This window comes from Sporosalibacterium faouarense (assembly GCF_016765695.1).
GTDB lineage: Bacteria > Bacillota > Clostridia > Tissierellales > VENL01 > Sporosalibacterium > Sporosalibacterium faouarense.
This window is the reverse complement of sequence record NZ_JAETGO010000080.1, coordinates 1-42,054: the sequence shown is the minus strand read 5'-3', so window position 1 is coordinate 42,054 and position 42,054 is coordinate 1. Positions and strand designations below refer to the sequence as shown.

The 42,054-nt window shown below is 30.1% G+C and carries 41 protein-coding genes and 2 other annotated features; of the genes, 30 read left to right on the top strand and 11 right to left on the bottom strand.

Going from position 1 to position 42,054, the window contains the following annotated elements:
* Positions 1–444 precede the first annotated feature (444 nt).
* The 7 genes from JMO20_RS14975 to JMO20_RS14945 all read left to right on the top strand — a co-directional run bounded on the left by JMO20_RS14975 (position 445) and on the right by JMO20_RS14945 (position 9,039).
* The gene (locus JMO20_RS14975) at positions 445–894 is read left to right on the top strand and encodes a MaoC family dehydratase (protein WP_202710508.1); all 450 of its coding nucleotides are present in this window, start codon (positions 445–447) and stop codon (positions 892–894) included.
* Positions 895–955: 61 nt separating this feature from the next.
* The gene (locus tag JMO20_RS14970) at positions 956–2,095 is read left to right on the top strand and encodes an acyl-CoA dehydrogenase (RefSeq protein ID WP_202710507.1); all 1,140 of its coding nucleotides are present in this window, start codon (positions 956–958) and stop codon (positions 2,093–2,095) included.
* A gap of 12 nt (positions 2,096–2,107) precedes the next feature.
* Positions 2,108–2,890 carry an electron transfer flavoprotein subunit beta/FixA family protein gene (locus JMO20_RS14965; protein WP_202710506.1) on the top strand — a complete coding sequence of 261 codons (783 nt, stop codon included), beginning with the start codon at positions 2,108–2,110 and terminating at the stop codon, positions 2,888–2,890.
* A 20-nt stretch (positions 2,891–2,910) separates the two neighbouring features.
* Positions 2,911–3,924, top strand: coding sequence for an electron transfer flavoprotein subunit alpha/FixB family protein (locus JMO20_RS14960; protein WP_202710505.1), 1,014 nt, complete (start codon positions 2,911–2,913; stop codon positions 3,922–3,924).
* A 192-nt stretch (positions 3,925–4,116) separates the two neighbouring features.
* Positions 4,117–5,823 (top strand): sigma 54-interacting transcriptional regulator, encoded by a 1,707-nt coding sequence (locus JMO20_RS14955; protein ID WP_202710504.1) that lies wholly within the window; start codon positions 4,117–4,119, stop codon positions 5,821–5,823.
* 107 nt (positions 5,824–5,930) lie between these two features.
* Positions 5,931–6,929: a DUF3231 family protein gene (locus tag JMO20_RS14950; RefSeq protein WP_202710503.1), complete on the top strand. Its 999-nt coding sequence runs from the start codon at positions 5,931–5,933 to the stop codon at positions 6,927–6,929.
* Positions 6,930–7,122: 193 nt separating this feature from the next.
* A complete protein-coding gene (locus tag JMO20_RS14945; protein WP_202710502.1) occupies positions 7,123–9,039 on the top strand; it encodes an ABC-F family ATP-binding cassette domain-containing protein in 1,917 nt (638 codons plus the stop codon).
* 92 nt (positions 9,040–9,131) lie between these two features.
* Here JMO20_RS14945 and JMO20_RS14940 read toward each other — a convergent pair whose 3' ends face one another.
* On the bottom strand, positions 9,132–9,317 hold the full coding sequence (locus JMO20_RS14940; protein ID WP_202710501.1) for a hypothetical protein: 186 nt from the start codon (positions 9,315–9,317) through the stop codon (positions 9,132–9,134).
* Between the two features lie 233 nt (positions 9,318–9,550).
* Between JMO20_RS14940 and JMO20_RS14935 the strand changes: the two genes are divergently transcribed.
* The gene (locus tag JMO20_RS14935; RefSeq protein WP_202710500.1) at positions 9,551–10,996 is read left to right on the top strand and encodes a DEAD/DEAH box helicase; all 1,446 of its coding nucleotides are present in this window, start codon (positions 9,551–9,553) and stop codon (positions 10,994–10,996) included.
* Between the two features lie 68 nt (positions 10,997–11,064).
* On the top strand, positions 11,065–11,616 hold the full coding sequence (locus tag JMO20_RS14930; protein ID WP_202710499.1) for a hypothetical protein: 552 nt from the start codon (positions 11,065–11,067) through the stop codon (positions 11,614–11,616).
* 67 nt (positions 11,617–11,683) lie between these two features.
* Here the strand turns inward: JMO20_RS14930 and JMO20_RS14925 are convergent, their stop codons facing one another.
* Positions 11,684–12,346, bottom strand: coding sequence for a LysE family translocator (locus JMO20_RS14925; RefSeq protein WP_202710498.1), 663 nt, complete (start codon positions 12,344–12,346; stop codon positions 11,684–11,686).
* Between the two features lie 503 nt (positions 12,347–12,849).
* Between JMO20_RS14925 and JMO20_RS14920 the strand changes: the two genes are divergently transcribed.
* A complete protein-coding gene (locus JMO20_RS14920) occupies positions 12,850–14,028 on the top strand; it encodes a hypothetical protein (RefSeq protein WP_202710497.1) in 1,179 nt (392 codons plus the stop codon).
* Positions 14,029–14,195: 167 nt separating this feature from the next.
* Here the strand turns inward: JMO20_RS14920 and JMO20_RS14915 are convergent, their stop codons facing one another.
* Positions 14,196–14,738, bottom strand: coding sequence for a GNAT family N-acetyltransferase (locus JMO20_RS14915; RefSeq protein ID WP_202710496.1), 543 nt, complete (start codon positions 14,736–14,738; stop codon positions 14,196–14,198).
* A 141-nt stretch (positions 14,739–14,879) separates the two neighbouring features.
* On the opposite strand from JMO20_RS14915, the gene JMO20_RS14910 reads away from it, so the two are divergent.
* Positions 14,880–15,221 carry a winged helix-turn-helix transcriptional regulator gene (locus JMO20_RS14910; RefSeq protein WP_202710495.1) on the top strand — a complete coding sequence of 114 codons (342 nt, stop codon included), beginning with the start codon at positions 14,880–14,882 and terminating at the stop codon, positions 15,219–15,221.
* A 61-nt stretch (positions 15,222–15,282) separates the two neighbouring features.
* Here JMO20_RS14910 and JMO20_RS14905 read toward each other — a convergent pair whose 3' ends face one another.
* Both JMO20_RS14905 and argS read right to left on the bottom strand, forming a co-directional pair.
* Positions 15,283–16,365, bottom strand: coding sequence for an XdhC family protein (locus JMO20_RS14905; protein WP_243414761.1), 1,083 nt, complete (start codon positions 16,363–16,365; stop codon positions 15,283–15,285).
* Between the two features lie 217 nt (positions 16,366–16,582).
* The gene (gene argS, locus JMO20_RS14900; protein WP_202710494.1) at positions 16,583–18,346 is read right to left on the bottom strand and encodes an arginine--tRNA ligase; all 1,764 of its coding nucleotides are present in this window, start codon (positions 18,344–18,346) and stop codon (positions 16,583–16,585) included.
* Positions 18,347–18,402: 56 nt separating this feature from the next.
* Positions 18,403–18,611: a binding site (T-box leader), on the bottom strand.
* Between the two features lie 302 nt (positions 18,612–18,913).
* On the opposite strand from argS, the gene JMO20_RS14895 reads away from it, so the two are divergent.
* The 13 genes from JMO20_RS14895 to JMO20_RS14835 all read left to right on the top strand — a co-directional run bounded on the left by JMO20_RS14895 (position 18,914) and on the right by JMO20_RS14835 (position 30,321).
* Entirely contained in the window at positions 18,914–19,984 is a 1,071-nt protein-coding gene (locus tag JMO20_RS14895) for an NlpC/P60 family protein (RefSeq protein ID WP_202710493.1), read from the top strand.
* A 184-nt stretch (positions 19,985–20,168) separates the two neighbouring features.
* Positions 20,169–20,744, top strand: a complete 576-nt coding sequence (locus JMO20_RS14890) for an NUDIX domain-containing protein (RefSeq protein ID WP_202710492.1) — start codon at positions 20,169–20,171, stop codon at positions 20,742–20,744.
* 70 nt (positions 20,745–20,814) lie between these two features.
* Positions 20,815–21,624: a MerR family transcriptional regulator gene (locus JMO20_RS14885; RefSeq protein ID WP_202710491.1), complete on the top strand. Its 810-nt coding sequence runs from the start codon at positions 20,815–20,817 to the stop codon at positions 21,622–21,624.
* 242 nt (positions 21,625–21,866) lie between these two features.
* Positions 21,867–23,795: an FAD-binding protein gene (locus JMO20_RS14880; RefSeq protein WP_341534039.1), complete on the top strand. Its 1,929-nt coding sequence runs from the start codon at positions 21,867–21,869 to the stop codon at positions 23,793–23,795.
* 59 nt (positions 23,796–23,854) lie between these two features.
* Positions 23,855–24,114: a binding site (T-box leader), on the top strand.
* A gap of 69 nt (positions 24,115–24,183) precedes the next feature.
* The gene (locus JMO20_RS14875) at positions 24,184–24,999 is read left to right on the top strand and encodes an amino acid ABC transporter substrate-binding protein (RefSeq protein WP_202710489.1); all 816 of its coding nucleotides are present in this window, start codon (positions 24,184–24,186) and stop codon (positions 24,997–24,999) included.
* Positions 25,000–25,017: 18 nt separating this feature from the next.
* Entirely contained in the window at positions 25,018–25,662 is a 645-nt protein-coding gene (locus JMO20_RS14870; protein WP_341534038.1) for an amino acid ABC transporter permease, read from the top strand.
* A 57-nt stretch (positions 25,663–25,719) separates the two neighbouring features.
* Positions 25,720–26,424, top strand: coding sequence for an ATP-binding cassette domain-containing protein (locus JMO20_RS14865; RefSeq protein ID WP_202710488.1), 705 nt, complete (start codon positions 25,720–25,722; stop codon positions 26,422–26,424).
* Positions 26,425–26,670: 246 nt separating this feature from the next.
* A complete protein-coding gene (locus tag JMO20_RS14860) occupies positions 26,671–26,961 on the top strand; it encodes a CD3324 family protein (RefSeq protein ID WP_202710487.1) in 291 nt (96 codons plus the stop codon).
* Between the two features lie 126 nt (positions 26,962–27,087).
* Entirely contained in the window at positions 27,088–27,570 is a 483-nt protein-coding gene (locus tag JMO20_RS14855) for a GNAT family N-acetyltransferase (RefSeq protein WP_202710486.1), read from the top strand.
* Entirely contained in the window at positions 27,560–28,612 is a 1,053-nt protein-coding gene (locus tag JMO20_RS14850; protein ID WP_202710485.1) for an aminoglycoside phosphotransferase family protein, read from the top strand. Before JMO20_RS14855 ends, JMO20_RS14850 begins: the two co-directional genes overlap by 11 nt.
* Before the next feature lie 261 nt (positions 28,613–28,873).
* Complete coding sequence (locus JMO20_RS14845) at positions 28,874–29,323, top strand: glycine zipper domain-containing protein (RefSeq protein ID WP_202710484.1); 450 nt, start codon at positions 28,874–28,876, stop codon at positions 29,321–29,323.
* 61 nt (positions 29,324–29,384) lie between these two features.
* Entirely contained in the window at positions 29,385–29,600 is a 216-nt protein-coding gene (locus tag JMO20_RS14840; RefSeq protein WP_202710483.1) for a helix-turn-helix transcriptional regulator, read from the top strand.
* Entirely contained in the window at positions 29,593–30,321 is a 729-nt protein-coding gene (locus tag JMO20_RS14835; RefSeq protein WP_202710482.1) for a DUF3169 family protein, read from the top strand. Before JMO20_RS14840 ends, JMO20_RS14835 begins: the two co-directional genes overlap by 8 nt.
* A 112-nt stretch (positions 30,322–30,433) precedes the next feature.
* On the opposite strand, the gene JMO20_RS14830 is transcribed toward JMO20_RS14835, so the two are convergent.
* From JMO20_RS14830 to JMO20_RS14815, 4 genes are all read right to left on the bottom strand, one after another.
* Positions 30,434–32,038, bottom strand: coding sequence for an ABC transporter permease (locus JMO20_RS14830; protein ID WP_202710481.1), 1,605 nt, complete (start codon positions 32,036–32,038; stop codon positions 30,434–30,436).
* Positions 32,031–32,930 carry an ABC transporter ATP-binding protein gene (locus tag JMO20_RS14825; RefSeq protein ID WP_202710480.1) on the bottom strand — a complete coding sequence of 300 codons (900 nt, stop codon included), beginning with the start codon at positions 32,928–32,930 and terminating at the stop codon, positions 32,031–32,033. Before JMO20_RS14825 ends, JMO20_RS14830 begins: the two co-directional genes overlap by 8 nt.
* Before the next feature lie 2 nt (positions 32,931–32,932).
* On the bottom strand, positions 32,933–33,568 hold the full coding sequence (locus JMO20_RS14820) for a TetR/AcrR family transcriptional regulator (RefSeq protein ID WP_202710479.1): 636 nt from the start codon (positions 33,566–33,568) through the stop codon (positions 32,933–32,935).
* Positions 33,569–34,018: 450 nt separating this feature from the next.
* Positions 34,019–35,026: a YhdH/YhfP family quinone oxidoreductase gene (locus JMO20_RS14815; RefSeq protein ID WP_202710478.1), complete on the bottom strand. Its 1,008-nt coding sequence runs from the start codon at positions 35,024–35,026 to the stop codon at positions 34,019–34,021.
* A gap of 152 nt (positions 35,027–35,178) precedes the next feature.
* Between JMO20_RS14815 and JMO20_RS14810 the strand changes: the two genes are divergently transcribed.
* A complete protein-coding gene (locus JMO20_RS14810) occupies positions 35,179–35,613 on the top strand; it encodes a MarR family winged helix-turn-helix transcriptional regulator (protein ID WP_202710477.1) in 435 nt (144 codons plus the stop codon).
* 204 nt (positions 35,614–35,817) lie between these two features.
* Here JMO20_RS14810 and JMO20_RS14805 read toward each other — a convergent pair whose 3' ends face one another.
* Positions 35,818–36,114 carry a YciI family protein gene (locus JMO20_RS14805; protein WP_202710476.1) on the bottom strand — a complete coding sequence of 99 codons (297 nt, stop codon included), beginning with the start codon at positions 36,112–36,114 and terminating at the stop codon, positions 35,818–35,820.
* 299 nt (positions 36,115–36,413) lie between these two features.
* Here JMO20_RS14805 and JMO20_RS14800 point away from each other — a divergent pair, with 299 nt between their 5' ends.
* The gene (locus tag JMO20_RS14800) at positions 36,414–37,202 is read left to right on the top strand and encodes a class I SAM-dependent methyltransferase (RefSeq protein WP_202710475.1); all 789 of its coding nucleotides are present in this window, start codon (positions 36,414–36,416) and stop codon (positions 37,200–37,202) included.
* 126 nt (positions 37,203–37,328) lie between these two features.
* Here JMO20_RS14800 and JMO20_RS19855 read toward each other — a convergent pair whose 3' ends face one another.
* Positions 37,329–37,490, bottom strand: a complete 162-nt coding sequence (locus JMO20_RS19855) for a hypothetical protein (RefSeq protein WP_207753522.1) — start codon at positions 37,488–37,490, stop codon at positions 37,329–37,331.
* Positions 37,491–37,764: 274 nt separating this feature from the next.
* Here JMO20_RS19855 and JMO20_RS14795 point away from each other — a divergent pair, with 274 nt between their 5' ends.
* From JMO20_RS14795 to JMO20_RS14780, 4 genes are all read left to right on the top strand, one after another.
* Positions 37,765–38,388 carry a TetR family transcriptional regulator gene (locus JMO20_RS14795; protein ID WP_202710474.1) on the top strand — a complete coding sequence of 208 codons (624 nt, stop codon included), beginning with the start codon at positions 37,765–37,767 and terminating at the stop codon, positions 38,386–38,388.
* Position 38,389: 1 nt separating this feature from the next.
* Entirely contained in the window at positions 38,390–40,351 is a 1,962-nt protein-coding gene (locus tag JMO20_RS14790) for an ABC transporter ATP-binding protein/permease (protein WP_202710473.1), read from the top strand.
* 250 nt (positions 40,352–40,601) lie between these two features.
* Entirely contained in the window at positions 40,602–40,994 is a 393-nt protein-coding gene (locus JMO20_RS14785; protein ID WP_202710472.1) for an RrF2 family transcriptional regulator, read from the top strand.
* A 164-nt stretch (positions 40,995–41,158) separates the two neighbouring features.
* Positions 41,159–41,785: a class I SAM-dependent methyltransferase gene (locus tag JMO20_RS14780; RefSeq protein WP_202710471.1), complete on the top strand. Its 627-nt coding sequence runs from the start codon at positions 41,159–41,161 to the stop codon at positions 41,783–41,785.
* Positions 41,786–42,054: the final 269 nt, after the last annotated feature.

Below are 42,054 nucleotides of genomic sequence, written 5' to 3'. Positions count from 1 at the left end.
AACGGTACGTACGGTGGTGTGAGAGGTCGGTAGATAAAATAATTATCTACCTCCTACTCGATTGTCAGAATTTTTTTTAGAAAATACTAGATTGAAAAAAATTAGAAAAAAATATACATGTAGTAATTTTCACACAGTCACTTTACTATATAAACATTTTTTTTGATGGAAAACTCAAATTATGATAAAAAAATATCAAACAAAAATTTCATTAGGGTAAAAAAATAAACATGTCAATTGGCTATTTTATGAAGTTTTATATAAAAGATTGAAAAAAAATATTTTTTTTATATTCAAATGGCATAGTAATTGCAAATTATATTTATCAAAGAGGCTTTATTTTAACCATTGACCTAACTTTTAGGCATAGGATCTAAATAGAGTCTCTTATACAATACAGTTTTAGCGATAATTGCTTATTAAATTTAAGGGGGTAATATCAAAATGGGAAAAACAATGAATGAAATTAGAATTGGTGACAAAGCATCATTTCAAAAGACTATTTCTGAAACAGATGTTTATTTGTATGCGGGAGTGACTGGAGATATAAATCCTGCCCATATAAATCATGAAGCGTCAAAAAACACAATGTTCAAGGGAAGAATTGCCCATGGTATGTTAACTGCTGGACTAATATCTGCAGTATTAGGGGTTCATCTACCTGGGCCAGGAACAATATATCTCGGTCAAGATTTAAAATTTACAGCGCCAGTAAAATTTGGAGATACAATTAAAGCTGAGGTAGAGGTTATTGAGAAAATCCAAGAGAAAAATAGAGTTAAGTTAAATACTATATGTACAAATCAAGATGGAGAGGTGGTATTAAAGGGTATCGCTACTGTAATGCCTCCTAAAGTTGAAGAAGAAGTTGCAATTAGTAATGTAGTTCGTTAGTTAATTAACTAACGAAATTAAAATAAGTATAAAATATTTTTATTACAAGGAGGAGCTTACTATGGATTTTAGATTGCCAAATGAACACAAGATGTTAAGGCAAATGTTTACTGAATTTACAGAAAAAGAAGTTAAGCCTTTAGCAGAAGAAGTTGATGAAAAGGAAATGTTCCCAGTAGAGACTGTCAAAAAGCTTGCCAAATATGGATTTATGGGGATTCCTTTCCCAAAAGAGTATGGTGGACAAGGAGGAGACAATTTAGCCTATGCTATGGCTGTTGAAGAATTATCAAAATCTTGTGCAACAACAGGAGTAATTGTATCTGCCCATACATCTTTATGCGCTACGCCAATATATGAGTTTGGTACAGAGGAACAAAAACAAAAATATTTGATTCCATTAGCTAAAGGAGATAATTTAGGAGCATTTGGTTTAACAGAGCCAAATGCAGGAACAGATGCGGCGGGTCAGCAGACTAAGGCAGAATTAGTTGGAGATTACTATATACTAAATGGTTCTAAGATATTTATTACTAACGCAGGATATGCAGATGTTTATATAATTATGGCTATGACTGATAAGTCTAAAGGTGTTAAAGGAATATCAGCATTTATAGTTGAAAAGGATTTTGAAGGTTTTAGTGTTGGGAAAAAGGAAGCAAAAATGGGGATTAAAGGTTCTGCAACTTGTGAGTTAATATTTGAGAATTGTAAGGTACCTAAGGAAAATCTATTAGGTAAAATAGGTCAAGGTTTTAAGATTGCAATGAAAACCTTAGATGGTGGACGTATAGGAATAGCAGCTCAAGCATTAGGAATATCTCAAGGTGCTATAGATGAGACAGTAAGTTATGTAAAGGAAAGAAAACAGTTTGGTAGGGCAATATCTAAGTTCCAGAATACTCAATTTGAGCTTGCAGATATGCAAACCAAAACCGAGGCTGCAAGACTTTTAGTTTATAGTGCGGCAAGAGCTAAGGATAACAAAGAAAGATATAGTGATAAAGCTGCTATGGCGAAATTATTCACAGCAGAAACTGCTATGGAGGTTACGACAAAGGCGGTACAATTACACGGTGGATATGGGTACACAAGAGAGTATCCAGTTGAACGTATGATGAGAGATGCTAAAATAACTGAGATATATGAAGGAACATCAGAAGTACAGAAAATGGTAATAGCAGGAAGTTTATTAAGATAAGGAGGCATTAATATGAATATAGTAGTATGTATAAAGCAAGTTCCAGATACAACAGAAGTTAGACTTGATCCTAAAACTGGTACTCTAATTAGGGAAGGGGTTCCAAGTATAATAAATCCTGATGACAAAAGTGGTTTAGAGGCTGCATTAATGTTAAAGGATGAGACAGACGCACATGTTACAGTTTTAACTATGGGACCACCTCAAGCTGAAAAAGCATTGTTGGAAGCTCTTTCTATGGGAGCTGATGAAGGGATTCTTCTTACTGATAGGGCATTTGCTGGGGCAGATACTTGGGCAACTTCTAGTACTTTAGCAGCAGCTATTAAGAATCTTGATTATGACTTAATTATAGCAGGAAGACAAGCAATTGATGGTGATACAGCTCAGGTTGGACCTCAAATTGCTGAACATCTAAAAATCCCACAGGTTAGTTATGTAGCAAATTTAGAAAAAGACGGAAATAGTTTAATTCTTAAAAGAGTTTTTGAAGATGGTTATCATAAGGTAAAGGTTAAAATGCCATGTTTAATAACTACGCTAAGTGAAATGAATAGTCCAAGATATATGTCAGTCAAAGGGATATTTGATGCTAATAGAGAAAAGGAAATAAAGAAATGGACCCTTGAAGATATAGATGTAAATAGAGAACATATAGGACTAAAGGGTTCTCCAACAAAAGTTAAAAAGTCCTTTACAAAGGGCGCTAAAGCTGCTGGAGAAAAATTTGAAGTTGAACCAAGTGAAGCAGCTCAAATAATTGTTAATAAGCTTAAAGAAAAACATGTAATATAGTATAGATAGGAGGGAATAAGTTGAATATTTCAGAATATAAAGGTGTGTATGTATTTGTTGAACAAAGAGAAGGTGAGATTCAAAAGGTATCATTAGAACTATTGGGAAAAGCAAGGGAGCTTGCCGATGATATTAATGAAAAGGTAATAGCAGTAGTATTAGGGCATGATATTAAAAATAAATTAAATGAATTAATATATTTTGGAGCAGATGAAATATTATATACTGATAGTGATGTTCTAAATGTATATACAACAGAGCCATATACAAAAGTGATTTCAAATATAATAAATGAATATAAGCCAGAAATATTTCTATTTGGAGCAACATCAATCGGTAGGGATTTAGCACCGAGAATATCGGCAAGGATATATACTGGACTAACAGCTGACTGTACTTCATTAGAAATTGATAAAGAAAATAATAATAACTTGCTGATGACTAGACCTGCCTTTGGTGGAAATATTATGGCTACGATTGTTTGTCCAGATCATAGACCACAAATGTCTACAGTGAGACCAGGTGTTATGAAAATATGTGAAAGAGATGAAAATAGATTAGGAAAAATTAATGAATATAAAATAGACATATCTCAGGATAGCTTGAATATTGAGGTATTAGAAATAGTTAAAGAAAAGAAAGAAAAAATCAATATAGAAGAAGCTAATGTACTAGTTTCAGGCGGGAGAGGTATTGGAAAACCAGAGAATTTTAAGACTCTAAAGGGATTAGCAAATTTACTAGAAGGACAAATATCAGCTTCTCGTGCAGTGGTTGATGCAGGCTGGCTTGAAAGAGACCATCAAGTAGGACAAACAGGAAAGACTGTTAGACCAAATATTTATATAGCTTGTGGGATTTCAGGAGCTATACAGCATATAGCAGGTATGGAAGAATCAGATTATATAATTGCTATTAACAAAGATAGTACAGCTCCTATATTTGAAACAGCTGATTTAGGAATAGTTGGAGATATAAATAAGATTATACCAATGGTAATAGATGAAGTAGCTGCTACTAAAGAAGACAAGTAATAAAATATTGAGGGTTAAGTGAAAGAAAAGAGCTATCTTAAGTTTTGTAACTTAGATAGCTCTTTTTTTTTAACACCTAATTAAATCTTGCAAAAGTACATTTAATTTGTAAATATGCAATTTCCTTAATCGATTATGAAATACATGATATAATTTAGGTAGAATACAATTTGTTTAAATAGAGGTGATTCAATGAAACCCTTGGATATATACACATATCATATTCTTGATTTAGTAAAAGAAGCTTTATTAGGAATAGATAAGAATAATAAAATAATATTAGTCAATAAACATGCTGAGGAATTGCTAAATATAAAAAAAGAAATTAGTGTAGGAAAAAAAGTATCAGAGATTATTGACGACATTGAACTAATAGAATTCATAAAGAATAAAGACTTTAATTTAGATAAAGAGCTTGAAATAAATAATAATCATCTATCTGTAAATAAGGTTCCAATTAAAAAAGAAAATTCTATTTATGGTATGTTGATTCTTTTTAATGATATAACCGACTATAATAAGATAAGTAAAAGACTCAATGAAGATGAGAATTATATTGAAATTTTAAACACAATATTAGATACAGCTAACGAATGGGTAGTTGTGGTTGATGAGACTGGAATTATCAAGATGATGAGTAAAGCATATAAAGAGTTTTTAGGGGAGCATAATGCTGAAGGTAAGCATGTAACAGACGTAATAGAAAATACAAGAATGCATATAGTAGTAAGAACAGGTGTAAAGGAAATCGGAGATATACAAGAAAATGCAGGAAATAAAATGATTTCTATGAGGGTGCCCATAGTTAAAAAGGGAAAAATAGTTGGTGCAGTTGGGAAGGTGATGTTCAAGGACATTGGAGACTTCGTATCATTAAGAAAAAAAATTGATAGACTAGAAGAAGAGCTTGAGTACTATAAATCAGAGCTTAAAAAAGAAAGAACTGCTAAATATTCTTTTGAGGATTGTATTGGAAATAGTCCTAAAATGAAATTTGTAATAGATATAGCTAAAAGAGTGGCAAAGACAAATTCGAATGTATTAATATTAGGAGAAAGTGGCACCGGAAAGGAACTTCTTGCCCATGCAATACACAATGCAAGTGACAGAAAATATGCACCATTTATAAAATTAAATTGTGCTGCAATCCCTGCCGATCTTTTGGAATCAGAGCTTTTTGGCTATGAAGAAGGTGCATTTTCAGGGGCAAAAAAAGGTGGGAAAGAAGGTAAATTTGAACTTGCAAATGGAGGAACTATTTTATTGGACGAGATAGGAGATATGCCATTGGAAATGCAGGCAAAGCTCTTAAGAGTTCTTCAAGAAAAAGAATTTGAACATGTAGGCGGAAATATTATAAAAAAATCAGATGTCAGGATAATTGCATCTACCAATAAGAATCTAGAAAGACTTGTTAGTGAGGGTGAATTTAGAGAAGATTTATATTATAGACTTAATGTAGTTAATATTACTATACCACCTTTAAGAGAGAGAAGAGAAGATATAAAGGATATAGCTATAGCATTAAAAAATAAAATAGCTAAGAATATAGGTATATATGCAGAGGGAATTTCAAAGGAAGTTTTTCAGTATTTTGAGAGTTATTATTGGCCAGGGAATATAAGAGAATTGGAGAATGTAATTGAAAGAGCAATAAATTTATTAGATTCAAATCTTGTCATTAGGCCCGAACATTTACCAAATAAAATAACTAAAAGAAAGTCTAAAAATTATATGATTGATGAAAGGAAGCTAAAAACTATTTTAGAAGAAACTGAAAGAAAGGTTATAACGGAGGTTCTTAACAAGAATGAAGGGAATAAAAGAAAAACCGCCGATTTGCTAGGCATAACTAGAGCTAGTCTATATAAAAAGCTTGATAAATATGGAATATCATAATGGATTTGTTTATAAATTTTAAAATTTTCACTTAGAGTACTATTATTAATATATTTTATGGCCTATAAGGAATAATAATATAAAATAGTGCAAAGGAGAGCGATATAGTGAGTGAAAAGAAAGATAGGATAGCTTTAACATCCGCTGAAATATCTGGTATGTGGGCATCATATATCAAAAATAACATGGAGCTCAGGTTTTTTGAGTACTTTGTAGATATCGTTGAGAGTGATAGGATAAAAGAAATACTAATTAGTAAAATTAACAGAGCAAAGCAAAGTATGTTTATGATAGAGAATATTTTTAAGGAAGAGTTTATCCCGTTACCTAATGGATTTATAAGTGAAGATGTCAAGGCTGATGCTCCAAGAGTTATCTCAGATGAGTTTATTGCAGCCTTTTGTTATGACTTTATTTTATTAACTATACATACCTATACTAGTGCCTTATTAGATTCTACGAGAAAAGATATTAGAGAGTACTTTCAAGATAACATAAGTTATAATATTTCAATGCAGGATGATGTAATTGAATATATGATAGAAAAAGGAATATATCCAAAGCATCCAAATATTGCTATTGAAAAAGATATAATTTTAGTAGATAACAAAAAATACCTTGGGAGGTTAATAGGTGATAATAGACCATTAAATATATCAGAAATATCTGCTTTAGCAAGAATTATATTTAGAGCGCAATTTTCTAAAATGGTCTTTGTTGTATTTTCCAAGACAGCGAAGTCTAAAGAATTAAAAGAGCATTTCAATGATGGAGTGAAAGAAATACAAAAAGTAGTTGATTCACTACAACCAGTTTTGTCAAAGGAAAATATTAATATATCATCAACTGGAGAGTATAAAATATTTGATACCGATGAGTCACCTTTTTCAGAAAAAATAATGCTATATTTTATAAATACATGTATAGGCATGTACTGCTTTAACATGATAGGTCAATCTCTAACAGCTAGCTTAAGAAATGATATTAACGGTAAAAGTCTGATAATAATGAAAGACATGCTTGAATATTATAATAAAGGCATTAAGATTATGGTAAAGAATGGGTGGTTAGAGGCTCCACCTCAGCCAATTGATATGAGTATCTAAGCTATAGACCCTCATCTAATTTAAAGATGGGGTCTTTCATTTTACTAACACAATTTTTAAGTTGAAGTAATAAGATAAATATATGTTTTCTTTTTCAAGGTATGATAAGATATAAAAAGTAACTTATCAATTTTTAAATTACATAGAACATTTTTAATTAAGATTAATAAATTCAACAAAAAGGATGATAGTAATGAACATTATTTCAGCTGATAATATATCAAAAAGTTATGGTGAAAAAACATTATTTGATAACATTTCTATTAATATAGAATCTAGTGACAAGATTGGTCTTATTGGGATAAATGGTACAGGTAAGTCAACTTTATTAAAAATAATTGCTGGGATTGAGACAATGGATTCTGGAGTTATAAATTCTCCAAAGGACACCAAAATAGAGTACTTATCTCAAGATCCAGAGTTTAACGAAGATTTGACTGTTCTAGAAAATATCTTTAAAGGAGATTCACCAGCAGTTAGTGTTGTTAGGGAATATGAGAAAATTCTTTTAGCTATTTCAAAGGATTCAGAAAATGTAGAACTTCAGAATAAACTAACTTCATTATCGGCTAAGATGGATTCTTTAAATGCTTGGGAGTTGGAAAGTCAAGCTAAAACAATTCTCACTAAGCTTGGAATTAGTAATTTTGATGATAAAGTGAATACTCTATCGGGAGGACAGAAGAAAAGAGTTGCACTGGCTGCTTCTCTTATAACTCCATGTAATTTGCTAATCCTTGATGAACCAACAAATCATATGGATAACAGAACTATTGATTGGCTTGAGAATTATCTGGAAAATCGAAAAGGAGCCTTAATTATGATAACTCATGATAGATACTTCTTAGATAGGGTTGTGAATAGGACTATAGAATTAGATCATGGTAGACTATATACTTATTCAGGAAATTATAGTGAGTTTATAGAAAAGAAAATTGAGAGAAAAGCATTAGAAGCAACTTTAGAAAAAAAGCGTCAAAACTTGTATAAAAAAGAGCTTGAATGGATTAGAAAAGGAGCAAAGGCAAGAACTACAAAGCAAAAAGCTAGAATAAAAAGGTTTGAAGATCTTGAAGAATCAAAAATAGATACAGATGAACCAAATATGGAGATATCTGTTGGCTCAACAAGGCTTGGAAAAAAGATAATTGAAATAAGTAACTTATCAAAAAGCTTTGGTGAGAAAAAAATAATTGGAGATCTTAATTATATACTACTTAGAGAAGATATTATTGGGATAATTGGAGACAATGGAGTAGGGAAGTCTACTCTTCTAAATTTATTATATGGAAGACTGTCACCAGATAAAGGCAACATAGATATTGGAGCAACAGTAAAAATTGGTTATTTCTCACAAGAAAGTGAAGACATGAATGAAGATTTAAGGGCTATAGAATACATCAGAGAGGGTGGAGAATTCATCTCTGATGAGAATGGAAACAAGATAAGTGCTTCTCAAATGATGGAAAGGTTCTTATTTACTCCAGATATGCAATGGACTTATATCAAAAAACTTTCAGGGGGAGAAAGGAGAAGGTTATACCTATTGAGGATTCTTATGGAAGCTCCAAATGTATTATTGTTAGATGAACCTACAAATGACCTTGATATAGAAACCTTAAATATTTTAGAATCATATATTGATGAATTCAATGGTGTAGTTGTTACTGTATCCCATGATAGATATTTTTTAGATAGAGTATGTTCTAAAATTTTTTCATTTGAAGGGGATGGAGAAATAGTTATACATACTGGGAATTATTCTGATTTTATTAAATATAAAAATGAATTTCTTCAATCAACATCTGAAGTTGATAATGAGAACATAAAAAATGAAGAAAAGAAAAAGAAAAGAGAAAATAAAAATCATGATTTAAAGTTCTCATATAAAGAAAAACTTGAGTTCGAGAAAATCGATTCTGATATAGAAACATTAGAAAATAGAATAACTGATATTGAAACGGAAATGAACAAGTATTCCAGTGATTTTGTCAAATTACAGGAGCTTGTTACTGAAAAGGAAAATGTAGAAGAGGAATTGTTATATAAACTTGAAAGATGGGAGTATCTAAATGATATTAATGACCAGATACAAAACCAAGAAAGCTAGTTAACTCAAGAATTCTTAGTAGAACTATACTTACGACAAAATAATATCCCCACTGCTTAAATGTAGTGGGGGAGTAAGTATTTTGAGAAGAATTATTTTGTAGGCTCATATGGATCTTCTTCATAATCAAATTCGCTAGTATTATGGGTGGCTTTCTTAGTAAAACCCTTAATTTTATTCTTGCTTTTTCTTGTCTTCTTTAATCGATCATAATTATCTTCCTCATAATTATAATTTGATTTAAAAAAGTCAAAGTTATTCTTGCTAATGATAATCAACTCCTTTAAACTACTAGTAATAAAATAGAATATAGCTTTGTAAGCATTACTCTTTTTCTGTATTCTATCATATTTTGAGCTTAAATGTCTAAAAAATTATATTGAGTACAAACTAAATATAAATAACTATACCCTAAAATATTTTAATAATAAACAATTATGAAAATATAGGTTTTAGAATAAAAATTATAGTACAATAGAAGATTATTTACTACAAAAGAAGAGGTGATAAAATGACAAAATTAAATTTTGATAAATATGAATTAAGTGATGAAATATTAAAAGCAATTAGTTTGCTAAACTTCCACAAGCCAACAAAAGTACAAAAACAGGTGATACCTGCAGTTTTAAAACATAAGGATATAGTAGTAAAATCTCAGACAGGAAGTGGAAAAACTGCTGCCTTTGCAATTCCAATATGCGAAAAAGTTCTCTGGGACGAAAATATGCCTCAAGCATTGGTTGTTACGCCAACAAGGGAACTAGCAACTCAAGTTAAAGAAGATATTTTTAATATAGGTAGATTTAAAAGGATTAAAGTGTTAGCTGTTTATGGTAAATCATCTTTCCAAAGACAAGAAAAAGCACTTAAGCAAAAGACTCATGTTGTAGTTGGTACACCGGGGCGTATAATTGACCACTTACAAAAGGGAACACTTGATGTTTCAAAGATAGGATATTTAGTAATAGATGAAGCCGATAAAATGCTTAATATGGGTTTTGTTGAGCAATTGGAGGAAATAATAACTAGATTACCAGAGGAAAGGGTAAATTTATTATTATCTGCCACATTACCTAAAGATATAGAAGCATTATGTTACAAATATATGAATGACCCTATTCAAATTAATATTGAAGATGAAAATTCTTCGATGGATAGAATATCTCAAGAAAGATTTAATGTAAAGCAAGAAGATAAGATGAAATTATTAGGTGATATAACTATACTAGAGAATCCAGATAGCTGTATAATATTCTGCAATACAAAGCAAAAAGTAGATGAGGTTAGTACCAAGCTAAAAGATCTAAATTATAGTTGTGATAAAATTCATGGAGATATGGAACAGAAGCATAGATTAAGAGTAATGAATGATTTTAAAAGAGGATACTTTAGATACCTTATAGCAACAGATGTAGCTGCTAGAGGAATAGATGTAAATAATATTAATCTTGTTATTAATTATGATATACCATTTGATAGTGAAAGTTACGTCCACAGGATAGGAAGGACTGGTAGAAAAAATAACGAAGGTAGGGCAATTACTTTTGTTACTCCAGATGAAAATAAATATTTAGATGATATACAAGAATATATTAATAGAGATATCGCATTAAAAGAAAAACCAGATAAAGAAACTATTGGTGAAGCAAAACCTGATTTCCTAAAAAAAATTAATACAAAGCCTAAAATTAAAGAGGATAAAGGAGCACAATTGAATAAAGAAATCATGAAATTACATATCAACGCTGGTAAAAAAACAAAAATGAGACCAGTAGATATTGTTGGAACCCTTTGTAATATAGAAGGAGTGACAGCTGAAGATATAGGAATTATCAATATAATAGATGTATCTACATTTGTAGAAGTGCTGAATAATAAAGGGGAAATAGTTCTTGAGGCATTGCAAACGAAGCCTATTAAAGGCAGAATTCGTAAGGTAAGTAAAGCTAATAGATAAAAGTCTAAATTACAAATTAATATGTAAATGTTAATCATTATTATCCTTTAAAGGGGAGGATATTATCTATGAATAAAGTAAAATTCATATTCAATGTGTTAAAAACAATGAATGATAAAAAAGATTTTAGAGGAACTATTCAAGCAAAGATGAATAAATCACAAGGGCAAGTGTTTAGCTTTACAAATGAGTTTAATAACAAAGGGAATCCTCTAAGCTTTTTTCCCTTATTTGGAGGAAATAAGATTAATGGACATAGTAGTCTCTCCACGGCATTAGAAATATTAAATAAACTAGAGATTGAAAATCAAGAAGATGAGACATATCTGGTAAATTTAAATAGTAGTGAATTTTCAAAAGATATGGTTAATAGGCTAATAGATAATATAAATAGAGAACGAATGAAATATGAACATATGATAACTGAAGCTGAAAATCTTGGCTCAGGATTTATTGATGATATTATTTCCATAAAAGAACCAAATATAAGTTTGAAGGTGTGGGTAAGTAAATCAAATGAAATCCAAAGAGCTAAATTGGTAATAAGGGGTAAAGAAGATACGAACTCAACAGAAGGAAGTAATATTGAATTAAAGACTAGTATAGTGTTATTTAAATAACACTATACTAGTCTTTAAAATGAAGAAATTTTATATGTAAGACTGCATGTGTGTAGAATGATTTACTCTATTGGAATATATGTGTAATACCAGAAATGGTAATAGCACTATAGATTAATAATAACCCCATAACGATATTAAATTGTTTTTGGTAGCTTGATAGGAACCGATTAAAGAGAGACCCAAATAATGCCCAAACTGAAGTTGATAAAATAGCTACTAATGCAAGGGATAATGAAGTAAGTAATAAAGCAATATTTGACTTATAATAAGGTATAATAAAATTTGATATTACAGTAATAGAGTAAAGTATTCCTTTGGGATTGACAAACTGCATTGTTAAGCCAGTGAAGAAAGAATACAGGTTATTCCCATTTTCTTTAGGATTTTGGGATTGGTCAGTAGTTATATCTACCTCAATATCAGAATCATCAAGTGTTTCTTGTGATTCTTCTTCAGATTTCATTAACTTAATAGCTAAGTAAACCATATATACTGATCCTATTAATCCCATAATAAATTTAATTTTAGGAATGAGATTAAAAAGCAATAGGTTAAAGTAACTACTAAGAAGCATAACAATAAAAAAGCCAGTAAAAACTCCAAAAATAAACTTTAATGTCTTTTTGTATCCATACTTGCTTGCATTTGCCATGGACATAATATTATTTGGTCCTGGAGTAAAGCTTACAACGAAAACATAGGAAAAGAAAGCCCATATATTAAACATAAAGTATCCCCCTTTAAGTACTGCTATTTTATTTAAAATTATTTTTTAAAAATATCTAAATGATAATTGATTAACTCGTCACTTCAACCTTTAAAACCCTTAAATCAACCCGTCCATCCCTTTATATTATTTATTGAAATACTACATATATAATACCATATATTTTTATTTAGTGAGAACAAAAATATAAGAGAGTATTTATTCAAAGAAAATATCATCTTATTTTAACTCCGATATTTAATCACTTTATTACTTAATTTAGAGAAAAAACAATTGAATAAGCCGTAGTTTAGATGAAATTATGAAAAAACATATTCAAGTGTAAATAAGAAATTTTATCATTTAGAAAATTGATTAAATGTGAAGGGATTAACACATTAATATAGAATTATTTAATAGCTAATGTAAATATAAAGTTTTGCCAAGTATAGTTAAAATTCTATAGCATCTATCTTAAGGTGCTTTGATTATACAAGAACACAGGATGAGAAGGGGGAAGAACATTGAATAAGAAAATCTATATTCTAATAATTAGTGTTTTACTTGTAGTAACAAGTGGCTGTAATATAAGCAAAAATCAGGATAATACTGATGAAAGTATGGATTTACAAGCTCAAGGGGAAAAGCTAAGTACTAGTATAGAAAAATTAATTTCCCAAGAAATATTTGATTTAAAAATCAAACAAACAAGTGATAATTATTATCCTGCCACTGAAGAGTTTACAATGCGATTAATAGAGGAAATAGAGGATTATGAAATTGCCAAGCCACCAACAGATAAGAAAAAACCCCTTGAAGTAGTCTTAAAATTTAAAGGCTTTGAAAAAATCTATTTAGATACACAAAACGGATACTTTTGGTTTGATAATTCAGAAAAGATATATATAGTGAAAAATTGGAATAGTACTTTATGGGATAGATACGTTTTAAAAGAGAATAATGACCAAGTAATGTATGATACATTTGAGAAAGATATCTTGCTACGTAACAATACAAGCACAACTAAGAGAGCTAAAGAAGATGAAGTTTTATTATATTATGATGGAGACATCAGGTTGAAGTATAAAGGGCAAGAGGTTGAGGTTATTCCAAATGTTTCTGAAGATTGTATTGAAAGTACAATAGCAAGTAATCAGATGGTAAACCAATTACTTATAAAAGAAAATTCAGAAGAAAATGGATATTTCTTTCTGGTAGGTTCTACTTACTCTTTCACTAGTAAATATGGATCAACAGCTTGGTTATCTTGCTATGAATATAAAGATGATATGTTAAAGAAAACATGGGATATGAATGATTTCTTTAGTAGTACGATTAAAGTCAAAGATTATGATGAAGAATTTTTGACTTTATCAATTGTAGGACAAAATATAGAAATGAAAATGAAGCTTACAAAAGATGAAACCAATATAATAAATGATTATAGAAAATTTTTAGATGAAATGGGAGAGCAGTATATTGGTAGGGAGAATTATATGTTCTTTTCAAATTTCACCAAATATGAATTTGCTGACTATAATAATGATGGTAAAGAAGATTTGATTGCAGAAACATATATGAGAGGTGGAGCTTCTGGTATAACAGAAATAATATATTTTGTATATGACTTTAATGAAGATGGAATACAATTAATGGATGGATTTACTAAAAGAGAAAACTCAGAAGTGAATTTGCTAAATTAAATATTTGAGAGGTTAGTGAACTAAATCCCTTCTACTTGTAAGCAAGAGGGATTTAGTATGTAAACTCAATTTATATAAACAATTACTATGATAGTTATTTAAATTAGAATTGAATGTTTTATAGTCATATATTCACAACTCAAGAACCTATTATAAAGTGATTATGATTAAAAGTTTCTCAAAACTGTGATAAATCCACCTAATATTTGATGACTAACCTTGAAGCCTTTACCTTGATAAAATCTCAACGCGTCCTCGTTTCCATTAGATACAAAAATGAATATATCATCTATTGATTCTGCTGAATTTAGCCAATCTAAAGACCTGTTGAATAAAATTGTTCCTATACCTGTTTTTCGATAATCCTCCTTTATAAAGAACTGAGAAAGGCAGCCAACATCATCACCTTTAACAGAATTAAAATCAAAAAAATCAACAGGTTCAAGAGTAGCGAATCCATCAGAATAAGTTGTTTTTGAACAAATATTGCTATATGCGTAGCCAATAATTTCATCTTTATCTTTTGCTGTTATTATAAAGTTAGACTTGGAACCATCGATAGCTGGAATCATCCTACTCTCGAAGCACATATTATCAAACCATTCTGGGTGAATATGTGCCTTAGTTTTTTGATATACCATTAGTTCATTACATAAATTCTTAATACAGTTAATATTATCAGCAGAAATAACTTTATATTTAATACTCATTAGATTTTCCTCCTTTAAAGAAAATAATACGCATTTGACTAATCGATTAGCTTTGATATGATTATATCAAGTAGAAATATTATGACAAGTATGCAGTATTTTCTGATTAAGTAAGGAAAAGCTGAGTATTGGAGGATTAACATGAATGATAAAAAACTATATAAAAGTCCTTTAGATGATTGTCCATTAACCTATGCATTGAACATAATCGGGAATAAATGGAGATTGCCTATTATCTGGGCACTAAGTAAAAATGGAATTATGAGATACAATGAGTTGAAGAGAAATATTGATGGGATTACTAATATGATGCTAAGTCAAACTTTAAAAGAGCTAGAATCTTACGAAATTATAAATAGAAAACAATTTATGGAAGTACCACCTAGAGTTGAGTATTCACTATCTGAAAATGGAGAGAATTTAATTCCAGCATTAAAGAAGCTAGCTGACTGGGGAAAAGAAATGCAGAAAATAGAATATTAATAAATAAAATATAACTCTTCTCAGTATCGTGTACAAATAGGGAAGAGTTATATTTTCTCACTTATAAAGATTCAATTAGGACTTTCATTTTACCACCACAAACCATACCTTCTTCCTCGGCCATGTCTGCAGTCATGTCAACGTCCTCTATAGAATAACTTTTATTTAGCATTACATCTCTAGCGGTAGCTATTACACTGGCTTCGCTACATCCGCCACCGATACTCCCGATAGTTCTTCCATCAAACCAAACTAACATTTTTGCACCAGCCTTTCTAGGGACAGAACCTTTTGAAGAAATTATTGTAACCAGTGCTTTAGGAATTTCTTCTTTTACTAATAAATTTTCAATTATTTCAGGATCAAACTCTGGCCAATTTACTTTCTTGGTAATCTTGCTAGTAGCAGGATTTTTACTTATTCTACGGTAGCTTATAATCTCTGCAATTATAGCAATTGCGATTTCCTCTGGAGTTACTGCACCAATATCTAAACCAATAGGAGCATTGATTTCCTCTATTCTACTTGCAGTGTAACCATCGCTAAGTAATTTATCCTTTACACCCTTTACTCTACGTTTAGATCCGATCATTCCTATGTAAGCTGGATTACACCTTAATGCATTCCGTAAGCAAGTCTCATCATGTTTATGCCCTCTTGTTACGATTACTATAAAATCAGACTCTCCAATATTCAGCTTACTAAAACTATTTTTAAAACTATCACAAATAATCTCAGATGCTTTGGAAAAGCGATTTGAATTAGCAAAAGAAGGGCGGTCATCAATCACAGTAGCTGAGAATCCAACCTTAGTACCGAAAGCAACTAAGGGAATTGCAATATGTCCACCTCCAAAAATAATTAAACGAGGCTTCGGAAAGTAAGGTTCAATTAAAATTTGATCATTATTTTTCATATTAAGTATTTCAATATTACCTGTATGGAGTGCATGATTGAGTTTTTCATTAAGTTCTTTTGAAACAGTTGTCTGCTGGTTAGTGGAATCTATATCTTCTCTTGTAATAAGCTCTTTCTTTATAATATTCCCACTTTTATTATCCACAGTTTTCAGATAAGTCATGAGAACTGATTTTTGTCCATTAGTTAAGTTTTCCAATAAAGCATTATATACTTTTATGTTCAAGATCAGTCACCATCCAATTTGTATTTAATACTTAAGTTAATTACATATATTATATACCTTTTATTATATTAAAAGCATTATGACTTTACAAATAAATAAGGTAGGGAATCGGAGAATCAATTTCAGTAATTTCATCCCAAATTTAATTTTAAGCCTTAACTTATGAGCTATCAATTGCTGACAAAGGTGACAAATCATCTCTGTACTTTATTTTGTACTACATTCTTTCAGGAGCTTTAATGCCGAGGAGGTCTAAACTAGTTTCAAGAACTTTCATTGTTAAAATAATAAGATTAATCCATGATGATTTTTTAGTTAGATTTTCTTCAGTAATTATTTTGGTTTCATGATAAAATCTATTAAAAGTATTAGATAAATCATAAATATAGTCACAAATTTTATTAGGTGCTTTATTTTCAAAGCTTTGATTTATAACTTCATTAAATTTTGTAAGTTTCAAGAATAGATTTCTCTCTATATCACTGTGGGGAGCTTCTATCTTATTAGAGTATTGAAAATTTTCATTATTAATTTTTCTGAGAATAGATTTGATTCTAACTACTGTATATAGAATATAAGGACCAGTATTTCCCTCAAAAGATGAGAATCTATCGATATCAAAAACATAATCTTTAGTAATTTGGTTAGATAAATCACCATATTTAAGAGCTGATAGACCAACTTTTCTTGCAATTTCATCTATTTTGTAGGTACTAATTGAGTCATTTTCTTTAAGCTTATCATAAACCGCATCTTTAATTATTTTAATTAAATCTTGAAGCCTCATAACTCCACCCTCTCTTGTCTTAAAGGGTTTGCCATCTTTTCCATTCATAGTACCAAATCCAATAAAATCTAGTTTTAAATCCTCACCAGTAATACTAGTTTTTCTAGCACATCTAAAAACCTGTTCAAAGTGGAGAGATTGCCTTTTATCAACTACATATATAATTTGATCAGGGTTATACTCTTCAATTCTTTCCCAAATGGTTGCAAGATCAGTAGTACTGTATAAAGCAGCACCATTAGATTTCAAAACTATAAATGGGGGAATAGTATAGGTATCGGTTTCTTTAGATATATCTACTACTAATAATCCTTCACTTGTAGAAGTATGATTATTTTCCTTTAGATAATTTACAATTGTATCAACATATTTTTGACCATCACTTTCACCATTCCATAGGTCGAATTCTACATTTAAATTACTATAATTTTTCTTTAAATCATTTACAGAAACATTTAATATTTGTCTCCATAATGCTATATAACCATTTCTTCCTTTTTGAAGCTCTGCAGTTGCTAATTTAGCTTCATCCATGGCGATTTTATTAGATTTTGCTAGTTTGCTAGCAGTAGGGTATATCTCTGCAAGCTCATCTATAGTAAAAGGAGCTTTATTAGGATATTCACCTTGAAAATCTTCGTCGAAATAGGGAAGCTCTGGTTTACGTCTTTTGAGCTCAGAGATTACCATACCTATTTGAAGTCCCCAATCTCCTAAATGAACATCTCCTATTACATTATGACCAACAAATTTGCAAATTCTTTTAATGCTTTCACCAATAATTGCGGACCTTAGATGACCGACATGGAGTGGCTTTGCAACATTAGCACCCCCATAATCAATAATGATAGTTTGTGGATGAGGGTCAGTATCATAACCCAAATTATCACTATCATACATTTCATTTAGATATTTTTTTAAGAAATTATCTTTAATATTTATATTAATAAAGCCAGGACCAGCAATTCTAACTTCTTCAAATATATCATGCTTTTCAAGCCATTCTAATACATCTTGAGCAATTTGTTTAGGTGCTCTTCTATATTGTTTTGCTGAGGGAAGGGCTCCATTACATTGGAATTGACATAAATCAGGTCTATTAGATGTTGTAACCACCCCATACTTTTTATCATATCCACTTTTTTCAAATGCTGATTCAACTATTTCACTTATTTTTTTTATAAGCATTTTCATATCAAATACCTCCTCAACTAATGAATTAAAAATAAAATAAAAAAACCGTCTCTAAAAATAGAGACGGGTATTAATCCGCGGTACCACTCAAATTGACTAAAATAGTCCACTTAAAACTTTAACGCAGTCAACGTCTAACCCTTGCAAGTGCTCAGGTAGCTTCTCAGAGGCCCTCTTCACCACTTTATTTTCTGTAGAACTTCCACCGGACTTCTACTCGCTATAAGAAAATATAAATGGATACTTTTCTCTTCAATGAATTTCCATAAATTTATTTAATGATTATTCTATATTATACTTTATATTGGTGTCAACCCCAAATTTAACAAATTTTAGAATATGAAGATATTTGTGTTAAAAATAATGATATATTTATTGTATTCAGAAAGATTTAAAAGGGAATTTGTTCTTGGGCTATTTAAGCAATAGCTTTAATTAACAAGACTGGAATAAAAAAGAAGCAAAATAAAGGGAACATTTATGATAATATTTAAATAACTGAAAGTATAAAATACTATTTTGTGGATAATACTTATATATGTCGTATGTAGAAAGGATAGATTACTAATGATAAATAAGATATGTAAATATTGTGTAATTTTTACACTTACTGTACTTACTATTATTGCAATACCTCAAGCTAAGTATGCTAGTACATATTTAACTGAAAGCAATGGGAATACTCCAAGTGATTGGGCAAAGGATGAAGTTAATAAAGCAGTAGAGGTAAAGCTTATACCAGATAGTATCCAGGGAAAATACAGAAATAGTATTACTAGAGGAGAATTTAGTGAGATTGCTGTAAAATTATATGAAGTTCTGAGTGGTAAGCAAGAAGTGGTTAAAGGGAAAAGTCCTTTTGTCGATACGCAGAATTCACAGGTAATTATAGCTAATGAATTGGGAATTGTAAATGGCATAGGTGTAGATAAGTTTGCTCCTAATGATATGGTGACTCGAGAAGAGATAAGCGTAATGATATATCGAACCTTGCATGCAGCTAAACCTGAATATAAATATTCAAATGAATATATCCATAAATTCGCTGACAACAACATGATTTCGTCATGGGCAAGAGATTCAGTTGACTACCTTTATCAAGTAGGTGCCATAAATGGTGTTGGTAGTAATATATTTAATCCAAGTGGAGAAACTTCTAGGGAAGAAGCAATTATACTTGTAAAAAGGACATATGATAAAGTATTAGCTTCAGAAAAAGTTTCAAGTAATAGGCTAGCTGTAACACGTGGTAGTTCAAGAGAATTAGCAAAGGTTATGAGATTAAAAAGTCTTATACCTCAAGAGTTAGGCAAGCCTTATCAATGGGGTGCTACAGGGCCAAATAGTTATGATTGCTCTGGATTAGTATATTCATTATATGAAAAGCTTGGAGTATCTTTACCAAGAACCTCAAAACAACAATCTAGAATAGGTACTTATGTTTCAAAAGATAAATTAATATATGGAGATTTAGTTTTCTTTGCAAGTAATGGCAAAACAGTTAATCATGTTGGAATATATATTGGTAATGGTAATTTTGTACATTCACCAAATACAGGAGATGTTGTAAAGGTATCGACAATTATGTCAGGCTACTATGCTGACACTTATTATTCTGCAAAGAGAATACTGCCTTAAGCAATAAAAAAATAGGTATTAAAATTATAAATATTAATTTAATGATTATTAGCTATAAAAACCACAGTGGCGATAATACACATATGTATTATTGTTGCTGTGGTTTTTTGCTAAAACTATAAAAAGGTTATAAAAAATTAGTATAGAAGTTATTATTATACGAACTTATAAGGATGTGGTATAAGTGAACTTTAAAGAAGCAATTTCCAAATATCAACCGATTAATAAACAAGAAATCAGTGACAAAAAAATTATTTTAGAGTATATCAGCCTATTTTATGATAATATCTTAACAAGAGATAATCAAATAGTACATATGACAAGCTCAGGATTAATTCTAAATAAATCTTTAGATAAAATCTTAATGATTCATCATAATATATACAATACTTGGACTTGGACTGGAGGTCATGCGGATGGTGACAGTAACATGCTTAAAGTGGCCATTAAAGAAGCAAAGGAGGAAACGGGAATATCCAAGGTAACTCCATTAATAAATGATATAGTATCTATAGACATTATACCTGTTTATGGACATGTAAAGAGAGGAAACTATGTATCATCCCATTTGCATATGAATGTATCATATGCTTTATTAGCTGATGAAAGTGAAGAATTAGTTGTCAATGAAGAAGAAACTAGTAATGTGGGATGGATTAAAGTTAATAGTTTGGACAAGTATTCTAGTGAACCTTATTTAATTGAAATTTATAATAAAATTGTGAGGAGAGCTAGAGAACTAAATTCCATTAAAAAATAGTATAAGAATTAGAAAATAAATCTCAATTATTATAATATGTTAGATACAATTTCTGAAAGGAGAATTTCTAATGAAGTATACAATTGGAGAATTTGCTGATATGTTAGGAGTAACAGTTGATACATTAAGACTATATGAAAAACATGATATTATTAAACCCATTAGGGACAATAGAAATAATTATAGATATTTCAATGATTTAGATGCAAGAGATTTGCTTATGAGTAGGTGGTATAGAAGTATTGAAATACCATTACAAGAAGCGGCTATACTCACTAAAGATTCCTCAATAGATAGTATTATTGAGAAGATAGAGGAAACTCAATTGAATCTTGAAGAAGAGATAAAGAGAAAGAGTATGCTTTTAAATAAAATTACAGAAATCAATGATAGCCTGAGAGCAATAGAAAATAAGTTGAATAAATGTGAAAAAAGAAAACTACCAGGGATATATAGGATAAAGCAAACAAGTAAAAACACATTATTAAAGGATGATCATTTAAGAAGTATAGTCGATACTTGGATGAATATATTACCCTTTTCTTTCTATTCTTGTAAAATAGAGTATCAAGAGTTTTTATCTAATAAAGATTCATTTGGATATAGTTGGGGACTTGCTATATTTGAAGATTGCATTAATGATTTTGAGATAAAGACTGATAGTAATGTAGAATACATTGAATCTAAAACGTATATATATTCTGTTATATGTAATTCCCAAGAAGACTATATAACTCGGAAGTCATTACAGCATATAGTAGACTATATAGAAAAAAATGGATATTCAATAGCAGGAGATATTATTGGTAAAATAATAGTAAATGAGAAATTCAATAATGAAAGTAAAGGTTATTTAGAAATATATATACCAATTCAATAATTTTAATATTTTTGTATATTTTTAATAGTATGAGATAAAAAACATGCTTAATCTAAAAATCAGATTCATTTGAATCTGATTTTTTTAGTTTGATATTTAACAAACTATTGACCTTAGTGTTACACTAAGGTTTAAAATATTGAATGAAGTGTCTAGCTTACTAAAACTATTGTATTTTTTTAAAATCAAATATCTAAGGTAAGGTAGATTATTACTAAACAAAATAAGAGGAGATGATTATAGTGAAAAATAGTCAAAACATTAACAAAGGAATAGTCTTTTTACTTTGTATGCTTTTAGTTGTATCTATGGTTAGTGGATGTACACAACAAACTGCAAATTCAGCTGATGAGAGTACTTATATAGCTGGAAGCTACACTGTGGAAGCAGAGGGTAACGGAGGTCCAATAAAATTAGAAGTAAAATTTAGTGAAGATGAAATTATCGACATAAAGATTTTAAGTCAAGCAGAAACTACTGGACTAGGAGATAATGCTCTTAATAGCATTAAAAGTCAGATATTAGATGGTCAAACACTAGATGTAGATACTGTATCAGGTGCAACAAACTCTAGTAAAGCAATAATTACTGCCGTTGAAGATGCTGTAAAGCAAGCAGGTGGCGATGTAGAAGTATTAAAAAATAATGGTACAAAAAAAGAAAATGAAGGAAAGGTAGTAAGATTACAAGCAGATGTTGTTGTAGTAGGCGCTGGGGCATCTGGAGTATCAGCAGCAATAGCTGCAGCGGATGAAGGTGCCAAAGTAATAATTATAGAAAAAACAGGAGTTATTGGAGGAGCTAGTAATTTATCTTGGGCAGGTAAATTTTTTAATTCCTCAGCTGCCATTGAAAGTGGGTTAGTTGTTGATGAGGAAAAAACAATCGATGATTGGATAGTAAATAACCATTGGAGAGTTGATGCAGCAGCTATAAGACAATATGTAACTAAATCTGGTGATACATATGATTGGTTAAAAGAAAAAGGATATAATACAACATATATGAACTTTGGCGGAGAGCAATTACATGTATTACCACCTTATGAAAATCGTGAAGAAACATTAAAAAGGATGTTGGCTGAATCAGTTGAAAATCAAGGTGGTCAAGTTATAACTAATACAACTGGTAAAAAGTTGATTGTAAATGAAGATGGAGATGTCATAGGAGTAGTAGCTGAGAAAATAGATGGAACTACTCTTGAAATAACTGCACAAAATGTAATTATGGCTACAGGAGGTTATGCAGCTAATAAAGAAATGGTTAAAGAAGCCTTTGGCTTTGAAGGTGTAAATGGTGGATTAGGTCAGAATATTGGAGAGGGATTAGAAATGTCATGGGAAGCTGGAGCTAAAGTCCCAGATAATTTTGGAGGCCAGATGCTTCATCAAACTCTAGCAAGGGCTACTAGTGATTTGAAAAGCAATTACGAATCATTTAAGGCAAGTTACCCACTTATGCTTTCTTATTTGCCCAATTTTATGAATGTAGGAACTTCAGGTGCAAGATTTAGAGATGAAGCTGCAACATTAACAGCTGTGGCTGCTGCTAATACTAGTGCATTTAATGGACCATATCACTATGTAGTTGTTTCTAAGTCACAAATAGACTCTCTAATTGCAGAGGGAATGATTGGTGTTAATGCACCTGGACTTCCAGGATTACCACCAGAGTTTTATGCTGACTTTCAGGATCAATTTACGTTGGATAATCCTTGGAAAGATGCATATAAAGTATTAGATTCTATGGTTGAAAATGGAGATGGATATAAGGGAGATACAATAGAAGAACTAGCAAAAAATGCAGGAATGGATGTAGAAGTTTTTAAAGAGACATATAATAATTATAAAAATGCTATAAACACTGGAGTAGATACTGAGTTTGGAAAGAATAAAGAGTATTTAACTCCTATGGGAGAAAACGGTCCATATTATGCTATAATAGCTGAAATAAACAACTTAGGTTCTGTAGGTGGATTATTAGTAAATAAGAAATTCCAAGTACTTAATAATAATCGTATTCCAATTAATGGATTATACGCAGTAGGATTGGAATCTGAAGGGGTACTATTTAATGATACTTATGTTGGCAATGGTGTTGGAATAGGCTATGCTTTCACATCAGGGCGACTTGGTGGACAATATGCTGCAAAAGAAATACTAAAAAAATAAAAAACTTGACAAAACCACTTTAATGCTTTACCATATTAAAGTATAAGAGATTAAATGAAGAAAAGACTATGATGAGAAATAGTAGGAATAAATTTTTTGAACAGAGAGTTCCCGTTTGGTGAGAGGGGCATAGAAAATTATTTTGAACACATCTCAGAGTCAGGCACCGAACCCTTAGTTAAGGGTGTAGACTGTCCTCGGTACCGCACCCGTTACAGTGCTAGAGTATAAGCAAACTTTGCCGTACTCGAAAAGGTTAATTCCGTGAGGTATTAATAAAATGAGGTGGGACCACGTGAGTAAAACTCTCGTCCTCTAGCTTAGCTAGAGGACGAGTTTTTTTATTGAAAAATTAGCTCTTATACAAAAAATAAAAGGAGATGAAAATATGAAAAAAAATAATTTATTATTTATTTTAACTTTGTTTATTAGTATAACTTTTATAATCTCTGCATGTGGTAAAGAAGAGATTGTTAATGGAATTGGACTTGATGAAATAGTAGAACAAGGATATGTAACAATTGGACTAGATGATACATTTGCACCAATGGGTTTTAGAAATGAACAAGGAGAAATTGTTGGATTTGATGTAGATTTAGCAAAAGAAGCTTTTAAAAGAATAGGAGTAGAAGTAAGATTTCAACCTATTGATTGGTCAATGAAAGAAGCAGAACTTAATTCGGGGAATATTGATCTTATTTGGAATGGATATACAATAACTATGGAAAGAGAGGAGAAAGTTGCATTTACTAAACCTTATCTAGAAAATAAGCAAGTAATTATTACTCTATCTGATTCAAACATAGTTAAGAAAGAGGATCTTATTGGAAAAAAAGTTGCTGTACAAAGTGGCTCTAGTTCTTTAGACGCTGTGAACAAGGAGCAGGAATTAGTTAAGCAATTTAAAAATGGAGAACTAATATTATTTGAAACAAACAATGAAGCTTTTATGGACTTGGAAGCAGGAAGAACAGATGCAGTTGTAGCCGATGAGATATTAGCAAGGTACTATATTCAAAAAAGAGGAGTAAAAAAATATAAAATCCTTGAAGAAGACTTTGGAAAAGAGAATTATGGAATTGGATTAAGAAAACCAGACACTGAGTTGCTGGAAAAATTAGATCAAACATTGGTTGAGCTGAAGAATGATGGTAGTGCTAAATTAATATCTGAAAAATGGTTTGGAAAAAACATAATAAAATAATGGATGGTGGTGATAAATGTGATTCAATATATATATTCTTTAATACCTTCTATTTTTGAAGGACTCAAAATTACAATTAAGATATTTATAATAACAGTTGCGTTATCTATTCCTCTAGGTTTTTTTGTTGCACTGTGTAGACTATCTACCATAAAAATAATTTCTAAAGTTACTCAGTTTTATATATGGATAATGAGAGGAACTCCATTACTCCTTCAACTAGTGTTAATTTTCTTTGGATTACCTTACGTGGGATTAGTTTTTAATAGGTCAACAGCAGCATTCATTGCTTTTATATTAAATTATGGTGCATATTTTGGTGAGATATTTAGATCAGGAATCCAATCTATTGATAAAGGACAATATGAGGCTGGTGAGGTACTAGGACTTTCTAAAACTCATATTTTCATAAGAATAATTCTTCCACAAGTGATTAAAAGAGTGATACCACCAGTGGCTAATGAGGTCATTACTTTAATCAAGGATACATCTCTAGTTTATGTAGTAGGAATTGGAGAGTTACTGAGGGCAGGGAAAATAGCATCAAATAGGGATGCATCTCTTATGCCCCTCGTTTTAATTGGAATTATCTATTTGATTTTGACAGCCATATTAACAAGAGGCTTTAATCTTTTAGAGAAAAAATATGAATACTATCAATAAAAAATTTATTGAAGATACTAGATGTATTTCTAAAGTAAATTATGGGAGGGAAGCGTAGTGCTGAAGATAAAGGAGTTAAATAAGAAGTTTAAAGGAAACTTAGTTTTAAATAATTTGAGCTTTGAACTAAATAAAGGTGAAATTTTATCTATTATTGGAAAGTCAGGAGCAGGTAAGACAACTACCCTTAGATGCCTAAATGGACTTGAGAAGCCAGACAGTGGTACAATACAGCTTGACAATCTATTTTTATGTAAGACTGAAGATGAAAAATTTAGTTATGCTCAGAAGAAAGAGTTAAGAATATTTAGAAGAAGAATGGGGTTAGTATTTCAGAGTTTTAATTTATTTCCTCATATGACTGTTCTTGAGAATATTATTGAGGCTCCCATTAAGGTATTAAATATGGATAAAATAGCGGCAACAAGAGAAGCATTAGAAACACTAGAAATCATTGAACTGGAAGATAAAAAGGATGCCTATCCTTGTGAGTTATCAGGTGGCCAAAAACAGAGAGCTGCCATAGCAAGGGCTTTAGTATTACAACCTGAATACTTGTGTTTTGATGAACCAACATCAGCATTAGATCCTGAGTTAAGTAAAGGAATTTCATCAATAATAAAAAATCTGTCTTCAAAGGATATGGGTATTTTGATTATTACCCATGATATGGATTTAGTAAGGAATACATCTGATAGAGTCTTATTTATGGATAAAGGAAAGATTACAAAAGAGTCAACAATTAATGAATTTGTTGTTTAATAAATTAACCTAATTATAAAGGACTTTATCACTTAATCTAGAAATTTATATAATAGGAACATCTATAAATATTACAAAATATAGTAAAGATTTGATGTTCTTATTATTCATAAAATTAGATAGTAGGAGGTAAGAGTAGTATGAGAAAATATATTATTAATGCATAGCAAAGGCTATTGCATGGTGAAGATAAAAAATAATAGCCTTTGCTCAATCCTTTAGACATTCAATAAAAGGAGGAGCATTATGAGCTATGTTAATGTTGAGGATATCTTACCTCAAGATATTATAGAATCAATTCAAAAATATGTTGATGGTAGGTATGTATATATACCAAGAAAAAGTTCTAAAAGAAAGGTATGGGGTGAAAGTACTAATACTAGAAATGAAATCAGGGAAAGAAATAGCAGTATATATGAAGAGTATTTAAAAGGTGTTGAGGTTAAATATATTGCAGTTGAATATCATTTATCTAAAAAAAGTATTTACCGTATTATTACTCAACAGAAAAGAAAGTTACAAGATAATAAGTTATAGAATGGGGAAGGCGTGAGCCTTTCTCATTTTCTTTTATGAAAAAAGTTCAAGGTTGTTTCTGTAAAATTCTTATGTTAGATTTATTTATATAAAGGTAAGATCTAGTGAAAACAGGGGGGAAATAGCATGAGTGGAAAGTTAAAAATAACTATAGAACGAATTAATAAAAACAATTATCATGAATTTAATGACATGGTATATTGGAGAATTAACGAAGTTGAAAGAACAACTGAAGAAAAAAGGGCAAGCAAGAATGAGTGCTTTGAAGACGTTTATAAGGAATTAGATCATCAAGGATTTTATGTCTATGCAGCTAAGTATCAAGATAAATATATTGCTTGGATTTCTTTAATGTATATTCCCAAAATAGGGAAATGGCATAAAGGCATGATTTATATAGATGAACTATGGACTGCTCCAGAATTTAGACGTAAGGGAGTAGCTTATGAACTAATGAAAAAAGCCTTTGAATTACAATCTAAAACAGATGCAATTTCAGTAAGATTATATACACATAATCCAGTTGCACAAAAATTATATGAGAAATGTGGTCTAGAGGTAATAGGTGAAGCGGTTTTTATGGAAGGAGTATATAATAATGATCTTTAAAGTAAAAGAATTTATAAATCCTTCTGTGGATGAAAAGAAAATAATTACGGAAGAAATAAAAAATATCTTAATAGATGAGTATGAAATGTTAATAACAGAAGTAAAAGAGATTGAAGATGGTCAAAATTTAAATTATTTTATGAGAGGCTTCTTGATAAATAAGAAGGAGGAAATTAAACTCCTAGTTAAAATATTATTGAAGAGTGGGTATCCTGATGTGGTTACTTTAAATAAATGTTATGAACTTCTCAATTCTGCAGGCTTTAACTATTATAAAATAATTCATTCGGATGAAAGCAATAAAATAGCACCCTATGGATTTATAATACAAAAATGGATAGATGGAGAAGTGAAAATATTTAATGAAGAAGTAAGTCTTAAGATGGACCCAAAGGAAGAGATTAGTTGGATTAAGGACTATGCTCTATTACTAAAACAAATACATTCAATAAAGCTTAATTATTTTGGAGATATTAAGGGACAAAATAAATTTTCTAGTATTCATGAGTATTATGAAAATATTGATGAAGTTATTAGATGGTCTTTTGGGAATGTTAAAGATGGTGGAGTTAAGGTCAATGAATTAGTGAATCATGAGGTTTTAGAGGAAGAATTCTTAAAGTATGTTTCTAATAAAATCAATGATTTATGCAAAGGAATAAAAGGACCAAAAGAAAGCGTTCTTATATATGGCGATATGTTTCCATCAAATATTGTTTATGAAGGGGATGAACCTAGGATAATAGATTGGGATGAATGTAGAGCTAATTGGTGGGTTTATGAAATAGCAAGGACAACTTATTATATAGAAGATAAATATATTGGGATGAAGTTCATTGAATATTACAAACCTAATGAGTCGATAGAAGAAATAGATATTGGAATAAGAATTGAACATGTAAAGCAGCACCTTAGAAAGTTATGTATTATGTGCATGAATAGTGATAAGAATCAGGATCTGATGGATAAGGTTGAAGGGATTAAAGAAAAAATTATAAATAGATTAGAGAGTAGTTTTTTATTTGATAAGATATCTATATAATTAGTAAAATTGTGAGAGGACTTTAAGATCGTAAAATGGATTTATTAGGATATACTATGCGCTGCAAGTATCCCCCTACTACTTAATAAAGAAGTAAGGGGATATTTCATTATTTAAATAAAAAAGACTGCTATCAAACTAACTGTATAAATATTCCTATTTGACAAATATATTTGTCAAGGCTATAATATTAATGACAACTATATTTGTCATTATGAAAAATATAGTTGTCAAATAAATATTAAAAGGGAGAATTGTTCTATGTTAGATTTAATAGATAATATTGTGATAGTAGAAAAAAAGTTAGGAGAAAAAGAATCTAGAAAATTACAAATTAAAACATTAAAAAATCTGATAAAAAAAGCCCATAAGAACAATATAAAAGATGAAGAACTAATTATGAAAATTAAAAAATTAAGTAATGATTTAAGGTTAATTTCTGAAGGAAGAAAAGATTTAAGAAAAAGTTATAATAAGAATTTTCAATCATTAAAAGAAGAAGTCAAAAAAAATTATGGATATGTGCCTAAAGGAACGTATATTGGAATTTATTTGTCAATTGGTGTGGCATTAGGAAGTGGTATCGGTGTCGTTTTTACTTCAATAAATCCAGCTTTAATATCAATAGGAATCGGACTGGGAATTTCAATCGGTGTAGCAATAGGATCTTCCAAAGAAAAAGAAGCAGAGAAGGATGGAAAACTATATTAAATATCTAGTTTTGTAATATTAGTGTTTTGTATTAAAGAAATAGATTTATTAGGAGGACCATATGCCATTAAAGAATACCTTAAAAATTCAAAGAGCAAAAATGGGGATAAATCAATCTGACTTAGGGAAGCTAGTTGGTGTATCTAGACAAACTATTAGTTTGATTGAAAGAGGTGATTACAATCCTTCAATAACTTTAGTATTAAAGTTATGTAAAGTATTTAATGTGTCAGTGGAAGAAGTATTTTGTTATCAGGAGGATCAAGAGAATGAATAGGAAAACAATACTTAGAATATTATTATTGATGGGAATTGGTGGAGTAATTGGATTAATCTTATCATTTGGTTTAATGAAATTAAATCAATATAATCATATGAAGATTCTAGAAGAAATATCAGATTTTTTTATTGAGTATACTGTTTTAATTTATATTGTTTTATTTGTGTGTTTATTTCTACCAGCTGTATTTCAATATATTAAAGCTAAGAAAAATTATGATAGGACAGCTCTAGTATCTGATGATGAAATTGACACCTTTGAAAGTAAAGGTGAGTATGCCTTTCAATTATCAATGTTAATAAATGGGGTGTTTCTAATACTCAATCTTATGCTATTTGGAATGACATTTAATAGAACCAGGGAAAATTTATTATTAGTGTTATTTTTATTTCTGTTCAGTAGTATATGTGCAGCTGTTTTAGAAATTATTGCAATAAGGTATATACAAGAAATTGATAATCGATTAAAGGGAAAACCGACTTCTTTAAAATTTAATAAAGAATTTCTTGAAAGTTGCGATGAGGCTGAGAAGTTTAGAATATATAAATCTGGGTATCATGCATTTCAGTTTTCTAGAAATGCATCGTTAGGATTGATAGTGCTTACAATACTATGTAATATAGTTTTGAGCACAGGTGTTTTCCCTGTTTTTGTGAGTTGTATGATTATGCTTATTCAAATAACTTCTTACAATTATTATACCTTAAAAACAAAATAGTTCTTTTAAGACAAGTTAATTTTCAAAAAATTAAACAGCCTGAGTTCTGTGGATTTTAGAGCTCAGGCTATTTAAATTCTTTTCACTATTTTTATTTTTTATAAGAATAAATTTAGCCTTCAAGGTTTCGAGTTCTGTATTTTATGTTGCCGATAAGAATAAGTGATATTGAGATAGCAAATAACACAATTCCACTTATAATATTATAATCCTCCATTGGTATTTTTTGGACGTGTCCAAAAGGTGTAAGATTTGAAACCCATTCAGGCAATTGAAGAAGTCCACCAAAATAAATTGTGGCAAAAGTAAGACCAAGGTAAACCCAAATCACTTTTATTGCCTTAGGAAACATACCTAATAGTAAGACTGTAATGGACATAAATACCCATATAGCGGGCAAATAAGCTAAAGACGCTTTCATCATAGTAGAAAACTTTAAATGTGTGGTAGCAACAGAAGCACTAGCACTGTATAACCCAAAAGTCCCTGCAAAAGACATTATTAATGAAGTTATTGTTGCTAGAGTTACGTAACTAAAAATAAGCTTACCCCTTGATACTACTCGACTTAATATATGTTCTAGACGATTTCTTTTTTCTTCATGTCTAAGCTTCAAAATAATTTGTAATACTGGAACTGTTCCAACCATTGCAATTATAGCATAAAGCATAACAACAAATTGTTCCACCATAGAGCCAGCGCCACCTATACCTTCAAGTAATTTCTGATACATTTCATTTCCAGAGAAAAAGCTTTCCACATCCCCTAAAATTGAACCATATGAAGCTCCTAAAATCATCATACCGATAGCCCAACCAATAATTGTTCCTCTCTGGTTTCTCCATGCTAATCCCAACGGACTTTGTAAAAAGATAGAAGCGTCTTTTTTTCCTGGTTTTACCGGGATAAATGAGGCATTTAAATCTCTAATATTATTTAGTCTAAAAGCGATATATCCAATAATTACTGACAAAGCCAATACTATTAATATTGGCCACCATACATTTTCTACATAGGTCTTAGTCCTCATTATAAGACCTAAAGGTGAAATTAGTGAAAGAGCCTCACTATTGATGTCACCAATAGCTCTTAATAGATACGTAAAGCCTAAAAAACTAAAAGAATACCCTAGTGTACCACGGGTTGTTTGAGTTAGCTGAGAAAAAACAGATGTAGTAGTGGCAAAGAGTATTCCAGTAGCGCTCAATGTCATACCATACAATATTGAACCACTCCAATTCATAGATTCAATTCCTGCTAAAGCAAGACTTATGCCTATGAGAAATCCCATAACTATATTTACAACTGTGTAAACAGATAGAGTTGAAAATAAGATTGCTGATTTTCCAACGGGAAGAGAGCGAATTAATTCAAGTCTACCTTCTTCTTCATCTTTTCTTGTATGACGGGTAATTAACAATATATTCATTATTGCTACAGCTAGTGCAGTAAAAAGTAACATTTCGGCACTAAATATGGCTCCCATCTGGAAGCTATTGGTGTCGCCATAATATGGACCTAACATTGCAATCATTGCAGGATTGGCTAAGGTATCAACTATGGCTTTTGCATCCATATCTGTTGGATATAATGAAGGAAACGACTTTGCGACATAGAAAGATAAAATCACCAATATAGCAATCCATATGAGTATTCTTTTATAGTCTTTCTTTAAAATGAAGGCAGATAGAACTTTTGACCCTGTTATATTAAACATTACTATTCACCTCACCATTTGAATAATGGTGCATAAATAGATCTTCCAAAGTAGGGGGCATGCTTTCTAGGTTAACTATGCCATAACTATTAAAGTGGTTAATAATAGAAATCAATTTATCTGCATCAGCTTGAAAATTATATGTATTATCTCTTACAGTTAAACCATATAAGCCTTTGAGATTTTCTAGATCAGAAACAGTAGACTTTGTTTCAATGGTAATCTGGTTGCGCATGAGATGTCTTAACTCTTTTAGTGAACCTGTTTCAATAATCTTACCTTTACGAATTATACATACTCTGTCACATAATTGCTCAACTTCAGATAGTATATGACTTGAGAGAAAAATGGTTTTGCCTTCAGATTTTAAATTTCTTATACATTCTTGAAAAATCTTTTCCATTAGCGGGTCAAGTCCAGATGTTGGTTCATCAAGTATATATAAGTCGGCATCTACTGATAGAGCAGCAATCAAAGCGACTTTTTGTCTATTTCCCTTAGAATAAGTCCTGCATTTTTTAGAAGGATCTAAATCAAAAAGCTTGATAAGTTCTTCTTTTTTACTCTTATTATTACTTCCATTTAATTTAATGAATAAGTCAATTATTTCTCCACCTGTTAAGTTTGGCCAAAGAGAAACATCCCCAGGTACAAAGGCAAGCCTTTTATGGATTTCAACTGCATCTTTCCAAGAATCTTTTCCAAAAACAGTTATTTTACCACTTGTAGCCTTTAAAATTCCTAAAATTGAACGAATGGTAGTAGTTTTTCCTGCACCATTTGGACCAATGAAACCAAAAACCTCTCCTTCTTGTAGTTCAAGACTTACATTGTCCAAAGCAGTAAACTTACCAAATTTCTTTGTTAGGTTTTCAACCTTTAAAACACTCATTACTATTCATCTCCTTTTTTATAATATAAAGTTTTTAATAGTTCCAATAATTCATCAAACTCCTTCCAATAGGGGTCCATATCAGTATCTATGAGATCAACAGACTTCAATTTATATAGTAGTTCTGTCTGGTATCCTTCTACAGACCATGTTATAAGTTTTATGATAGTTTCTGGTGGGATATCATCCCTAAAACAACTGTAGTCAATATTCGAGTAAAGTTTATCAAGACCTCGATTTTTAACATATTCAGTTTTATTTTTTACTTCCTCTTGTACATCTTCAAAATTATTAAGATAAATACTTGCCAAAAAGCTAAAGGCATACGAATTTTTCAACATGGCATTCAGTTTTGCCTTTGCTGCTAGTTTATATTTTTCTATAAAACCTAGATTTTTGTTAGGAATTTTATCTAAATACTCTTCTTGTACAAACTGTATACTCATTTCTACTAAGTCATTAAATAATTCTTTTTTACTATTGAAGTAATGAAAGAGCATACCTTTACCTATTCCCGCTGATTTGACAATCTGATTTGTGGATGCCTTTTTATATCTGTTTTTTGTAAATTCAATATAGGCTGCATTTAAAATTCTTTGTTGTTTTTCTTTATCTAATTGTTTAAATGATTCATTCATACGATTTACCTCCTAATCTATAGACCAATATGGTCTATAGATTAATCATATCACCATAGACCATATTGGTCAACAGCAAATTAACTTTTCTTTTATCTAAATTAAGAAGTAGATATTGTTTCAGAATATTAATAGTTGAGGAAAATGCATATTTACAAATTCAATATAATATTGCATAAAATTTTACTATGCAATTTTTTTAGTTAATAAATCATATGATTCTCGTGAAAAAGGGTATTTGGAAAAAATAAAAAAGATAGGGGGCTGTTATTCTAATATAACAGCTCCTTATCTTTTAGATAAATGAGAATTTACATATTCACAAATTAAATATGTTTTCACATAAAATTTTAATATCAATTTCCTCAAATATTAGACTCAATAAAATTTAACTTTGTACATATTGTCAGAATAATATTTAGAGATATGTATAATAAACTTTTAAACTTTCTACTGTTGAGATGATAAATTAACTATAGTTCTGCCTTTATGCTTTCCATCTAACATCATATCAATTTTTTCATTTAAACCTTTTAAAGATATCTCATTCACATTATCATTTAAAGTATTAGGCTTCCAATCTGAAGATAATTTTTTCCAAATATTAAGCCTGATATCCATAGGACATTGAACTGAATCAATCCCAAATAATGTTACTCCTTTTAGAATAAAAGGATATACTGAAGTTGAAAATTTATGATCTGCAACATTTCCACAACAAGTAATACTACCACCATAGTTTGTCGTTTTAATTGCTGTAGATAACATATTTCCACCTACTGTGTCTATTACTCCTGCCCATCTTGCTTTCAAAAGAGGTCTTCCAGAATCATCGTCTATTTCTCTTCTATCAACTATATCTTTAGCTCCAATCCCTAAGAGCATATCTTTTTCGTGTGTTTTTCCTGTAGCAGCAATGACATTATATCCGATTTTACTTAAGATTGAAATGGCAGTACTACCTACGCCACCTGTTGCACCTGTTACTAATATATTTCCATCATCAGGTTTAATACCTGAGTTTACTAGCTTGTAAACTGAAAGGGCAGCGGTAAATCCAGCAGTTCCATATATCATACTTTCTCTTAATGTAAGGTTTTCAGGAAGCTTAACAACCCACTCAGCAGGAACTCTTATATATTCTCCAAATCCACCTGAAGTGTTCATTCCAAGATCGTAACCTGTTACAATTACTTCATCTCCAGCTTCAAAATTGTCATTATTACTTTCAACTATAATACCTGCTGCATCGATACCAGGAGTATGGGGATAATTTCTGGTAACTCCTCGGTTTCCTATTGAAGAAAGAGCGTCTTTATAGTTTAAGGAGGAATATTTTACGTTTATTAAAACGTCGCCTTTGGGGAGGTCTTTTAACTGTCTTGTTACAATTTCTCTTGAGAATTTTTTATCCTCTATTTCTGACACTAACATTGCTTTAAATTTGATATTACTCATTTTAACACTCCCTTTTATTAGTTTTATATAAAACTAATTATAATAAAAGAATAGTTTTGTGTCAAACTATTACTATAGAAATTGATTAATACTTTAATTAATATTATAATTACTTTATAGCTAGAATTATACATAGAAATAGGAGATTGATTATGAAGGATAAATATATTGTATACTATATAAGTAAAACTAAGAAAAAGATGACTGACTTTATAGAAAAAGAGCTGAAAGAAAAAGGATTATTTGATTTAGTTCCTTCATATGGGAATATACTTACAGTTTTATATGATAATCATGGTAAACTGAGCATGAAAGATATAGTACGATTGACGGGAAAAGACAAGTCTACTATTACAGTATTGGTTAATAAATTGTCAAAACTTGGATATATTAAAAAAGAGAAAAGTGAAGAAGATAGAAGAGTTACTTATGTTAAAATTACAAAAAAAAGTAAGGATATAGAAGATAAATTTAATGAAATTTCTAGAGATGTTTATTCGACTGCATATAATAATTTTTCTTCTGAAGAAAAAGAAGTGTTCCTTAATCTATTAAAGAAGCTTAATAATAACTTTAATTTAGAGTAGATTTTTTCATATATTGAGAAGAAATAGTTTTTTTTCAATGGGCTTAGGTAGTCCAGAATTTATTGTAGGACATATATCTGAATAATTATTTTAGTTTTAAGTTTTCAAAAATACCATATGCCCCCACTGCAGATATGTAGTAGGGGCATCTATTATCTAAAATTGTCATCAAGGAAAAGTTATTTATTCATTATATTTCTTTTTTTACTTTAAAAACATCGGTGGAACTTTACATGGATTTACTTCTACTTGTTGCCATACATTACCTTTAACATAAGGCTCTTTTTCTAACCATTTATCAAGTTCATCTCTAGTTGGAAACTCCATAATAAGTTTTGAACCAATCATTTTTTCATTATCATCTAATAGTGCAATAGCAAAAAGTAATTTTCCTTCTTCTCGCATTGAATCTGCTAGTTTAAGGTGTTCTTCACGAACAGCCAATCTTCTTTCCATGGCTCCTGAGTCTGTACCGTCATAACCTGTAACTATGAATTGCATAGCAATACCTCCTTATATTTATTTAAATTACTATATTCTATATAAGCTTATACTAATCCTTCAAGAATTTAGAAGAGATTATGAATGTAGGTTTAGTTTATGAGAATAACAACATAATTGGAAATTAATAGATAATGGCTTTCTATAATATGTTATAATTTTAGTTAATGTATAATTACTATACTTTTTTTCTATATTGGCCAAGGAGTTTTTGGTAAATAATAAATAGCACTTAATTAATGATTTAGAGTTTACTTATTTTTATGATATAGAAATAAAGGTTTCAAAGGAGTGAAACTATGAGTTTTTCAAATAAAGAATTGTTTGTAGGTACAGCTAAATACTATTCCAAATATAGAATAGAATATCCCCAAGAGTTATTAGATATTATAACTAAGTTTTATGAAGTCGATGGCAAAGGTAGACTCTTAGATTTAGGATGTGGGACAGGTAAGTTGGCAATACCATTACATAAAAGTTTCAAAGAAGTTATTGGAATAGATATTGATCAAGAAATGATAAATGAGGCCAAGAAAGTTAGCTCAGAGAAAAATATTAGTAATATTAACTTTATAACAATGGAATCAGAAAAAATAGGTGAGGAATTAGGAAAGTTTGATTTAATACTATGTGGTAATGCATTTCATTGGATGGATAAAGATGTAGTTCTAAATAAGTCTTACGATATATTGACTCAGTTTGGTGGAATGGTTGTATTAGCAGGTACTAGTTTTTGGAGCGGTAAAAAAACATGGCAAAAAGAAACTATAAAAATAATTAAAAAATGGTTAGGTGAAAAAAGAAAAGCTGGAAAAGGAGAATTTCCTTCTGATCAAAAATCATTTGAGGACTATTTTGAAGAAAGTAAATTTAAACTAAGCCAAAAAGGAAAATTCAAATTTATATATGAATGGAATATGGAAAGTCTAATAGGCTATTTATATTCTACTTCATTTTGCAATAAAAGACTGCTAGGAGATAATATTAATGTATTCGAAAGAGAATTAAAGGAAGTTTTACTTGATATAAATCCAAAAGGAAATTTTAAAGAAGAAGTTGAGATAACATATTTCTTGTTAAAAAAGTAAAGAATAACAAGCATAGATATAACCCCCAATTACATTTAATGTAGAGGGGGTTTTTAATTTCTGTGGTTGATATAAAAATGAGAGTTATAATATTTTCTCAATAAAGGTAAAGGTATCATGTAACCATTACTTCAAATTATTCACATTTTTCAGGATTTCTTCAAGCTTCTCAGTTGATGTAATTCTTTCATTGCATTCTTCACTATCTAAACATATTTCAAATCCTATGGACCTATAAGATTTTCCACCATTTTTATTTGCTTTGCAGATAGGTGAGACAAAGGCCACCTTATTATCTTGACATACACGATTGCAAAGAACACATCTATGAGAGTTGTTAGAAACATTATTATGAATTTCATCTATTTGTATTGTTGTATATTAATCTTTTTGTATGGAGTACATTTCTTTATTAGCAACTATAAGTTTAATGATAAATTAATAATAATAAATATTCGCTATAATTTACTGTATTTTGATTGACAAATGACACCTTGTCATATATAATTAATCTAGGATTAAATATGACATGGTGTCATTTAAGATAAGAGGGGGATAAACAGTGCCAAAACAAACATTTTTTAATATTTCTAAAGATAAAAGGGAGACTCTATTGAATGCAGCTCAAAAAGAGTTTTCAAGAGTTCAATTAAGTGAAGCATTAATTTCTAATATTGTTAAGTCAGCGGGAATTTCTAGAGGTAGCTTTTATCAATACTTTAACGACAAGGAAGACCTATATTTTTTTCTATTAAATAAATATGCCAAAGAAAGTAAAGAGAGTTTTATCTCAATCTTAAAGAAATTAAATGGTGATATATTTAATACCTTTATTGAAATGTTTCATTTAATGTTGAAAAAGTTCAAGACAAAAGAACACGGGGATTTTCTTAGGAATGCTTTTCTCAATATGAATCATAAGATAGAGAACACATTTACTAATGGTTTTAATAAAAGGAAATTTAGTAATGAGTTGTTAGAATTAAGTGATTTAATTGATAAAGAAAATTTAAATATTGCTGATGAGAAAGAATTCAGGCATGTTATGCAAATTCTTATGGTAATAACACTTCACAATACTATTAGCAACTTTACAAATGAGATGCCAATTAAGGAATCTTTAGAAAACTATATTACAGAAATACATTTGTTGAAGAAGGGGCTCTGTAAAGAGAGGAGAAGATAAAATGAACCTATTAGAGGTTAAACATATTAATAAATCCTATATAATTGATGGTAAAGAAAAAACAACCATACTACATGATATAAATCTTAGTTTTAATAAAGGTGAGTTCGTTTCTATACTTGGAGAATCAGGTTGTGGAAAATCTACACTGATGAATATTATTGGTGGAATGGACTCTAATTTTGAGGGAGAAGTATTTATAGAGGGTAAGAATATTAAAAAGATGAAAGAAATAGAAATAGATGATTATCGAAAAAGTAGAGTTGGTTTCATTTTTCAAAGTTTTAATTTAATTCCTCATCTTTCAGTTTTAGAAAATGTGACAATTGCTATGCAGATGGCAAGTAAAAGTGAAAAAGAACGAAATGAACGAGCAAAAAAACTCTTATTAGAAGTTGGTTTAAAGGATCATATGATGAAAAAACCAAATCAGCTTTCTGGCGGACAAAAGCAGCGTGTAGCAATTGCTCGGGCCTTGTCCAACGATCCTGATATTATTTTAGCAGATGAACCAACAGGTTCTTTAGATAAAGAAACAAGTGAGCAGGTACTAAAGTTATTAGATAGAATTGCTAAAAAAGGGAAATTGATTATTCAGGTAACCCATTCTCAAAAGGCGGCTGATTCAGGAAGTCGAATTGTGAAAATTGATGACGGGAGAATTGTAGATGATATCAATTTAAAAGACAGCTACCAATCAGCTAAAAAAATAGATAAGACAAAAGCAAGAAATTTAAGTTTGGTTGCTTCTTTTAAACTTGCATTAAAAAATATGAAATTAAATGCTAAAAGGAATATATTAGTGGCACTAGGTGGATCAATTGGGATCATAAGTGTGATTATTATGCTAGCATTAGGTAGTGGTGTAACAGACTTTATTAATGATGAAATTAACTCTAGTATGAATCCTTTAATGATTGAGATTACTAAGCAATCCAGTGAGGCAGAAAGAGAAACTGGCCCTAGAGCTATGATGTCAGAGTTAGAGTCTTTTAATGAAGAGGATATAGAGAAAATTCAGTCTATTGAAAATGTAAATAAGGTTGAAAAAGTCATTACGTTTAATATGAAAACTAGTGCAGGCTACGAGGATAAACGTTCAGATATCATCTTATTCTCTACAATTACTGACAGTATTAAGAAAGAAAACTTGGAAGTGGGAGAATTACCTGAGGAAAACGAGCTTCTGCTTACACCTTCTGTAGCCAAAAATTTGACAGGTGAAGAGGATTATCAATCTCTTATTGGTAAAGAATTAAGTGTTTATGTAAATGAAATCAATAATGAAAATAAGCCTGTCATTATTGAGAAAAAACTGATGGTTTCAGGTATATACAGTGCAGAAGGTATAGGTATGCAAGGAATGACTACGGCTTATGTGCAATATGAAACATTAGAAAATGCATATGTGGAGAACAATATGACTTTGAGCCCAACACAGATTAATGCATTTGCCAATGAACAAGATCAAGTCGATGAAATAAAGAAGAAACTAAAAGATCTTGGATATGCAAATTCTAAAACAGCAGCTATGCTTGAACAAGTAACGTCTTATCTAGATTTAGCCACTGTATTACTAGCAGGAATTTCTGGAATTTCATTAATTGTTTCTGGAATTATGATTTTAGTTGTTCTTTACATCAGTGTTGTGGAACGTACGAAAGAAATTGGAATACTTCGTGCCATTGGTGCCAGAAAGAAGGATATTAAACGTATTTTCTTCTCAGAATCAGCATTACTTGGTTTATTTAGTGGTTTAATTGCAGTTTTTATAGCAATAATTATAAGTGTAGTTGGTAATAGTATCCTATCAAAAAGCTTTGGAGCAGAGTTGATTGATTTAACAGGTCTAACGATGTTCTTTGGTGTAGCTGTTAGTATGACTGTAAGCATTATAGCAGGACTTATGCCTTCATCAAAGGCAGCAAAGTTAGATCCAATGGAGTCTTTACGATATGAATAAATCCTATTGGAAATATAAAGGAAATTAAATCTAAGCATAATTAACAGGTCAGTTATACTCATTAATGAGTATAACTGACCTGTATTAATTTAACAATTCAACTAATTGTTATAGATTTAAAATTCAATGATACTTGATTTTCCACACTGAATGTAAGAGATGTACATATTCTAAGGATTGACAATAATAAATATTACCAGTATAATTATAGATAATTAGAGTCTACAATATCTTTTAAGGAGGATTCATTTTGAAATATACAAAGGCTACAAACTATGCGCTTCATACCATTGCGTATATGATAAAAAATAATAAAGATGATAAATTTAGTTTGCAAATATTAGCAGACAATTTCAATATATCTGCTACCTATCTCTCAAAAATTTTAACAGAACTAGTAAAGGCTGATTTAATTCAGTCAACACCAGGTGTAAAAGGGGGCTATGTTTTACGTAAAAGGGTAGAGGAAATTTCATTTATGGATGTGATTAAGGCAACTGAAGGAACGGGAGCATTATTTAGTTGTGAATTACATGACGATGAGAGTGGGTGTCAAATCTTCAAAGTAATGAAAGAAGCAGAGAATGTTATGAAAAGGTATCTACAGAATAAAAAGATTTATGAAATAGTTCAGTATATGTAAAGCAATGGAAGAAGTAAGGAATAATAATTCTTTCAGATGTAGAGTTATCCTGTAAGTTTTTTATACTTCAATTATAGATAAAATGTATCTATAATATATATAATTGAAAAAAGAAGACACTTAAATGACGAAGTTGAAAAAATCTATTATGAGGAGATAAAGAGATGACAGAATTTTGGGAAGAAAGTTTTATAGAGAAACAAACAATGTGGGGATTTGAACCTTCAGATTCTGCAATTTTGACAAAGGATTTTTTCCTTGAAAAGAAAGTTAAGGACATTTTAATACCAGGTATTGGATATGGTAGAAATGCAAAGATATTTATTGAGAACGGAATCAATGTAACAGGTATTGAGATTTCAAAAACTGCAATTGATTTGGCGAGAAAAAACGGGCTTGATGATATTAGTATCTACAATGGCTCAGTAAGCGACATGCCTTTTGACAGCAAACTTTATGACGGTATATTTTGTTATGCGCTTATTCACTTATTAAATAAGCATGAGAGAAAGCAATTTATTAAAGATTGCTATAGTCAATTAAAACCAAATGGATATATGATTTTCACAACTATTTCAAAAAAAGCTCCTATGTTTGGAAAAGGAAAGCAATTGAGTAAAGATCGATTCGAGAGAATTAAAGGCGTGAAAATGTTTTTTTATGATTATAATTCAATAAAGGAAGAATTTGTAGAGTATGGCTTGATGGAAACTTCAGAAATTGTTGAGTCAAATAAAAGCATGAAAAATAAACCTCCATTACATTTTATAATTATTAAATGTAAGAAGTAGATTTCATGTAATTGACATTGTATTTTAGTTAGAGATAAAAAACTATAATGACTATAGTTAAACAGATTATATTTAAAGTATTATAGATTTGAGTCAAATATTCAATTTTGTCTTAGTTTCTAAAATTCCAGTTACAACGATATGGTGAACCGTACCATAAATAACGGCAGTTTTTTGTATTATATGTTCTCACATACTGTGCATGTTGAAGCCGTAACACTGCTTATGAAGGAGTGAAAGGACTGAATAAGTAGATGTACGACTCATGT

Bases quoted from the DNA above. Each gene is read 5' to 3' on its own strand.
- JMO20_RS14815 (WP_202710478.1), bottom strand. From the start codon at position 35,026: ATGAGTAATATCAAATTTAAAGCAATGTTAGTGTCAGAAATAGAGGAT.
- JMO20_RS14965 (WP_202710506.1), top strand. From the start codon at position 2,108: ATGAATATAGTAGTATGTATAAAGCAAGTTCCAGATACAACAGAAGTT.
- JMO20_RS14850 (WP_202710485.1), top strand. From the start codon at position 27,560: ATGATCTTTAAAGTAAAAGAATTTATAAATCCTTCTGTGGATGAAAAG.
- JMO20_RS14915 (WP_202710496.1), bottom strand. From the start codon at position 14,738: ATGAGTATTAAATATAAAGTTATTTCTGCTGATAATATTAACTGTATT.
- JMO20_RS14895 (WP_202710493.1), top strand. From the start codon at position 18,914: ATGATAAATAAGATATGTAAATATTGTGTAATTTTTACACTTACTGTA.
- JMO20_RS14780 (WP_202710471.1), top strand. From the start codon at position 41,159: ATGACAGAATTTTGGGAAGAAAGTTTTATAGAGAAACAAACAATGTGG.
- JMO20_RS14975 (WP_202710508.1), top strand. From the start codon at position 445: ATGGGAAAAACAATGAATGAAATTAGAATTGGTGACAAAGCATCATTT.
- JMO20_RS14835 (WP_202710482.1), top strand. From the start codon at position 29,593: ATGAATAGGAAAACAATACTTAGAATATTATTATTGATGGGAATTGGT.
- JMO20_RS14845 (WP_202710484.1), top strand. From the start codon at position 28,874: ATGTTAGATTTAATAGATAATATTGTGATAGTAGAAAAAAAGTTAGGA.
- JMO20_RS14875 (WP_202710489.1), top strand. From the start codon at position 24,184: ATGAAAAAAAATAATTTATTATTTATTTTAACTTTGTTTATTAGTATA.
- JMO20_RS14935 (WP_202710500.1), top strand. From the start codon at position 9,551: ATGACAAAATTAAATTTTGATAAATATGAATTAAGTGATGAAATATTA.
- JMO20_RS14945 (WP_202710502.1), top strand. From the start codon at position 7,123: ATGAACATTATTTCAGCTGATAATATATCAAAAAGTTATGGTGAAAAA.
- JMO20_RS14840 (WP_202710483.1), top strand. From the start codon at position 29,385: ATGCCATTAAAGAATACCTTAAAAATTCAAAGAGCAAAAATGGGGATA.
- JMO20_RS14970 (WP_202710507.1), top strand. From the start codon at position 956: ATGGATTTTAGATTGCCAAATGAACACAAGATGTTAAGGCAAATGTTT.
- JMO20_RS14885 (WP_202710491.1), top strand. From the start codon at position 20,815: ATGAAGTATACAATTGGAGAATTTGCTGATATGTTAGGAGTAACAGTT.
- JMO20_RS14860 (WP_202710487.1), top strand. From the start codon at position 26,671: ATGAGCTATGTTAATGTTGAGGATATCTTACCTCAAGATATTATAGAA.
- argS (WP_202710494.1), bottom strand. From the start codon at position 18,346: ATGAAAATGCTTATAAAAAAAATAAGTGAAATAGTTGAATCAGCATTT.
- JMO20_RS14805 (WP_202710476.1), bottom strand. From the start codon at position 36,114: ATGCAATTCATAGTTACAGGTTATGACGGTACAGACTCAGGAGCCATG.
- JMO20_RS14830 (WP_202710481.1), bottom strand. From the start codon at position 32,038: ATGTTTAATATAACAGGGTCAAAAGTTCTATCTGCCTTCATTTTAAAG.
- JMO20_RS14910 (WP_202710495.1), top strand. From the start codon at position 14,880: ATGAATGATAAAAAACTATATAAAAGTCCTTTAGATGATTGTCCATTA.
- JMO20_RS14925 (WP_202710498.1), bottom strand. From the start codon at position 12,346: ATGTTTAATATATGGGCTTTCTTTTCCTATGTTTTCGTTGTAAGCTTT.
- JMO20_RS14800 (WP_202710475.1), top strand. From the start codon at position 36,414: ATGAGTTTTTCAAATAAAGAATTGTTTGTAGGTACAGCTAAATACTAT.
- JMO20_RS14790 (WP_202710473.1), top strand. From the start codon at position 38,390: ATGAACCTATTAGAGGTTAAACATATTAATAAATCCTATATAATTGAT.
- JMO20_RS14955 (WP_202710504.1), top strand. From the start codon at position 4,117: ATGAAACCCTTGGATATATACACATATCATATTCTTGATTTAGTAAAA.
- JMO20_RS14855 (WP_202710486.1), top strand. From the start codon at position 27,088: ATGAGTGGAAAGTTAAAAATAACTATAGAACGAATTAATAAAAACAAT.
- JMO20_RS14810 (WP_202710477.1), top strand. From the start codon at position 35,179: ATGAAGGATAAATATATTGTATACTATATAAGTAAAACTAAGAAAAAG.
- JMO20_RS14930 (WP_202710499.1), top strand. From the start codon at position 11,065: ATGAATAAAGTAAAATTCATATTCAATGTGTTAAAAACAATGAATGAT.
- JMO20_RS14820 (WP_202710479.1), bottom strand. From the start codon at position 33,568: ATGAATGAATCATTTAAACAATTAGATAAAGAAAAACAACAAAGAATT.
- JMO20_RS14825 (WP_202710480.1), bottom strand. From the start codon at position 32,930: ATGAGTGTTTTAAAGGTTGAAAACCTAACAAAGAAATTTGGTAAGTTT.